This is a genomic window from Kiloniella laminariae DSM 19542, from assembly GCF_000374005.1.
GTDB lineage: Bacteria > Pseudomonadota > Alphaproteobacteria > Kiloniellales > Kiloniellaceae > Kiloniella > Kiloniella laminariae.
Genome location: NZ_KB893157.1, coordinates 114,360 through 171,580 on the forward strand (window position 1 = coordinate 114,360; position 57,221 = coordinate 171,580).

A 57,221-nucleotide genomic window follows, 5' to 3' on the forward strand; every position below is an offset into this window, starting at 1 on the left:
ATTTTGCTGACCCTTGGTCTCTGGGTTCTGGCTTATAGCGTAGGAGGAGCCTGATATGTCTCTTCGTTCTCCTCTGGCCCGCGTACGCGGGCTTGGCTCTGCCCGGGAAGGATCGTCCCACTGGTGGGCCCAGCGTTTAACCAGTCTGGCTCTGGTGCCTCTGGTTCTGTGGTTTGTCTTCTCTGTCGCCATGATGGCTGGAGCTGACTATGTCGAATTTATCGACTGGGTCCACTCTCCCGTGGTTGCGGGTCTGCTGGTCCTACTGATTTCTGTCGGACTTCTGCACTCCAATCAGGGTATGCAGGTGGTTATTGAAGATTATATTCACGGCGAATTCTGCAAGGTCGTGGCCCTGTTCCTGAGCCAGTCTGTCCATATCGTGTTGGGGCTGACAGGTGTTCTTTCCGTTTTGATGATTCTTTTCAGGGGCTAGGTAAAACCATGACCACTGCTTCTAGCAAGAAAGCATATGAATTTATTGACCATACCTATGATGTGGTCGTTGTCGGAGCCGGTGGCGCCGGGTTGCGTGCGACACTGGGACTGGCCGAAGCCGGGTTGAAAACAGCCTGTATCACCAAGGTCTTCCCGACCCGAAGTCATACCGTTGCGGCGCAAGGCGGCATCTCTGCCTCGCTGGGTAACATGGGGGAAGATGACTGGCGCTGGCACATGTATGACACGGTAAAGGGGTCAGACTGGCTTGGTGATCAGGATTCAATCGAATACATGGTACGCGAAGCTGTTCCGGCGATTGTCGAGCTTGAACACTATGGCATGCCTTTCAGCCGGACAGAAGATGGCAAGATCTATCAGCGTCCCTTTGGCGGGATGACGACCCGGTATGGCGAAGGGACTGCCCAGCGGACCTGTGCGGCGGCTGACCGGACTGGTCACGCCATGCTGCACACGCTTTATCAACAGAGCCTCCGTCGCAATGCTGAGTTCTTCATCGAATATTTCGCGATCGACCTGATCATGGAAGATGGCGCCTGTCGCGGTGTTGTCGCCTGGAATCTGGATGACGGAACGCTCCACCGCTTCCGGGCCCAGAAGGTCATTATGGCAACGGGTGGCTATGGTCGGGCTTACTTCTCCTGCACAGGTGCCCACACCTGCACGGGTGATGGTGGCGGTATGGTGCTTCGTGCCGGTCTCGATTGTCAGGATATGGAATTTGTCCAGTTTCACCCTACCGGGATCTATGGTGCAGGCTGCCTGATCACCGAGGGTGTGCGCGGAGAAGGCGGGTATCTGACCAACTCTGAAGGCGAACGCTTTATGGAGCGTTATGCCCCAAGTGCCAAGGATCTCGCCAGTCGTGATGTGGTCAGTCGGGCCATGACCATGGAGATACGGGATGGCCGGGGTGTTGGTGCCGGAAATGACCATATTCACTTGCATATCGAACATCTTGACCCGGATCTGATTCACAAACGTTTGCCGGGAATTGCTGAATCAGCAAGAATTTTTGCCGGTGTTGACGTGTCCAAGGAACCGATCCCTGTGATCCCGACCTGTCACTACAACATGGGCGGTATCCCCTGCAAATATACCGGTGATGTGGTGACCAGCAAAAACGGTGATTCCAATACCGAAGTGCCTGGCCTGATGGCGATTGGGGAAGCGGCCTGCGTATCCGTGCACGGCGCGAACCGCCTGGGATCAAACTCTTTGCTGGATCTGGTGGTCTTCGGTCGGGGTGCTGCGCTGCATTGTATCGAAACCGTGAAACCTGGAGCCAAACAGGCGCCGCTTCCAGAAGGCGCAGGGGATAACTCTCTCGATCGTCTGGACAAGGCGCGCTATGCCAAGGGAACGATGAAAACCGCTGAAGTCCGTCTGGAAATGCAAAAAGCAATGCAGAACCATGCTGCTGTTTTCAGGACCGGGGAAAGTCTCAAGGAAGGCGTTGAGCTGCTGGGATCAATCTGGAGCAAGAAAGACGATATTTCCGTGGCGGATCGTTCCATGGTCTGGAACTCGGATCTGGTTGAGACACTGGAACTGGACAACCTGATGTATCAGGCCCGGGTGACCATGTCCGGTGCTGCCAATCGGGAAGAAAGTCGTGGCGCGCATGCCCGTGAAGACTTCCCGGATCGAAATGATGAAACCTGGATGAAACACACCCTGGCCAAATGTGCCGCTGACGGGACTGTAACGTTTGATTATCGGCCGGTTAACCTGCAACCGTTGTCAGACGAAGTGCAGTCCTTCCCACCAAAAGCACGCGTTTACTGATCGTGTGGTGGGAAAAGCGTCAAGGAGAGAATGAAAAATGGTAGAATTTGCACTTCCGGCCAATTCAAAAATAAACAAAAACGGGAAAAAGCACCCGGCCCCGGCTGGCGCAAGCAAGACGAAGACCTTCCGGGTCTATCGCTGGAACCCGGATGACGGCCAGAACCCGCATGAAGATGTTTACGAAGTGGACATGGATAACTGCGGGCCGATGGTTTTGGACGCCCTGATCAAGATCAAAAACGAGATTGATCCAACCCTGACGTTTCGCCGTTCCTGTCGTGAGGGTGTCTGCGGCTCCTGTGCCATGAACATCGACGGCACCAATACACTGGCCTGTACCAAATACTGTGCTGATGTGGCCGAGGGAGATGAGGTAAAGATCTATCCGCTGCCGCATATGCCGGTGGTCAAGGATCTGGTGCCGGATCTCAATCATGTCTATGCCCAGTACACCTCGATCGAGCCCTGGCTGAAGTCGACAACCGCAGCGCCAGAACGCGAGCGGCTGCAGACACCGGAAGACCGGGAAAAGCTCGACGGTCTCTGGGAATGTATTCTCTGTTTCTGCTGTTCCACATCCTGCCCGAGTTACTGGTGGAACGGGGATCGTTATCTGGGGCCTGCAATTCTTCTCCAGGCCTATCGCTGGATTGCGGATAGCCGTGATGAAGAAACGGGGAGCAGACTGGATAACCTTGAAGATCCTTTCCGCCTTTACCGCTGTCATACGATTATGAACTGTACAAAAACCTGTCCAAAGGGACTTAATCCGGCCAAGGCGATTGCCGAAATCAAGAAGCTGATGGTCGAACGAAAAGTCTGAACCAGGCTTACAAATAAGTATTCTAACAAAGGTCGGCCCCGGGGTCGACCTTTGTTGTATCTCCTACTATGGGATCTTCCTGTGGTTTTCGTCTTGCTTTCAGGCAACGTATATATTTCTTTTACTCCTTCCTGTTATGGTGGCCTGATATGGTGGGTCAGTATCAGCCAGTTAGGTTTGTCTGACAGGGCTGCAGGTGATCAGGTTTGACGAGGGGAAAATTTTCCGGATGCTGGACGCAATCGCTGAGATAATATTGGCTGCGGTCCTTTGTATTCTGACCGGGAATTTCTTGTTTCGGCGACCAACCAAAGCTGATCTTTATCCCTCCTGGTGCTTTTTTGTGGTAGCTCTGGCACTTTTTTCAGGTGCAAGCCTTGCCGCTGTGGCAGGTCGACTGCTCCAGGAGGAAGAGCTGTTCATCGATAACCTCTTGCCCTGGCTCCATAGCGGAGGGTATCTGGCCGGGCTGGTTTTGGCTCTTGTTGGCGCAGGAAAATTCGCGTCAATCTGGCGGGGAAGGGAAAAGCGGCTTGAGCGCCTTGAGAAGGCGGAAGCCGAAGTGGAAAGGCATAATCACTTTCTTCAGGATCTGATGGATGCTATCCCGGCGCAGGTTTTTTTCAAGAACATCAAGGGCGAGTACATCGGCTCCAACAAGATGTATCAGGAGAATATGCAGCGCAGCTCGGAAGAGTTACTGGGCAAGACTGCCTACGATCTTGTTCCGAAAGAACAGGCCGATTTTTTCACCCAGACTGATCAGGAGACTTTCGAGAAGGGGCGGATACTGGAGCAGGAAACCACAATCACACGCGGTGATGGTGAGGTGATGAATATTCTTATGCACAAGGCGCGCTTTCGGGATGCCCAGGGGAATATTGCCGGCCTGATCGGGGTCAGTCTGGATATTACGGCGCGCAAGCGGATGGAAAATGCACTTCGGGTGAGCGAAGAGCGATTCCGCCGCATGTCGGAGCTGTCAAATGAAGCCATCTTTCTCCACTCTCAGGGGCGTATGATCGATTGTAACCATGCAGCCCTGCGCATGTTTGGCTATTCCTACGAGGAAATGCTTGTCCTCGGTGTCGAGGATCTGATTGCGCCGGAAGATATCGTCATGGTGCAGGAACGGATCACACGCGGAGAAAGCGACTCTTACGAAGCCTCTGCTTTGCGCCGGGACGGGACGCGGTTTGAAATCAACGTCAGTGCCAAGAACAGTATACTTGATGGGAAAAACTCGCGGATTACCTTCATCAATGATATTTCCCTGCGCAAGAGAGCCGAGAGCACATTACGAAAACTCTCAACGGCAGTGGAGCAAAATCCGGTTGCTATTGAAATTACGGATCCAACCGGGCGAATAGAATATGTGAACCCCACTTTCTGTGCAGTCAGTGGCTATTCTGCTGAAGAAATTATCGGCCAGAAACCGAGTATTCTCAAATCGGGTCATACAAAGGATGAAGAATACAAAAATCTCTGGGAAACCATTACCAGTGGCAGGGTCTGGCATGGGGTCTTCCAGAACCGTCGAAAAAACGGCGAACTTTTCTGGGAACGGGCCTCAATTTCCAGTGTGGTGGACGAGACGGGCAGGATTACAAATTTTGTTGCGACAAAAGAAGACATATCCCAGCAGAGGATCGCCGAAGCACAGTTGATGGAGGCGAAGGAGCGGGCAGAACTTGCAAGCCGGGCGAAGTCTGAATTTCTCGCCAACATGAGCCATGAGCTGCGGACACCCCTGAATGCTATTATCGGGTTTTCCGAACTGATCGAACGCGAGGTCTTTGGACCTGTGGGCTCGAAAAAGTATCTTGAGTATATTGCGGATATTCGCAATAGCGGCGACCATTTGCTCAATCTGATCAACGATATTCTGGACCTGTCAAAAATCGAGGCGGGAGAATTTGTTCTCAATGAAGAGGTGGTTGACCTGAAGGAGATGATACATTCGTCTTTGATCATCATCCGCCCCAGGTTGCTGAGCAGCGGACTTTCGCTTGACCTCGAGCTTGAAGAAGGGGTGCGGCCTGTGCTCGCCGATGCCCGGGGGATCAAGCAAATTCTGATCAACCTTCTGTCTAATGCGGTTAAATTTACCCGTGGTGGCGGGCGTATTACCGTCCGGCTCAAGGTTCTGGAACAGGGCGTGAGAATAGAGGTTGCCGACAGCGGGATCGGTATCCCGGCGGACAAACTTTCCGAGGTAACAAAACCTTTCTGGCAAGTGGACAGTTCCATGACCCGCCAGAGTCAGGGCACTGGCCTGGGGCTGTCGATCACTCACAAGCTCTGTCTGCTCCACGATGGCCTTCTCGAGCTGATAAGTGAGGAGGGCAGGGGGACGACAGTTTCAGTCACGTTGCCTTTGAGCCGGATTGTTCCGGAACGCAGCCAAAAAGACCTGTTTATTTCCGGGCACCACTGATTTATCCGGGTTTACAGGCCTTATGGTTTTGGCTCGGGTTCGGATTTGTGCCCAGAACGATGTTTGTGCTGTCCCATCCCCCAAAGCGAGAGGAACTGGCTTCGCTGTTCAGGTGGAAGGGTCATGGTGATATCAAGGAGCTTTTCAAACATCTTGTTCTGCACGGCAGTTTGTTCGTTAAAAAAGTCCCTGTAGGCGGCTTCAAATTCATCCCGCTCTACTTTTCCAGCGAGGTTTTCCCGCAGACGTTCATGAACACCACGCATTTCCTGGAAACCGGGTTTTATCTCTTCCTTGTGTTCACGCCAGATTTTGCGGAAAAGTGTCCGCTGTTCCTCGGGAAGATTACGCCAACCACCTTTTTGGCTGTAAGCCCCGCCGGAGCCGCCCAGGGGACCGGGGCCAAAGGAACGGGCATGCCAGACATGAGAACTAATCAGGCCGGCCATAAAGAGATTGAGCAATAGGGAACCAACAAAAAGGAATGTCAGGGTTTTTCTGGATGGGGCTTGCATCAGTTTAGATCTCCTTCCAGGAAGTTCTCTGTAAAGTCTGTTGTGCTAAAGGCGAGATAGGCTTCTTGTACCTCGCTGGTATCCTGCTCGTGTAACCAGGTCGGAGTTGTCGTTCCGAGAAAAAGTCCAAAAGCCGTTGCTGTCGCCAGGGCAGACAGAGGACGCCAGATGTCTTTGAAAGACCAACTTCTCTGGACAGCAAGGCGTGGGGCTTCGGCCAATATCCTGCTATACAAATGATCACAAGCAGGTTCGGCCAGGGCATGATCGAGCAGATAATCGAGTTCAATGGCCTGTTGCCGTAGTTGTCGGGCTTCATCTGAACGCTTGAGCAGACCGAGTATGTAGGCACGGTTTTCTTCCGGCCAGTGATGTTCATAACCACCATAACAGTCGAGAAAGAAAGTCAGCTCTTCCCGGTCTTGGGCCGACAGCAGGGATTTTTCTGTCATGATTGGGCTCCCAACAAGTCGTGGCGGTGCTGTTCGAGTGTTGCTTTTAAACTTCGACGCCCCCGGGCTAGCAGGGATTCAAGGGCATCAACAGATATGTCCATAACAGAGGCCGCTTCCTTATTGCTCATATCCCGATGATGCACCAGGGTAATGGCTGTTCTTTGCCTTTCGGGTAATTGCGAAATTGCAGTCTCTACCTTTATAGCAAGGTCTCTTTGCTGAATTCTCTGTTGTTGGTCCGGGGCAGGATCTTCGAATTCCATCTTTTCGTCCGACGTGGTGTTCTGGCGTTTGCTCCGACGAATTGCATCAATAGCCAGATTATGTACAACCCTGTATAGCCAGGTTGATATTCTTGCCTGGGGGAGCCAGTCAGGGCTTTGTTTCCAGAGCCTGACAAAAGCCTCTTGTGCAATGTCTTCCGCTTCCTGCCTGTTCCCTGTCATTCGCAGGGCAAGTCCGACCAGGGGACCGGTATGATGCTGAACCAGATTGCGACAGGCAAAAGGATCACCTTGGGTCACCCGGGACATGAGCCTGGCATCCTCTTCGAGAGTCCGCGATTGTGCCGTTTCGAGGGCCAAGCTATGTTCCGTTCGCTTCATTATCGATATACGCCTGACTGCAAACGTCTCAGTTTTTGTGATCAGCGTGACGGGGAAATTCGTCTTTTGTAATGATCCCGTCTTTGTTTTTATCGAGGTGTTCCATCATCTTGTCCCCGCGTGCTGCCAGTTCTTCGGCTGAAAGGCTGCCGGAAGCATCAAGATCCATCCGGTCAAAACGGGCTTTCATTCTCTCTGCGCGTTTTGCGGTCTTTTCCGCTTCCATTTCTGCGAAGCTGATCTGACCGTCACCATCGCTGTCCATCAGCTTGAAACGTTCTTCTTCAAATTTTTGCAGTTCTTCACGTGTGATCTGACCGTCTTTGTTGCTGTCCAGCATTTCCATCCCTTTGGCCCACTTGCCGCCGCCTGCCGCGAAAGCAGCAGTTGAAGCCAAAAGAGTAATTGCACCAACGAGTGACAGGGTCTTTTTACTGATCATCAGATTTCTCCGGTTGTAAGTGTCTTGTGCTCTCTTAACGTGAGGCAAAAGCAAATCCGTCGGAGAAAATTCAAAAAATTACTCGAGTTCGATCTTTCCCTTTATTTCGTGGTCAAGCCCCAGTTCCGGAAGGTGAAGTTTAACCGCGACAGATAATGATGATTTACCCGAAAGTTTGCCCTCCTCTAGGGCTTTGCGCACGGCGATTTCGATTTCTCGTTGTGAGGTGATGCCAACTTTTTTCAGCAGCTTGCGGATGCTCATGTTGAGTGCGTCTTCATTCATACGTCGTCTCCTGATCCGTCCTGAGTTGACTTGGGCGTAAAGTCTCTCGGGGGGAATGTGTCTGTTGAAATTTCAATCAATTCAGGTTTTTATGATCCAACATCGCCGTCATAAGTGCAAGATCGGAGAGATGCTGGAGGTGTTGACGGCAACTGTGTTATGGCTCTGTTGTTAACAAACATCTTGTTGTACTGGTTCGGTCTCTGATTATGCTTGGGGATGTGCGGGCAGGTTCTGAATTGATGAGAAAATAACAGGTGGTGTCCAGACGAATGAGTGAAGGTCCTCTTTTCCTATATCGGGAAATGCGCAATCAGGGCGATTTGCGCCCCGATCCGGCACAACAGCTGGCGGCAGAGAAACTTCAAAGCCTTTTTCAGGCTTTGAAGAGCTATGAGCCCTCGACGGGGTTGTCCGGCTGGAAAGAGCGTTTGGGGCTGGGGCGCAGGAAAGTGATACCTCCTCAGGGATTGTATCTTTTTGGCGGCGTCGGCACAGGCAAGTCTACCATGATGGACATGTTTTTCTCTGTGGCACCACTGGAGGCAAAAAGACGGGTACACTTTCATGCCTTTATGCTGGAAGTTCAGGAGAAGCTGCACCGCTGGCGGAAAAAGTACAAAGGAACCAAGGCTGATCCCCTGCCGGATCTTGCCGCGGAACTGGCGAAGGAAACCTGGCTTCTTTGCTTCGATGAATTTCATGTCGTGAATATTGCTGATGCCATGATTCTTGCCCGCCTGTTCGAAAGTCTTTTCGAACAGGGTGTTGTTGTTGTTGCAACGTCCAACTGGCCACCGGATCGGCTTTATGAAAACGGCCTGCAAAGGGAAAATTTCCTGCCCTTTATTGATATTCTGAAGGAGCGGCTGGATATTTTGCAGCTGGACTCTGGCGTGGATTACCGGCTTGAGCGCATGCGAAACCTGCCCGTCTATCACACGCCGTTGGGGGGCGGTGTCGACAAAGCGCTGGATGCAGCTTTTGAAGCCCTGACAGAAGGCGCTCAAGCTGTAGAGGACGTTATTTTGGTAAAGGGGCGGCAACTGGTCATCCGACGGGCAGCACGAAAAGTTGCCCGCTGCGGGTTTGAGGAGTTGTGTGGTGCTGCTCTGGGGGCGGGGGATTATCTGGCACTTGCCGGGCGGTATCACACGCTTGTTCTTTCTGATGTACCGGTTCTGGGGCCGGAGAACAGAGACAGGGCCAGGCGGTTCATGTCTTTGATTGATGCGCTCTATGAGCATCGTTGCAATCTGGTCATGTCAGCAGCGGCTGAACCCGAAGCTCTTTATCCTTCTGGAGATGGGGCATTTGAATTCGAGCGCACGGCGAGCCGATTGCAGGAAATGCGTTCCCAGGAGTATATCGTCCTTCCTCACCTGGGATGAAGAGCTTTGTCTCTGACGCCGGCATGCCGACAGGGAGACAATCTGCCGCGCCAAGGAAGCTCTTCCTTTTTTGCCTGAACCGTCCTAGAATTAAACGCAGAGGTAACCCTCGCACGCACGTCACCTGATAACAGGCAAGGATGTCGGCCCGAATTTGCCCCCTCTCTTTGTCAGCAGGAGTGACGCATCCCAATAGTAATGTCTGAAGGGAGTAGATGCCTATGCTGAATCTGAAAAAAATCGAGAGTGATCTGAGAGCCCGTATGGAAGATCTTGGGGAGCGTGTTGATCAGATTGAGCAGGATTTGCGCGAACCGCACAGCAAAGACTGGGGTGAAAATGCGACGGAAAGCGAGGGGGATCAGGTGCTGGAAGGTCTCGAAGAAGCCGGACTAGATGAAATAAATCAGATTCGTGCAGCTTTAACCCGGATCGAAAACGAGAGTTATGGAGTCTGTTCCGGCTGCGGTGAAGATATTCCTGAGGCAAGATTACGGGCACTGCCCTATGCCACGACCTGTGTGAATTGTGCAAAATGATCCCTTTTGGATGAGACATCCTGTTGGGAACGTCTAAGTGACAGAGCGTTAAAAGATTTTTTTTTGGCCAAAAGCGACAGGTTTTGTGTGCAATGCAACAATCCGTCTTGCCCAGAAAGGTCAATCGCGCTACGAATTCTGCTATAATTTTTTGCCTGAAGAAGTTTCAAATTCCAGAAGCTGACGGGTAATTCAAATTTGATGTTAATTTTGATCGAGGGCCCGCTCGGGCCGAAGAAATCCGAATAGGAACATAATCATGGCACGGAAAAAGATCGCGCTCGTAGGTGCTGGCAATATTGGTGGCACACTCGCTCTGCTTGCTGGAATGAAGGATTTGGGCGATGTCGTATTGTTCGATATTGCTGAAGGTGTCCCCCAGGGCAAGGCGCTTGATCTGGCTCAGCTGTCCCCGGTAGAAGGCTTTGATGCTTCTCTCAAGGGTGCAAATGACTATGCTGAAATCAAGGATGCAGACGTTGTTATTGTTACGGCCGGTATCGCCCGCAAGCCAGGGATGAGCCGTGATGATCTGCTGGGCATCAACATCAAGGTCATGCAGTCGGTAGGGGAAGGAATCAAACAGAACTGTCCGAATGCGTTTGTGATCTGTATTACCAACCCGCTTGATGCAATGGTCTGGGTTCTGCAGCAGGCCTGTGGTCTTCCAACCAATAAAGTCGTTGGTATGGCCGGCGTTCTGGATTCCGCACGCTTCCGTCATTTCCTTGCTGATGAGATGAATGTCTCGGTTGAGGATGTAACGGCTTTTGTTCTCGGTGGGCACGGTGACACGATGGTGCCAATGGTACGCCATTCTACGGTGGCCGGGATTGCTTTGCCTGAGCTGGTCAAGATGGGCTGGATCAGCCAGGACAAGCTTGATTCCATTGTCGAGCGAACCAAAAATGGTGGTGCCGAGATCGTGGGTCTCCTGAAGACTGGCTCTGCTTTCTATGCCCCAGCTGCCTCCGCTATTCTGATGGCCGAGAGCTATCTGAAAGACAAGCGCCGGATGCTGCCTTGTGCGGCATACCTTGAAGGTCAGTACGGCATTGATGGGCTCTATGTTGGTGTGCCCGTGATCCTGGGGGCCAATGGTGTTGAGCGCGTTGTCGAGATCGAGCTGGATAAATCGGAATCGACCCTGCTCGCCAATTCGGTGGAATCTGTGAAGGGGCTGGTTGCAGCCTGTAAGGAAATCCAGTCGAAAGCGGGTTGAAATTTTGTGCACTGCACAAGAAGAAATCGAGTTAATTGATTAATAAGTAAAGGCGTTGTGGACCTCCTTGTCCCAACGCCTTTACTTATCCGGACTATTAGCGGCAGTTATTATCATTTTTCCGACAAAAATTGTTGCAGTGCGGTTGCGCTCCGGGCACGTAGTGTTAATCTATCGCTAAGCATCAGGTCGTATGCTCTTGAGCTATTCAGGAGTATAGTTCAGATGTTCAGGGCTGTTTTGCCCCTATCAATTTTAATAATAAAACCATTGAGGCTTTGTGGCGTCCCATGAATATTCATGAATATCAAGCTAAAGAGCTGCTGAGAAAATACGGTGTAGCTGTTCCGCGCGGATCAGTCGCTTTCACACCGGAAGAGGCAGAAAATGCAGCCCGTGAACTGGGCGGTCCGATCTGGGTAGTCAAATCCCAGATTCACGCGGGTGGCCGCGGTGCTGGTCGTTTTACCGACGACCCCAAAGGCGATGGCGGGGTTCGCCTCTGCAAGACGCTTGATGACGTGAAGGAAAATGCCCGCAAGATGCTGGGACATGTTCTGGTGACCAAGCAGACCGGTCCTGCCGGTAAAGAAGTCAAACGTCTCTATATCGAAGAAGGTTGCGATATCAAACGCGAGCTTTATCTGGGGATGTTGATCGACCGGGCCACCAGCCGGGTGACCGTGATGGCTTCGACCGAAGGTGGTATGGAGATCGAGGAAGTTGCCGAGGCAACGCCTGAAAAAATCCTCAAGGTTGCCATTGATCCGGTTGAAGGTTTTATGCCTTACCACGGACGCAAGCTTGCTTTTGGTCTCGGTCTGGAGGGCAAGCAGGTCGGTGCGGCTGTGAAATTCATGGCCACCATGTACAAAGCTTTCCTGGATCTGGATGCCAGTATCGTTGAAATCAATCCGCTGGTGGTGACCGGTGCCGGAGATATCATCGCACTTGACGCCAAAATGAACTTCGACGACAACGCGCTGTTCCGTCACAAGGACGTTGCGGGCATGCGCGATGAAGACGAGGAAGATGCCAAGGAACTGGAAGCTGCACGTCACGAGCTGAACTATATTTCACTTGATGGCGAAATTGGCTGTATGGTCAATGGCGCTGGTCTGGCCATGGCGACCATGGACATTATCAAACTCTATGGTAGCGAACCGGCCAATTTCCTTGATGTTGGCGGTGGCGCAACCAAGGAACGGGTTACCGTTGCTTTCAAGATCATTCTCTCTGATCCGAACGTTAAAGGCATTCTGGTGAATATCTTTGGCGGGATCATGCGTTGCGATGTGATTGCCGAAGGTGTGGTTGCTGCTGCGCGCGAAGTATCACTTAATGTGCCGCTGGTGGTTCGCCTCGAGGGCACGAACGTTGAACTTGGTAAAAAAATTATGGCGGAATCCGGCCTGCCAATCATCTCCGGGGACGACCTGGCAGATGCTGCGGAAAAAGTGGTCAAAGCCGTGAAGGAGGCCGCGTAACATGTCGGTACTGGTAAACAAGAATACTCGCGTTATCTGTCAGGGTTTTACAGGTGCGCAGGGAACGTTCCACTCCGAGCAAGCCCTTGCTTACGGTACAAAAATGGTTGGTGGTGTAACGCCGGGTAAAGGCGGTTCGCGCCATTTGGATCTTCCGGTTTTCAACACCGTTGATGAAGCTGTTCATGTTACCGAAGCAAATGCTTCTGTCATCTATGTTCCGCCGCCCTTCGCTGCCGATGCCATTCTCGAAGCCGTTGATGCGGGTGTCGAGCTGATCATCTGTATTACCGAAGGCATTCCGGTTCTGGACATGGTTCGGGTCAAACGTGCCCTTGCCGGTTCAAATTCCCGCCTGATCGGGCCAAACTGCCCGGGTATTATCACGCCGGACGAATGCAAGATCGGTATTATGCCTGGGCATATCCACAAACGTGGTAAAATCGGGATTGTTTCACGCTCCGGGACGCTGACCTATGAAGCTGTTGCCCAGACAACAGCAGCCGGACTGGGACAGTCAACCTGTATCGGGATCGGTGGCGATCCTGTGAACGGGACCAACTTCATTGATTGTCTGGATCTTTTCCTGGCAGACCCTGAAACCCAGGGTATCATCATGATTGGTGAAATCGGCGGCAGTGCCGAAGAGGAAGCGGCCGAGTTCTTTGCTGCTTCCAAGATCAAAAAGCCTATTGCCGGGTTTATTGCTGGTGTGACTGCACCTCCAGGTCGCCGTATGGGACATGCTGGTGCGATTATCGCTGGTGGCAAGGGCGGTGCAGACGACAAGATCGAAGCAATGAAATCTGCGGGTTTCCTTGTTGCTGATTCTCCTGCTAGCCTTGGCAGTACAATGCTACGTGCGATTCAAGGATAGATAACCTTATTTGGAGGGAGCCGGGCTGGACCCCTCCAGCTCGGTAGCATATTTGATGGTGAACACCGTTTCTGGGCATGAGGCCCGCTATTTTGGCCCAAAAGCTGGAGAGCTGGCCGAGCTCTACGCTCAGTTTTTACGTGATACTGCATCGGTGGATGCAGGCTGGCAGTCGTTTTTCTCGAATCTTGAAGACGATGCCAAGAACCTTCTGGCCGGGATACAGGGTGGAAACCCTGTATCCGCTGCCACACAGTCTTCGGCGCCGATGAATGAGGACGAGAGCCGCAAAGCGACACTCGATTCCATTCGCGCACTGATGCTGATCCGGGCCTACCGCGTGCGGGGGCATCTGGAAGCCAATCTTGATCCGCTTGGCCTCAAGCCGATCAATCCCCATCCTGAACTTGATCCTTTGTCGTATGGCTTCCTGGAAGCCGACATGGATCGCCCGATCTTTATCAATGGCGTGCTGGGGCTGGAAACCGCATCCCTGCGCCAGATCGTTGAACGGGTACGCAAGACCTATTGCGGCAAGATCGGTGTTGAGTTCATGCATATCCAGGAGCCAGAGCAAAAAGCCTGGATCCAGGAACGCATCGAGGGCATCCACAACCGCACAGATTTTACCGTTAAAGGCAAACAGGCGATTCTGGAACGTCTGACCGCGGCGGAAACCTTTGAGCAGTTTCTTGGCAAAAAATATACCGGGACCAAACGTTTTGGTCTGGATGGTGCCGAAACCATGATTCCGGCCCTTGAACAGATTCTCAAAAGAGGATCTGCACTTGGTCTTGACGAGGTTGTTCTGGGAGTTGCCCACCGTGGTCGCCTGAACATCCTGGCAAACCTGATGGGCAAACCGTTTCGGGCAATTTTCAACGAGTTCAAGGGCGGGGCCGCCAATCCGGAAGATGTTGGTGGTTCGGGCGATGTGAAATATCATCTGGGGACCTCATCGGACCGCGAATTTGACGGCAATACCGTGCATCTGTCGCTGACAGCGAACCCTTCCCATCTTGAAGCTGTTGATCCAGTGGTCGTCGGCAAGGTACGGGCCAAGCAAGATCAAAAAGGCGATCATGACTTTACCCGGACCATGGGGCTTTTGCTCCATGGGGATGCTGCTTTCGCCGGGCAGGGGCTTGTACCTGAGACACTGGATCTCTCTGAACTTGAAGGTTATCAGGTCGGGGGCACGATCCACTTTATTGTCAATAACCAGATCGGCTTTACCACTGATCCGGTCGACTCCCGTTCCGGTCCTTATTGTACGGATGTGGCAAAAGCCATTCAGGCACCTATTATTCACGTTAACGGTGATGATCCTGAAGCTGTCGTGCATGCGGCCCGGATTGCGATCGAATTCCGCCAGACCTTCAAAAAAGACATTGTCATCGACATGTTCTGTTATCGCCGCTTTGGCCATAACGAAGGGGATGAGCCGACCTTTACCCAGCCCCAGATGTACAAGAAGATCGCCCAGCAGAAATCTGTGCGTGAGCTCTATGCCGCAGGTCTTTCTGCTGAAGGTGCGGTTACCCAGTCTGACATTGACGGGATGGCCAAAACCTGGTGGGAAAAGCTGGAAGAGGAATTTGAGGCCGCTGAAAGCTATAAGCCAAACAAGGCCGACTGGTTCGGTGGCGTCTGGTCTCATATGGGGGCCGCGCGTGGCTATGATGCCCGGCGTGGGAATACCGGTGCCGAGCTTGACCTTCTGAAGGAAGTTGGCAATGCCCTCTGCCGGGTTCCGGAAGGTTTCAATATCCACCGCAAAATTGCGCGTCAGCTGAAAACCAAACAGAAGATGATCGACAGCGGCGAAGGAATTGATTGGGCCACGGCGGAAGCCTTGGCTTATGGGACTCTGGTGGTTGAAGGACATCCTGTGCGTCTTTCCGGTCAGGATTGTAACCGCGGGACCTTCTCACAGCGTCATGCGGCCTGGATCGATCAGAAAAACGAGGATGAATACAAGCCGCTGAATAACATTCGGCCAAGCCAGGCGCACGCCAAAATCATCAACAGTCCGTTGAGCGAGCTGGCTGTCCTTGGTTTTGAATATGGCTATTCGCTGGCTGAACCTGATGCACTGGTTCTTTGGGAAGCTCAGTTTGGTGATTTCGTCAACGGCGCGCAGATCATTATTGATCAGTTCATTGTTTCGGGTGAATCAAAGTGGCTTCGTATGTGTGGTCTGGTGATGCTGTTGCCGCATGGGTATGAAGGGCAGGGACCAGAGCATTCCTCTGGCCGTGTAGAACGCTTCTTGCAGTCCTGTGCTGAAGACAATATCCAGGTGGTCAACTGTACCACTCCGGCGAACTATTTCCATGTGTTGCGTCGCCAGATTCACCGCGGTTTCCGTAAACCGCTGATCGTCATGACGCCAAAGTCGTTGCTGCGTCACAAGGGCTGCGTATCTAATCTTGAAGATATGCTGCCGGGGACATCGTTCCACCGGGTTTTGCCTTGTGAAAGCAATGCTTCTGACCCGAGCAAGGTCAAGCAGATCGTCCTTTGTAGCGGCAAGGTATATTACGATTTGCTTGAAGAGCGGGAAAGCCGGGGCATTGATAACATCAACATTCTCCGGCTGGAACAGCTCTATCCCTTCCCGGCGGAGGCTCTGGCTCAGAGCCTGACAGGCTATGAACACTGTGACCTGGTCTGGTGTCAAGAAGAGCCCCGTAATATGGGGGGCTGGTCTTTCGTCTCGACCTTTATCGAAGAGGTGGCCGAAGAGATGGGCTTCAAGAACTTCCGGCCACGCTATGCAGGGCGGAAAACGGCGGCATCTCCGGCAACTGGTTCAGCCCGAAAGCATGTTGAACAGCAGGCTGCCCTGCTGGATGATGCTTTGACCATTGGCAAAAAAGCCATGAGCCGTATCCAGACTCGCAAGGCGGAAGAGCTGGAAGCGCGAAATGCGGCCTCTGCAAAAGTGGAAAGCATGCGTCCGGTTGCAAAAGCCGGGGAATAATATCTGGGGTGATCCGGTTCCGGGTCACCCTTTCTCGACGCGGGATGGTTCATAACAGGACCGTTCACACCTGAACATGATCAGATAATAAAGATAAATAGAGAACAAAAATGGCCACCGAAATTGTAGTTCCGGTTCTAGGGGAATCTGTCAGCGAGGCAACCGTTGCAAAATGGTTGAAACAACCGGGTGATGCTGTTGCCCTGGATGAGGCGATTGTGGAGCTGGAAACCGACAAGGTTACGCTTGAGGTCAATGCTGCTGCTGCTGGCGTGCTTGAAGCGATTGCTGCCAATGAAGGCGATGACGTTCAGGTCGGCGCAGTACTGGGGACGATCGCTGCTGGCGGTGCGGAAGCCGCTCCAGCTGAAGCAACGGCCAAGGCTGCTCCGGCAAAAGCCCCGGCTGAAGACAAGGTTGTGGAAGATGCGCCTGCTGTGGCACCCGTCGCCAGCAAGGCCGGGGAATCCGGTGGGGCTCCGGTTGATATTCCGGTGCCGACGCTTGGCGAGTCTGTGACCGAGGCAACAGTTGCCCAATGGATGAAAAAAGTTGGTGACAGCGTTGCTCTGGATGAAGCGATCTGTGAGCTGGAAACCGACAAGGTCACCCTTGAAGTCAATGCACCTGCTGCGGGTGTACTCACCTCCATTGCGGCAGAGGCCGGGTCCGACGTCGGTGTCGGTGCTGTTCTTGGTGTGATTACGCCGGGCGGAAGCGGGGCAGCTGCTCCGGCTCCTGCAGCAAAAGCGGCGACTGCCGCGGCTGCGCCAGCTCCTGTCAAGGCAACTCCTGCCGGAGAAGGACTGGACCCGACCAAGATCAAGGGATCTGGCGTTGGCGGCAAGGTAAGTGCCTCTGATCTGCAGGCATTTCTTGAGGCCAGTACGGCTTCAGCTGCCATGACCCTGCCGCCTTCTGTTGCCAAATTGATTGCGGAAAACAATCTCAATCCGCACCGGATCAAGGGAACAGGTAAAGATGGCGCCCTGACCAAGGGGGATGTGCTTGAGTCTCTGAAAAACCCGCCAGCAGCTCCTGCAGCAGTCCCGACTGTCGCGACTTCTTCAGCTGTGGCGGCTGGACCAGCTGCAGCATCCACGCCGCGGGAGAGCCGTGAGCGGATGTCGAAAATGCGCAAGACAATCTCGCGTCGTTTGAAAGAAGCCCAGAATACGGCGGCGATGCTGACGACCTTTAACGAGATCGATATGTCAGCGGTGATGGCGACCCGCAAGCAGTACAAGGATGATTTCGAGAAGAAACACTCTGTCAGACTTGGTTTCAATAGCTTTTTTGCCAAGGCTGTTGTCGAGGCTTTGAAAGACGTTCCTGCCGTAAACGCACGTATCGACGGCGAAGACATTGTCTATAACAATTTCTTTGACATCGGTATGGCAGTTTCTACCCCTTCCGGCCTGATGGTTCCGGTTATCCGAGATTGCGACAAGAAGAATTTTGCCGAAATCGAAGGTAGCCTGGGTGAGCTGGCGAAAAAGGGCCGGGATGGCAAACTGAGTATGGATGACATGTCCGGGGGCAGCTTCACCATTACCAACGGCGGGGTTTTTGGATCGCTACTTTCGACACCGATCCTCAACATGCCCCAGGCTGCTATTCTCGGCCTGCACAAGATTGAAGAACGTCCTATTGCGGAAAATGGCCAGGTTGTTATCCGGCCGATGATGTATGTGGCCCTGAGTTACGACCATCGCCTGATCGACGGGCGTGAGGCGGTAACCTTCCTCGTGCGGATCAAGGAATGTCTGGAAGATCCTCAGCGGATGCTGCTGAATATGTAAGTCAGTCCGGCTGAATATGTGATGGAAAAGGGAGGCCTGTGGAAACCAGTCCTCCCTTTTTATTGGAAAGTAATGCTTTCATTTGGCGCTTTTGCGGTTTCCATCTAAAATATACTGCGGGTAAAAAATAACAGGACAAACGGCCTCTGATTATAGAGGCCTGTTCCTTACACAGTTTCGGAGATGGGGAAGCGGCATGGATGAGGTATCTTTAAACTTTGATCACCTGATTGATCGGAGCGGTCATGCCGAATATGAACTCAATCTGACCGGACTGGATCTGGCGCATACTCTTGAATCTGTCCGGCGAATGATTGACCGGCAACGCCGACGACGTGGTACCCGCAGTGTGTTGATCCGGCTTGATCCTCCCGTTCCAGGGCAGGGAGAGACATTGTTTCGCCCCGTCGGCCAACATCTGGTCGAACTGTTGAAACAGGGACTGATTGCAAAGGTTAAGCCTTATGCTGATCAGGAATGTACCGGTTTTGTAATCCATCTGCCCTCAGGCAAGGCCACGGATGAAGAGACGGATCCCGAAGAGCTAACCACGCATTGAAGCTGGTGGCGGGCTGCCCGATGGTGCGTTGAGCAAACGTTTATGGGTTAATCTGGGGCGAAGGACTAATGGGCGTTCGGGGTTGAAATCCAGATAATGACGGCGTCTTCGGGGCTGGTGGAAACACAGGCATGCCCCATGCCACTGTCATAATAAAGGCTGTCTCCGGCTGAAAGGCTGACGGGTTCGTAAAACTCGGAATAGAAAGTCAGCATTCCTTCGAGCACGTAGAGAAACTCTTCCCCATTGTGGCGCACCAGTTCACTGAACTCGGCAATGTCTCTGGCTCGGATCACGCTTTTGAAGGGAATCATGCGTTTGTTGCTAATCTCGGTACAAAGCAGTTCATGTTCATAGGTTGCGGTCGGGTGTGGCGCGCCTTCTCCAGCGCGTGTCAGGGCACGTCGGCCAATGTTCTGAACCAGATTGCTTTTGGTAAAGAGCTGGGGGATATCAATTTCAAGTCCCCTGACCAGTTTCTGGACAACATCAAAGGTTGGCGACATCTGGTCGTTTTCGATTTTGGACAGAGTTGAACGAGCAAGGCCTGTCCTGCGGGAGGCCTCTTCCAGGGTCCAGTCGCGCTGTTTGCGGAATTGTCTGAGACGCATGCCGAGCTTGAGCGGTTCCAGACTTTGTTCAGCACCAGAAATGGTCGCTTTGGCAGTGACACCTGCTGTCGGATTTTTGCTGTTCATCCCCTGCTCCGTTATTGAGGCTTATTTATCTGACCGGGACGTCATTTTTTTATTTTCCTTAGGAAATAAGTTTCCGATAAGAAATATTTGATTGCCATTGGAATATTAGCTAATCTTGACCTGTTTGTGAATTGTTATGTTACCGCTCGTTTTTCTTGTTTTTTCTCGCTTCAAGACTAGGTCCGTCAGGTTTCCTATGCTATCCAGATTGCTTCAATCAAATAGCTCATTGCCGACCAGTCATTAGCATGAAACGTCACGGCGGTGGGATTGGTCCCTTGGACACTGAAAGGATCTTTGAAAATGAGTGAGGCTCTCTACGATCTGGTTATCATCGGGGGTGGTCCGGGTGGTTACGTCGCGGCAATCCGCGCAGCTCAGTTGGGACTCAAAACGGCCTGTGTTGAAGGACGGGGAACTTTAGGGGGCACCTGTCTCAATGTAGGTTGCATGCCGTCCAAGGCACTGTTGCAGTCGTCTGAAAAATTCGTGGATGCCAGCAAGCATTTTGCTGCGCATGGCATCAAGGCTGATGTCAAACTTGATCTGGATACGATGCTTGCCCGCAAGGACAAGGTGGTCGATGACCTGACCAAAGGTGTCGAGTTTCTGCTCAAGAAAAACAAAGTTGATTACATCAAGGGTTGGGGCGCCATTCCCAAAGCAGGTGAAGTCCTGGTTAAAGGTGAAGGCGGCGAACAGACTCTCAAAACCAAGAATATCCTGATCGCTACCGGGTCCGAATCTACGCCTTTGCCGGGTATCGAAACTGATGAAAAACAGATCGTTACCTCTACCGGTGCGCTGTCCTTCAAGAAAGTGCCGGAGCATCTTGTGGTCATCGGTGCCGGAGTCATTGGGCTTGAGCTTGGCTCTGTCTGGTCGCGTCTTGGTGCGACAGTGACCGTTGTCGAGTTCCTTGACCGGGTGTTGCCCGGTATGGACGGCGAAACGGCCAAACTTGCGCAGCGTGTGCTGACGAAACAGGGCCTGAAGTTCAAGCTGGGTATGAAGGTCACCGGAGCTGCCAAAGCCAAAGTAAAAGGCAAGGTTACACTGACCATGGAATCAGTGAAAAAGGGCACCAGTGAAGAACTGGAAGTTGATGCCGTTCTGGTTTCCATCGGACGACGGGCCTATACCAAAGGTCTGGGACTGGAAGAGCTGGGCGTGACAATGGAACGCGGCGTTATCCAGGTGGATGCGCAGTTCCAGACATCCGTTCCAGGCATTTATGCCATTGGTGACTGTGTGCCTGGTCCAATGCTGGCGCACAAGGCCGAAGAAGACGGTGTGGCCTGTGTTGAAACACTTGCCGGGCAGAAGGGGCATGTAAACTATGCTCTGGTTCCCGGTGTGGTCTATACCCATCCGGAAATCGCCTGTGTTGGAAAAAGCGAAGAGGCACTCAAGGAAGCTGGTGTTGATTACAAGGTTGGCAAGTTTCCTTTCAGTGCGAACAGTCGTGCCCGCGCTATGGGGGAGTCAGACGGTCAGGTCAAGATTCTGTCTGATGCCACATCCGACAAGGTTCTCGGGGTTCATATCATTGGCCCGGCAGCCGGAGAGCTGCTTTCAGAAGCTGTGGCGGTGATGGAATTTGGCGGTTCGGCGGAAGATATCGCACGGACCTGTCATTCGCATCCCGGCCTGAGTGAAGCGGTCAAGGAAGCGGCAATGGCTGTTGCAGGACGCGCTATTCATATGTAGGGCTGTGTTTCAGCTGATTTATTGGAAAAGGAGCAGTCGCAGGGCTGCTCCTTTTGCTGTTTTCGCAGCAGGAGATTGAGAGAAGTCTGGTTGATCCGGGGAATTTAGCACTGGCCCCCCTGTCCGGCTGACGGGTAAGATCACCGCGCGAGAGGTGACTTCAGTAACGGGAATGGTGAATGGCATTTGATGGCGAGACTGGCAGGGGAGCAACGGGCCGAGGTGCCGTGCTGCTGATTGCCGTTATGTGTTTGTCGCAGGTGCTGGGGATGCTGGATAATGCAACCTTCTCGGCTCTGATCGTCCTTTTTCAAAAACAGTGGGCTTTGAACAATACCGAAATCGGCTGGATCAGTGGAATTTATTACGGGGGCTATGCGGCAGCGGTTCCTTTCCTCGTGGCTTTGACCGATCGTGAAGACGCCCGGCGAATCTATCTCTTCTGTATGGCTCTGGGGGGCTTTGCCGCGGTTGGTTTCGCCTGGTTCGCCGAAGGCTTCTGGTCGGCCATGGCCTTCAGATTATTTGCCGGGGTCAGTCTGGCGGGAACCTATATGGTCGGGCTGAAGCTTCTGACGGATCTCATCGCAGAGAAAAAACAACAAAGCCGTGCGGTGGCCTATTACACCGCACATTTTGCCATAGGCACGGGCGTTTCGGTTTTTGTCGCTGGTGAAGTCTGGCAACTCTGGGGGTGGCAATGGTCGTTTCTGGTCGCCGGTATTGGCAGTTTCTTTGCTTGGATCGTGGTTTTGCTGTTTGTTGCGCAGGGGCACAAACCCTCGCATCATATTCCGCTTCGCCAGCTGGTGGATTTTCGCCCGGTAATCACCAACAAGCCTGCCCTGGGATACATTCTGGCCTATGCCGCCCATCTGTGGGAGCTCTTTGCCCTGCGGGCCTGGCTGGTTGCCTTTTTTGTTTTCTCGCTCTCCTTACAACCAGATACCGCTTTTGACTGGAGCCCGACCCAGATTGCTTCATGGGTTTTCCTGCTGGGATTGCCCGCAAGTGTCATCGGCAATGAATTCTCGGTCCGCTTTGGCCGCAGGCGTCTGTTGACGCTGGTGATGGGGGTTTCAGCTCTTGTTGGCTTTACCATCGGCTTTACCGCGAGTTTGCCGTTTGTCGTGGTGATCGCTGCCTTTACCGTTTACGGCATCACTGCAACGGCTGATTCCTCTTCGCTGACATCCGGTGTAGTGGCTAACTCCGATCCGGCGCGCAAGGGGGCAACCATGGCGTTGCAGTCGCTGGCAGGCTTTGCTGCCGGATCACTGTCGCCGATTGTCTTCGGGGCAGTTCTCGATCTGGCTGGCGGGGCAGAAAACACCCTGGCCTGGGTGGCGGCCTTTTCGACCATGGGGCTGGGGGTGTTGCTGGGGCCGATTTTTATCCGTTACCTCGGGCGGACAGTTCCGCTTTCGCAAGGGAAGAACTGAGTATTCAGCTGCGGCCCTTCATCCCCGGATGGGCCTTGTCATAGACCTTAAGCAGCTCTGCGGCGTCCACGTCGGTGTAACGCTGGGTGCTGGAAAGCGAGGCGTGTCCCAGCAATTCCTGTATCGCCCGGAGGTCTCCACCGTTGGCGAGCAGATGAGTGGCAAAGCTGTGGCGTAATGCGTGGGGTGTGGCTGTGTCAGGCAAGTTCAGGGCACCGCGGAGTTTTTCCAGCTGGAGCTGGATAATACGGGGCGACAGGCGTTTGCCTTTGACGCCCAAAAACAGAGGGGCATCGGCGTCGCGGGCGAAGGGACAGGCCTGTTGATAGAGATGAATAGCATCGCAGACCGCAGGAAGCAGGGGCACCAGACGTTCTTTGTTGCCTTTACCGGTGATGCGCAGGATTTCCTGATTTTGAGCCGGGGCGTCTTTCTGGTTAAGCGAGAGCGCTTCGGCGATCCTGAGACCGCAGCCATAAAGCAGCAGAAACACAGCCCTGTCGCGCAAACCGACCCAGCCGTCTTCCTGGAGGGAAGGGCTTTCTTCCATCACCTCTTTGGCCTCAATAGCGGTCAGAGGCTTGGGCACTGAATGCGGTCGTTTGGGCGTGCGGAGAATGTCGAGGGCATGGTTATTGATCAGGCCCTGGCGGTTAAGCCACTTGAAAAAACCGCGCACGGCAGAGAGCGCCCGGGCGTTGGAGGTATTGCTCAGCTCTTTAGCGACACGCGAGGCAAGCCAGGAACGGAAGTCTCTGGGTTTGAGCTGATTCAGCTGCGACAGAGAAACATTCCCTGAGGTGTGTTTTGCTAGAAACCAGAAAAAAGATATCAGGTCGCGCCCATAGGCTTCGATGGTTTTGTCGGCAGAGCGTTTTTCCACCCTGTGCCAAGTCAGCCAAGCCTCAAAGGCCTGCTGGACATCCCCCTGCCAGGGGAGGACGGAGAGATCTATTCCGGAAGTTTTAGCCATGTTCTGATGGTGTTTTCCACGACAGAGCCGAGAAAGCGGATCAGCTCTGTTCCCTGACCGGGTTCAAAATGATCAGGTTGCTGGGAGCCAAAGGCGAGCATGGCCGGAGGCGTGGTTGAAGAGATGTGCAGGCGCAACAGAGCATCCGAGCGGATCAGGGGTGCCATGGTACCGTAGAGGCAGACATCACCGAGAATATTGTCGCGCAGGACCACAGGCTGTCCGATACCGATCAGCCCGTCAACCATGCCGGAAAAGATGCAGGAAATGCCTTCAACCGGGGCGGCGATATCAGATTCAACCGGCTGTTCAACGCCGATTGCAATCGCATCCATGCCCATAATCTGGGGAAGTTCGCTGCTGATGATGTCGATCAGATGCTCAAAGTTATGGGCCGAGATAAGCGCTGTTACCGCGCGGTGGGCCCGATCCTGCGTCAGTTTGTTATGGTGACTTCGGGTGATCACAAGGTCGCGTTCACGGGTTACCTGTTCAAGAGTCCGCCGTAACTTTTCGATCATGAACTGTTGAAGATCTGCCAGACCACGACCTTCTGTTTTCCCGGGAATTTCGAGAGAATCGATCAGGGAGGGATTCTGCACCAGAAAATCGGCGTGCTGGCGGAGATATTTTTCCACTTCGCGCGCGGTAATCAAGCGCTCGCCTGCTGATGTTGTCTCATTATCCTGGGAAGAAATGCTCATGGTCTGGCTATCTTTATCTTACTATCAGAGAATTGACTGACCGGTTTTGGCCCAGTCTGCCATGAAGGCGTCAAGCCCCTTGTCAGTGAGAGGATGCTTGAACATGGCGCGCAGAACGGATGGTGGTACTGTTGCCGTGTCAGCGCCCATCTTTGCGGCTTCGACCACGTGGAGAGGGCTTCTTACCGAAGCAACCAGCACTTTGGTCGAAAGCTCCGGGTAGGCGCTGTAGATTTCGACGATGTCGGCAATGAGCCCAAGCCCATCCTGACCCAGGTCGTCAAGACGTCCGATGAAGGGAGAGATGTAAGTTGCACCAGCCTTGGCAGCAAGCAAAGCCTGAGCAGCGGAGAAACAGAGTGTGACGTTGGTCGCTATGCCCTCGCTGGTGAAAGTCTTGCAAGCTTTCAGTCCATCGGGGGTCAGGGGAAGTTTGACCACGATATTATCTGCCAAAGCCGCCAGCTTGCGGCCTTCAGCCATCATGCCGTCGTATTCGAGTGACGTAACTTCAGCACTGATCGGGCCGGAAACGATTTCTGTAATTTCCTTGATGACTTCAATAAACTGCCGTCCCGATTTGGCGATGAGGGAAGGATTGGTTGTAACGCCGTCCACCAGACCGGTTGCAGCAAGTTCGCGAATATCGTTGATGTCCGCTGTGTCGATAAAGAATTCCATCAATAACCCCGTTAGTTGATTGTCCTGTTGCCGCAGAGCTGGCGGCCGATCTTCGGTGTTGTTTGACAGGATTGTGCCGTCCAGCCAGTGGTTCGGCGCTTTCTTGTCAGAACTCTGTCAGATCTGTTTCCTGTAGAAACCAGATATCACTTTATCACCTCGTTCGGCAAATGGTTGCTTTTCTGTGCTGTAAAAGCAAAAACTATGGATGAGCTGATGCAAGAGCAGCAAACTCCAGCGCAATAATCAAAACATCATGAAGTTAGGGACAGTAGTGGGTATCGGAGACGATCTGATGTTGTTTGAAGAGACGGTTCCGGAACTCTGCCGCTATCGTGTCCAGGTGATTTTGCCTGTCGAAGGTCCCTATGATTATCTGGCGCCAGAGGGAAGCGCCGGGGGAAAACCGCTGCAACCCGGTCAGATTGTTATGGTGCCAATAGGGAAAAGGATTCTGCCCGGTGTGATCTGGGATGGCGAACCAGATACTTCTGTCCCGTATGGAAAGTTACGACAGATTGAGGAAATTTCTGATCTACCCCTGATTAACGATGAACTCCGCCAGTTCATCGAGTGGGTGGCAGCCTATACCCTCTTTCCGCGGGGATCTGTGTTGAAGATGGTTCTCTCGGTTCCTCAGGCGCTTGAATCTGTTGCTGGTCAGAAGCTGTATCGTCAGGGGCTGTCCGATGCTGTTGATCAATCTTTCCGAATAACAGCGGCCAGGCAGAAGGTGCTGGATCTGCTTGCGGAGAGTGGCGGCTGGACAGGGGCTGACCTGGCCAGGGAAGCAGGGGTGTCAAACTCGGTGATCAAGGGGCTTGAACAGGCCGGGGTTGTTGAAGGCTATTTCGAAGTACCGGATTTCTCTTTCCCGCTCCCTCCCGCGGATATCAAGGGGCCTGACCTGTCGGAAGACCAGAGAGCGGCTGCGGATGATCTGATCAGCAAGGTCCGGGCCGGAAATTTTGCCGCAGTTGTTCTGGACGGGGTGACGGGATCAGGCAAGACCGAGGTTTACTTTGAAGCGATAGAAGCGGCCCTCGGGGAGGGGCAACAGATTCTGGTGTTGTTGCCTGAAATCGCGCTTTCCAGCCAGTGGCTCGACCGCTTTGAACAGCGATTCGCTGTGCGTCCGGCGGAATGGCATTCTGAATTGACGCCCGCGCTGCGCCGAAAGACCTGGCGTGCAGTGTCGGAGGGCAAGGCATCCGTGGTGGTTGGCGCCCGTTCATCCCTGTTTCTGCCCTATGAGAAGCTCGGCCTGATTATTGTAGATGAAGAGCACGAGGCTTCTTTCAAACAGGAAGAAGGAGTTTGTTATCACGCCCGGGATATGGCTGTGGTTCGGGCGAAAGGCTGTGGCTGTCCGGTGGTTCTGGCATCGGCGACGCCGGCGCTGGAGACCATGGTCAATGTCCAGAATGGCAGATATGAACGCCTGGTTTTGTCAGGACGTCACGGCGGCGCGGGCATGCCGGATGTTGAACTGGTTGATTTGCGATTCGACAAACCGGAACGACTGGATAGCGGACAGGGATGGCTGTCCCAGGCTTTGCGTGGAGCAATCCGGCAGACGCTGGAGGCGGGGGAGCAGGCAATGCTGTTCCTGAACAGGAGAGGATATGCGCCGCTGACGCTTTGCCGAACCTGTGGTCACCGGTTGCAATGTCCTCATTGCACTGCCTGGCTGGTCGAGCACCGGCGCTTCTCGCGATTGCAATGCCATCATTGCGGATACAATACACGATTGCCTGACAGCTGCCCTTCCTGTGATTCCGAGGGGTCACTTGTGCCCTGTGGCCCAGGGGTGGAGCGGATCGTGGAGGAGGCGAAGAAACTTTTCCCCGATGCCCGGATCGGCTTGATGGCCAGTGATACGCTTACCTCCCCGGCTGCAACACGGGAGATGGTCGAGCGGATTGAAAAGAGAGAGGTCGATCTCCTGGTCGGGACACAGGTGGTGGCCAAGGGCTATCACTTTCCTTATCTGACGCTGGTCGGGGTCGTGGATGCAGATCTTGGGCTGTTTGGAGGGGATCTTCGGGCGGCTGAACGCACTTTTCAGTTGCTGCATCAGGTCGCCGGGCGAGCGGGGCGTGCCGAGCACAAGGGACGGGTTATTCTGCAGACCTCTGACCCGCAACATCCAGTGATGCAGACGCTCAAAGCCGGAGACCGGGACAAGTTTCTTGAGATTGAGGCCGAAACAAGATCCCGGGGCGGGTTGCCGCCTTTCGGGAGGCTGGCTGCAGTCATCGTTTCCGGGCCCGATGAAGCCGAGCTGGATAATTTCTGTGCAACCATGGCCCGGGCTATCCCGACTATTGACGGGGCGCGGATTCTCGGTCCTGCTCCGGCGCCTCTTTCCTTGCTGCGGGGGAAATATCGACGCCGATTCCTTGTGATGACGCGCCGCTCAGTTGCTCCACAAGCGGTGGCACGCAGCTGGTTACAGGGACTCAAGTCTCCTTCGCGAGTCCGCGTTGTTGTTGATATTGATCCTTACTCTTTTCTTTAGCTGTTCATCGGGTTAGCCAGAGCCGGAAGGCTGGTGCAGCAGAAGAGGCGGAAAGTTTTTTTTTATGCCTCAGGTGCGGCAAATGTTCCTCCAAATGACTTATTTTTAAGGAGAAACAGGGACTTCGCTGGCGTTATCAGGGGAGCTTTCTGTCGTTATTGAAAAAAAGACTGCGTTAAAAGCTGTAATCTTTCGTCGGACTCGCTTGAAACCCTGTTATGACTGTGATACCAAACCCGCGCCTGAAGATAGTTGTGCTTGGCACACTGTCTTATTCTTATTGAGTTTCGGCTTCACTGAAATGCGACCTGTACAGGCAGGGTCAATTTCTGGCTTATCTTGGGGGCAACCGGCTTGGCAGGCGATAACACTAGCTTGAACAGCTTGGCAGGACGCTATGCATTAGCGTTGCTTGATATTGCCGAGGAAAAGACTGCACTGGATGCAGTTGCTGCAGATCTTGCTGGACTGAAACAACTCGTTTTGGACAGTGCTGACTTGCAGAATTTACTCAGCTCTCCGCTCTATACTCGCGAACAGCAGGTAAAGGGGCTTTCCGCAATTCTGGACAAGTCGGGTGTCAATGATGTGACACGCAACTTTGTTTTGACTGTTGCTGAAAACCGTCGCCTTGCTGTGCTGACAGACATGGCAGACGCCTTCCTGGCGGAATTGACGCGTCGCCGCGGCGAAGTTAGAGCGCAGGTTACTGCTGCACATGAATTGACGAAGACACAACAGAAGGCCATTGCAGATGCATTGAAATCTTCTGTCGGTGGCTCAGTCGAAGTTGACGTAACTGTCGATGAATCGCTAATCGGGGGCATGATCGTGAAGGTTGGTAGCCGCATGGTCGATAGCTCCTTAAGAACAAAATTACAGAGACTTGAACTGGTGATGAAAGGGGTTGGCTAATGGATATCCGCGCCGCTGAAATCTCTACCATCCTCAAAAATCAGATTGAAAACTTTGGCACTGACGCCGATGTGGCCGAAGTAGGCCAGGTTTTGTCTGTGGGTGATGGTGTGGCTCGCATCTATGGTCTGGACAATGTCCAGGCTGGTGAGATGGTTGAATTTGCAAACGGCATTAAGGGTATGGCCCTTAACCTTGAAGTCGACAACGTTGGTGTCGTGCTTTTCGGTGATGACCGTGGCATTAAAGAAGGCGATACGGTCAAACGGACCGGCTCCATCGTTGACGTACCAACAGGCAAAGGTCTGCTGGGTCGCGTTGTTGATGGTCTCGGTGAGCCTATTGACGGTAAAGGTCCTCTGAAGGACGTGACACGTTCTCGTGTGGAAGTGAAAGCCCCTGGCATCATTCCACGTAAGTCCGTTCACGAGCCGATGCAGACCGGTATCAAGTCAATCGACAGCCTTATTCCAATCGGTCGTGGCCAGCGTGAGCTGATCATTGGTGACCGTCAGACTGGTAAGACCGCGATTGCTCTGGATGCGATCCTGAACCAAAAAGTAACCAACGATGCGGCAGCAAGCGAAAGCGAAAAGCTGTTCTGTATCTACGTTGCTGTTGGTCAGAAGCGTTCCACTGTTGCCCGTCTGGTGAAGACCCTCGAAGAAAACGGCGCGATGGATTATTCCATTGTTGTTGCTGCGACGGCGTCCGATCCTGCACCGCTACAGTTCCTGGCCCCTTACACAGGCGCTGCCATGGGCGAGTACTTCCGCGACAATGCGATGCATGCTGTGATCGTTTATGACGATCTGTCCAAGCAGGCTGTTGCTTATCGTCAGATGTCCCTTCTGCTCCGTCGTCCTCCTGGACGTGAAGCTTATCCTGGTGACGTTTTCTATCTTCACTCCCGTCTGCTTGAGCGTTCTTGCAAGCTCAATGACGAACACGGCGCAGGCTCTCTGACAGCGCTGCCTGTGATCGAGACACAGGGTGGTGACGTTTCTGCTTTTATTCCGACCAACGTGATTTCGATTACCGATGGTCAGATCTTCCTGGAAACAAACCTTTTCAACAAAGGTATCCGCCCGGCGGTTAACGTTGGTCTGTCAGTTTCCCGTGTTGGTTCTGCTGCGCAGATCAAAGCCATGAAGCAGGTTGCTGGTAGCATCAAGCTTGAGCTGGCTCAGTATCGTGAAATGGAAGCTTTCTCTCAGTTCGCTTCTGATCTTGATGCTGCAACACAGCGTTTGCTGGCCCGTGGTTCTCGTCTGGTTGAGCTGCTCAAGCAGCCACAGTACAAGCCACAGACTGTTGAAGAGCAGGTTGTTGTTATCTACTCCGGCGTGAAGGGCTACCTCGACAAGATTGACGTCAAAGACGTTAGTCGTTTCGAAGCAAAGCTTCTGTCTGAAGTTCGTGGCAACGGCCAGGACATTCTGGAAACGATCCGTAAAGAGAAAGCCATGTCTGCCGACACTGAAGGCAAACTGAAAGCTTTCATGGATAATTTCGCCAAGACCTTTGTATAAGAGACTGGCGGTCCAGAGTTTAATGGCTGTGGGAAACGAGTAACAACATGCCAAACTTGAACGACCTGAAACTAAGGATCTCCAGCGTTAAGTCGACGCAGAAGATCACGTCAGCCATGAAGATGGTTGCCGCGGCAAAGCTTCGCCGTGCACAGGAACAGGCTGAAGCATCCCGACCATACGCCGAGCGTATGGAACGGATGCTCGGTTCTCTTGCTGCATCAGCGGGCAAACAGCCGGGGGCTTCACCTCTTCTTGTCGGTACGGGTAAAGACGACGTTCATCTGCTGATTGTTGCTGCGGCTGATCGTGGACTTTGTGGGGGCTTCAACTCCAATATTGTGAAAGAAGCCCGCAACAAGGCAAATGCCCTGATCCGCGCTGGGAAAACTGTGAAGATTTTCTGCGTTGGTCGCAAATCTCGCGATCAGTTGCGCCGCAGCTTCAGAGAGAACATCGTTGGTACTCTTGAAGATGTTGCAAAGCCGAGCTTGGGTTTTGACAAGGCCGCTACCGTCGCTGATCGTGTACTGGCAATGTTCAAAGCTGGTGAATTTGATGTTTGCACAGTTTTTTACGCCAAGTTTAAATCTGTGATTTCTCAGGTTCCAACGGCTCAGCAGTTGATCCCGTTTGAAGCGGAAGGCGCTGCAGAAGCACCGGCTTTGTCCGAGGGTGGTATCTATGACTACGAACCTTCTGACGAGAAAATCCTGAGCGACCTGTTGCCGCGCAACATCGCTGTTCAGATTTTCAAGGCAATGCTTGAAAACAACGCCAGTGAGCACGGTGCCCGTATGTCTGCTATGGACAACGCGACACGCAATGCCGGCGAGATGATTGACCGTCTGTCGATTCAGTACAACAGAACCCGTCAGGCAAACATCACGAACGAATTGATTGAAATTATCTCCGCCAAGGAAGCTCTCTGATTAGAGAGCCCTGGCAAGCGCACTGGCTAAGGAGTTAGACAAATGGCTGTAAAGCATATCGGTAAAATTACACAGGTCCTCGGACCGGTGGTTGATATTCAGTTTTCAGGTGCATTGCCTGAAATTCTGGATGCTCTAGAAACACAGAATGATGGCAAACGCCTGGTTCTCGAGGTTGCACAGCACCTCGGTGAGAATACAGTCCGCGCCATTGCCATGGATGCAACAGAAGGCCTGACACGTGGTCAGGAAGTTGTTGGTACCGGTGATTCGATCAACGTTCCTGTTGGTCCTGAAACATTGGGTCGTATCATGAACGTTGTTGGGGAACCAATTGACGAACGTGGCCCGATTGGCAACAAAAAGACTTTCCCAATTCACCGTTCCGCTCCTGCGTTTTCTGAGCAGGCAACTGATGCCGAGATCCTGGTAACAGGGATCAAGGTTATCGATTTGCTCTGTCCTTATGCTAAGGGTGGTAAAATTGGTTTGTTCGGTGGTGCCGGTGTTGGTAAAACCGTGACAATCATGGAACTGATTAACAACATTGCGAAAACACACGGTGGGTACTCTGTGTTTGCGGGTGTTGGTGAGCGTACCCGTGAAGGGAACGATCTGTACCACGAAATGATCGAATCCGGTGTTATCAAGCTGGAAGGCGACAGTAAATGTGCGCTGGTTTATGGCCAGATGAACGAGCCTCCCGGAGCCCGTGCACGTGTTGCGCTGACTGGTCTGACACAGGCGGAATACTTCCGTGATGAAGAAGGTCAGGACGTTCTGTTCTTCGTGGATAACATCTTCCGTTTCACACAGGCCGGTTCTGAAATTTCAGCGCTTCTGGGACGTATTCCTTCTGCGGTTGGTTATCAGCCAACACTTGGTACCGATATGGGTGCCATGCAGGAGCGTATTACCTCTACGAAAAAGGGTTCCATTACATCTGTACAGGCCGTTTACGTTCCTGCGGATGACTTGACCGACCCTGCGCCTGCGACAACCTTCTCCCACCTTGATGCGACAACCGTTCTGTCCCGTCAGATCGCCGAACTCGGGATTTATCCTGCTGTGGATCCACTGGATTCCACCAGCCGTATTCTCGAGCCTTCAGCGATTGGTGATGAGCACTATCAAACTGCCCGTGGCGTTCAGCGTGTGCTGCAGTCTTACAAAGACCTGCAGGACATCATCGCTATTCTGGGTATGGATGAACTGTCGGAAGATGACAAAATGACTGTTGCGCGTGCTCGTAAGATCCAGCGCTTCCTGTCACAGCCATTTGACGTGGCTGAAGTCTTCACCGGTTCTCCTGGTGTTCAGGTTCCGCTTGAAGAAACCATTCGCGGTTTTAAAGGCATTCTTGCCGGTGAATATGATCACCTGCCAGAAGCGGCTTTCTACATGGTTGGTACCATTGATGAAGCTATTGCCAAAGCCGAGAAAATGGCTGCTGCTGCTGCCTAAGGTTTTTGCAGGTAACTTTTATTAGACCGGTAACAGGAAGAGATTGATGGCCAAAGAGCAGGTCGAATTCGAACTCGTTTCACCAGAGAAACTCCTTTTTTCCCAGAGTGTCGACATGGTTGTCGTCCCTGGTGAAGACGGGGACTTTGGTGTGCTGCCGCGTCACGCACCCATGATCTCCACGGTTCGTCCGGGCGTGATCGCTATCTACTCTGGTAAAGAGGTCAGTGAGCGTATCTTCGTTGCTGGCGGATTTGCCGAGGTGACGGGAGAACGCTGTACTGTTCTAGCCGAGATCGCCCTGCGTGTTGGGGAAATCGACAAGGCAGCAGTCAAGCAGCAGCTCCAGGATGCAAAGGAAGATCTTTCCGATGCCAAGGATGATGCTGCTCGTGACGCCGCAAGAAAACAGATCGGATTGTCTGAGGCCATGCTAAACGCTGCTGGCTGATAAGACGATTATGATTTTGAAAAGCCCGGGCTGAGATGCCCGGGCTTTTTTTATGCCGATTTTTCAGCTTTCCTGTATATTTTTCTATGCTTGTTGTCCGGGAGTTGAATGACCTGGAGAGCGTTATCCACTTCACCCTGATCTGTTGTTCTGACAGGTTGCCAAACAAATGGAATTTTCATGGATAGCTTGCTGGTACTGTTTCTCGATCCTGCGGCGTGGATTGCCTTGGCCACGTTGATTGTGATGGAAGTTGTTCTGGGGATCGACAATCTTATCTTTGTCTCGATCCTGACCAATAAACTTCCGCAAGAACAGCGTAAAAAAGCTCGGGTTTTTGGGCTCAGTCTGGCTCTGGTTTTCCGCCTGGCATTGCTTGGCACCATTGCGTTTATTGTTCAGCTTGTAGAACCTATTTTCACTGTCTTCGAACAGGCCTTCTCCTGGCGCGATCTGATCCTGATTGCAGGGGGGCTTTTTCTGGTCTGGAAAGCGACAAACGAAATACACCATAGTATGAGCCCAGAAGAAAAGGATGATGGTCCTGGTGGAAAAGCGGTGAGTGGAATGACCGCTGTACTGGGGCAAATTCTGGTTTTGGATCTGGTGTTTTCTATCGATAGTATTATTACGGCTGTGGGTATGACGCCTCATTTGCCAATTATGGTAATAGCGGTGATTGTTGCTGTCGCCGTGATGTTATTTGCGGCGACACCTCTGGCCAAGTTCATCGAAGCAAACCCGACGATTGTTATGTTGGCGCTCGGGTTCCTGCTGATGATCGGTATGGTGCTGATTGCCGATGGTTTCGGCGTACATGTACCAAAAGGCTATATCTACGCAGCAATGGCATTCTCTGCTTTTGTAGAGATGCTCAATATGTTCGCGCGTAAACGGCGCAAAAAAGTGTAGATCAAGCGCTTAGATACAATCTGATCTTTCAAGAATCAAACAGGCCGCTTCAGCGGCCTGTTTGATATTTGTTTGATTTTTGAGCGCCCTATGTTCTGTCGTGATCAGGATTTTTTGACAAATTTGGTCAGAATAACGATCTGCTGCCCACTGACACGTCCTTCGATCTGTTCGGGATTGCCCTGTACAAGCGAGATACCCCGCACTGCAGTCCCGCGTTTGGCAGTGAAATTGGCACCCTTGACGTTAAGGTCCTTGATCAGGGTGACGGTATCGCCGGAAAGGAGTTCGGCTCCGTTTGAATCGAGGTGCTTTTCATCGGTATCATTGTCGCCACTGTTTCCGTCGGCTTGTGCCCAGGCCAGGGTTTCATCATCCAGATACAATTGAGCAAGAAGATCCTGGGCCCAGATTTCGTTGTTAAGACGGGACAGCATCCGCCAGGCCATGACCTGCACGGCTGGAACCGGCGTCCACATGCTGTCATTGAGGCAGCGCCAGTGGTTGGCGTCGAGTGCACCTTCGTCCTCGATCTGTCCCTGACAGCTCGCACAGGCCAGGATGGACTGTTCTGCTGTCTCATCCGAGGCGGGAGGCACCGCATAGACCGTCAAATTGTCGCTAGCACCGCAGAGTTCACATTTTGCATCACTACGGGCATGCAGATCCTGTTCAGTCGTCATCGTTCTCTTACTCTTGCTGTTGGTCGTATGCAGTATGGGCGTGGAAAAAGCGGGCCACCATAACAGTCGTTCCCTGAAGGAACAACGGGGAAGGAACAACGGGGAAGGAACAACGGGGAAGGGTTTTGAGTTCCCTGTCTCGGTCGATATCAGTATGATCGGTTGCTATTGAGGGCAGGCAGAGGTTTGTCTGCTCCTGCATTGGAAATTGAGGCGGTGATGGCTTTTACAATACGACAGCTTCAGTTTTTTGTAGCGGTCTCTGAACAGGGGACAGTCTCTGGTGCGGCACGTGCCCTGTCTATTTCTCAATCGTCTGTCACCGAAGCGGTAAAGTCTCTGGAAGCAGATCTGGGGGTGGAGTTATTTCTAAGGCGATCGCGCAGTCTGGAAATCACGCATGTCGGGCATCAGTTTTTACGCCATGCACAGAAAATACTTGCCGATGTTTCCGATGCGCGGCTGTTGTTCGAGGCAGATCCCAAAACAAAAACCGGAAAGCTGTCTTTGGGGGTCACTTCTCTGGTCGCCGGCTATGTTCTTTCAGAAATCCTGTCGCGATTTCGCCGGGCTTATCCGCAGGTAGAGGTGTCGGCAATCGAGGACAACGGAGAATATCTTGAGCATCTTCTGATCGGCGGGGAGCTGGATGTCGCGGTTTTGGTGACATCAAGCCTGCATAACCGGGGTGCCTTGCAGGTCGAAACCCTCGAGGTTTCTCCCTATCGTCTCTGGCTGCCCATGGGGCATGATCTTGCAGGCAAAGAGGCAATCTCGATTGAGGATGTCGCGGCCGAACCACTGATTATGTTATCGGTTGATGAGATTGAGGAAAGTACCTCTGCCCTGCTTTCTTCTCTTGGGGCACGTCCGAATGTTGCGTTTCGCACACGCTCTGTTGAGGCGGTTCGAAGTCTGGTGGCAACAGGGGCTGGTGTGGCCTTGCTGCCAAACCTGGTGTACAGGCCCTGGTCTCTGGAAGGGGATCGGATTGAAATTCGCGATGTTTCCGGAGATCTCCCGGCTGTTCAGGTTGGTTTGGCCTGGCGCAGGGGGGCGCCCTTGAGTGACATCAGTCGCGACTTTATCAGAACTGCTCAAACATCCCTTTCTTTCAAATAGTTGCCAGTGATATCGGAAATAGAGATATCACTAATCTGTATTTTGAGATTGCGAATATTCCCGGTGAGCAGACACTGGAGAAAACGAATAAAAAAGCGGGAGCACAAGCTCCGTCATTCGTGTTTCAACGGGAGTAATTCACATGAACAGGAAGATTCTATACGGGGTAATGGCCCTGTCACTTTTGTCATCAAGCTCTGGTTTTGCGGCATCGGTTGGTGAAAGTGAAGGTCAGGTGAATATTGTTGCCTGGCCGGGCTATATCGAGCGGGGCGAGACAGATAGTGCTTTTGACTGGGTAACAAAATTTGAAACAGCCAGTGGCTGCAAGGTTAACGTCAAAACAGCGAACACTTCTGACGAGATGGTTGCCCTGATGAACGAAGGCGGCTTTGATCTTGTGACAGCATCCGGTGATGCTTCTCTGAGGTTGATCGCCGGCAAGAGAGTTCAGGAGATTGATACGGGCCTGATCCCGAGCTGGGCTACGGTTGATGACCGTCTGAAGGCAGCACCCTGGCATACTGTCGAGGGCAAACACTATGGCACGCCCTATATGTGGGGTCCAAATGTGCTGATGTATAACAGCAAGGTTTTTGAGGCGGCGCCAGAGAGCTGGTCGATTGTATTTGAAGAGACCACCTTGCCAGATGGCAAGTCGAACAGCGGACGTGTTCAGGCTTATGATGGTCCGATTCATATCGCCGATGCAGCAAACTATCTGATGTTCCACAAACCGGAACTCGGCATCAAAAGCCCCTATGAGCTGAATCAGGAGCAGTATGATGCCGCGCTCAATCTTTTGCGGGATCAGCGCAAACTGGTGGGACGCTACTGGCACGATGCCTTTATCCAGATGGATGATTTCAAAAATGAAGGTGTTGTCGCCTCGGGGTCCTGGCCGTTTCAGGTGAACATCCTTGCCAGTGAAGGACAGCCCGTCGCGTCGGTCATCCCCAAGGAAGGGGCAACCGGCTGGGCGGATACGACCATGATGCACAGTGAAGCTGCGAACCCCAACTGTGCCTACAAATGGATGGAGCACACGCTGTCATCAAACCTGCAAAGTGATCTGGCAGTCTGGTTCGGGGCGAACCCGTCGGTTCCCGCTGCCTGTACCAACGGCAGTGGCATGCTGACCAAGGAAGGCTGTTCTACGAATGGCTTTGATGATTTTGATAAGATCAAATTCTGGCAAACCCCGGTATCCAAGTGCGATAGCCAGGGAGAGTGTGTTCCCTATTATCGCTGGGTTTCTGACTATATCGGCGTTATCGGCGGACGGTAATAGAGACTCCAGATATCCCTTGAACAGATCCCGCCTGGAACTTCCGGGCGGGACCCAGAAATTTGGCTGATTGATCAATGACTGTTGCGGTGGAATTCAAGAAAGTCTCCCGTCATTTTGGTGCGGTGAAGGCGGTTGATGAGGTCGATCTGAAAATCGACGAGGGAAGTTTTTTTGCGATGCTCGGTCCATCCGGATCAGGCAAGACGACCAGTCTGCGTCTGATCTCGGGGTTTGATCAGCCTTCTGCGGGATCAATACATATTTTCGGAGAAGCCTGCGAAACGACCCCGCCAAACCGGCGTCCTGTAAACACTGTGTTTCAGGACTATGCCCTGTTTCCGCATCTGACTATCCGCGACAATGTTGCCTATGGATTAATGGTCCGGGGGGTAAAAAAAAGCCTCAGACATCAGGAGGCTGACGAGATGCTCTCGCTGGTGAAGCTGGACAGCTATGGCGATCGCAAACCTGCCCAACTTTCCGGAGGGCAACGACAACGTGTTGCCCTGGCCCGGGCTCTGGTCAACAAACCGCGTGTGTTGCTGCTGGATGAGCCTTTGGGGGCTTTGGATCTAAAACTGCGTGAGCAAATGCAGGAAGAACTCAAGGCGCTTCAACAACGTTTGGGCATTACCTTTGTGTTTGTCACCCATGACCAGACCGAGGCTCTGTCCATGGCAGATCAGATTGCCGTGTTTAACGAAGGCGGAATCGTCCAGACAGGAACGCCTGAAGAGGTGTATCAGCGCCCGAGAACAAAATTTGTCGCTGACTTTGTTGGCTCTTCCAATCTTGTTCCTCCGCAGATCAGCGCACAACTCGGCGGGCAATCCCGCTGGTCGAGCCTGAAACCTGAAGCTTTGACCCTGATAAAGCATGAGGGGGCAGGGGTTGTTGGTACGATCAAAACCGTCAGATATCTCGGGGCGACAAACCGGGTCACAATACAGGTTGGTGAAACTGAACTTTCGGCACTGTTGTCGAACAGCGGAGCAAGCTGGAACAAGGGGGATCATGTCGGTCTGCAGGTGAAACCTGGAGCTCTTTATGCAATGGAAGAGAGCACATGAGCAGGGCTATTTCCATACAAACCCGGGACGGGCGAACTGGCGTGGCAGGACGGTTGTCCGATCTTTTCTGGCGGCGACCCAAGCTGTTGCTGTTGCTTATGCTGGCGCCACCCTTGTTGTGGCTCGGTATTATCTATGTGGGTTCGCTTTTTTCACTGCTCCTGCAAAGCTTCTTCTCCATTGATGAGTTCTCCGGGCTGATTCAGTACGAATTTACGCTAAAAACCTATGGGGAGCTGCTGCGCCCAACCAACTATGACATTATTTTGCGCACAACCCTGATGGCAACCGCAGTGACAGTTGCTTCTGCGGTTATTGCCTTTCCGATTTCCTATTTTGCCGCCCGCTATGCCCGCGGACGTATGAAGGCGGTCTTCTACCTTGGCGTGATGCTTCCTCTCTGGTCGAGCTATCTGGTCAAGGTTTATGCCTGGAAACTGATTCTGGCCAAGGAAGGTATTCTGTCGTGGTTTTTTGATGCCGCGGGGTTGATGCCCGTCCTGGAGGCGCTTCTGGCGCTTCCGGTTGTCGGAGGGAACTCTTTGTCTGTCAGCTATATCGGAACTTTTCTGGTTTTCCTCTACGTGTGGCTGCCATTCATGATCCTGCCGATCCAGGCATCGCTTGAGCGGGTGCCATCGAATTTACTGGAGGCATCCGGGGATTTGGGGGCGTCACAGCGGCAAACCTTCAGATATGTTGTGTTGCCTCTGGCGCTGCCGGGGATTGTCGCAGGGTCAATCTTTACCTTCTCGCTGACCCTTGGCGATTACATTATTCCCCAGATTGTCGGGTCATCACGCCTTTTCATCGGGCAGGCCGTCTATGCCCATCAGGGGACGGCAGGCAATATTCCGCTCGCTGCGGCTTTTGCGGTTGTCCCTATTGTTATCATGGCTTTTTACCTCTGGATGGCCAAACGGAAGGGAGCTTTTGATGCGCTCTGATCAACGTTCTTCCAAGTGGCTTAAGCTGGCGGCGATTTCAGGCCTGTTGTTTCTACATCTGCCTTTGCTGTTGATTTTCCTCTATGCCTTTACGACCGAGGCAACCAGCTACCAGTTTCCCCCGCCCGGCCTCACTCTGGACTGGTTTGAAGTGACCTGGAACCGGGCCGATGTCTGGGAGGCTCTGGGGTTATCAGTCAAGGTGGCTTCGATCTCGACTGTCATTGCTCTGGTTTTGGGGACACTTTGCGCTGCGGCGGTCTCCCGATCACGTTTTTTTGGGCGGGAAGCGATCTCATTACTGGTGATTCTGCCGATTGCCCTGCCGGGAATTGTAACAGGGATTTCCTTGCGCTCTGCTTTTAATCTTGCGGACATTCCTTATTCGACGCTGACAATCATACTCGGGCACGCCACCTTTTGTGTGGTGGTTGTCTACAACAATGCCGTTGCCCGGTTTCGCCGGCTTTCGATCTCGATGATTGAGGCGTCGATGGATCTGGGAGCCAACAGTTTTCAAACCTTCCGCTATATCGTCCTGCCAAACATCGCCACGGCAATGTTGGCAGGCGGAATGCTGGCCTTCGCCCTTTCTTTTGATGAAGTCATTGTGACGACCTTCACGGCGGGCCAGCAGGCGACCTTGCCGATCTGGATGCTGGAGGAACTGGTCCGTCCCCGGCAACGCCCGGTGACCAACGTTGTGGCCATGGTTGTTGTTTTGGTCACTTTTTTACCCATCCTTGGTGCTTACTACCTGACCCGTAGTGGAACCGATACGGCCGGAGCCGGAAAATAACAAACTCTAAGGGAGATCTTGTCATGGACACAAAGCTGTTGATCGGAGGCCGTTTCGAGGAAGGCACTGAAACTGCAGAGTTAGTGCTCAACCCGAGAACCGGGGAAACCATTCTGGAATTGCCCGAGGCTTCTGCCGCACAAGTTGATGCAGCTGTTGATGCAGCTGCAAAAGCCTTTGCCAGCTGGTCGCGGTCATCTCCGGCAGAAAGAGCAGGATGCCTGTTGCGAATTGCCGACCGGATCGAGGCGGAAGCCGTGAACTTTGCCTTGCTGGAATCCCTGAACTGCGGGAAGCCGATCAGCCGGGTAACAGAAGATGAAATTCCAGGTGTTGTCGATACCTATCGCTTTTTTGCCGGGGCGGTTCGCTGTGTCACCAGCGCAGCAGCAGGGGAATATCTGCCGGGCTTTACATCGATGGTTCGTCGGGATCCTATCGGGGTTGTCGCCTCGATTGCACCCTGGAACTATCCTTTGATGATGATGGCCTGGAAGCTGGCCCCCGCCATTGCCGGGGGGAATACAGTGGTCTTTAAGCCCTCGGAACAAACCCCGTTGACTGCTTTGAAGATGGCAAAGATTCTGGCGGAAGAACTTCCCGAAGGTGTAGTGAACATTGTTCCGGGACGAGGAGCAACGGTTGGGAACCAGCTGATCAACCACAAGAAAGTCGATATGATTTCCCTGACCGGGGACGTTGCTACTGGGAAAAAAATGTTGCAGGCCGCGTCCTATTCGGTGAAGCGGACCCATCTTGAACTCGGGGGAAAAGCCCCGGTTATCGTATTCGATGATGCATCCTTGTCTGAGGTGGTCGAGGGGCTCCAGGCTTTTGGGTATTACAATGCCGGGCAGGACTGTACGGCTGCTTGTCGGGTTTATGCGAGTGACAAGATCTATGACAATCTGGTTGCGGATCTTTCGTCGGCTGCAGATTCCATTAAATACGACTTGAAAGATGATACCGAAAACGAAATTGGCCCCCTGATTTCGGGGCGTCAGCGAGACCGGGTCGCCAGTTTTGTCGAGCGGGCACGGGAGTTAAGCCATATTGAAGTGACGGCCGGGGGCAGTACCCATGGGGACAACGGGTTCTATTACAAACCAACGGTTATTGCAGGGGCATTACAGCAGGATGAAATCGTTCAGCGGGAAGTTTTTGGTCCGGTAATTTCCGTCACCCGTTTCTCGGACGTGGATGACGCCGTCAGCTGGGCAAATGACAGTGACTATGGTCTGGCGTCTTCAGTCTGGACCAAGGATGTCGGGCGAGCGATGGAAACTTCAGCGCGTCTTCGTTATGGCTGTACCTGGGTAAATACCCACTTCATGCTGACGACAGAGATGCCTCATGGAGGATTGAAACAGTCCGGTTATGGCAAGGACATGTCGATCTATGCGCTGGAAGATTACACAGCAGTACGGCATGTGATGATCAAGCATTAGAAGCTGGCCTGCAAAAAAGGTTTTTCCCTGTGATTGGCACTGTTAGTCTGGTCAGATAACAGTGTTCAATTCTTCCGGAGACTTCATATGGCCTTTATGGAAATTACTCTTCTGGACGACGGCTGGGTGATTCGCCCCTGCGGTATTGATGATCTTGAGGAGGTTTCCAAGCTGGTCTTACAAGAGGCCCTGCGCAGCATCGCCGAAGACTTTGACGAGGCTGGCTGGAAAGATTTCCAGGAGTATCTGAGTGCGGAGCAGCTGCTTTTTCGCCTTTCAACAGGCTCAAAAGGACTGGTGCTGCACGGAGAGGATGACAAGCTGGCGGGCTATGTCGAGGTTTCTGGAAACCAGATTCTGCTGTTCTTTGTCTCTGAGAAAGCCCAGGGGCAAAAATTGGCGACCCGTCTGTTTGAAAAGCTTTGCGAGGGCCTTGCCTTGAAGGAGCTTTATGTTAACGCTTCTTCGCAGGGGCATGATTTTTACCTTGCCCAGGGATTTGAAGCAATGGGGGATTGGGTAACAACCGCGGGTGTTAAACATTGTCCCATGCGCTGGACCGCTGGAAGCTGAAAACAGTTGTCTGGCAGAATAATAAGTCTCATTCTGTCTGCATTCTGGAGACACTGTAGAAAACAAGTCGGGGTCCAATGGGTATTACAGAAATTCTTTCATTCGTTCTGGTTGCATCCCTGCTTGTGATATCGCCGGGGCCAAACGGTGTGCTTATTGCCAAAACAGTTCCTCTGTCGGGCAAGGGGGCAGGGTTCGCCAATATTGCGGGTTTTGTCGGAGCCTTCTATCTGCACGGGCTTCTGTCTGTTCTTGGTATCTCTGTGCTGCTGGTTAAATCAGCCGAGCTTTTTACCCTGGTGAAGATTGTTGGTGCAGCTTACCTCATGTGGCTCGGGCTGAAAGCTCTGCGCCAAAGCCTGAAAAAGAAAGGCTCTCTGGTGACGCCGGCAGTTAAGCCGATCACGAGAAAACGGACCCTTGTTACTGCCCTTCTCGAAGGCTTTCTGACCAACGTCCTCAATCCGAAAGTCTCGATGTTTTACCTTGCGGCCTTCCCACAATTTATTACACCCGGAGAGGCGGCAATGACCAACTCTCTTCTGCTGGTCAGCCTGCATGCCCTTATCAATGTGCTCTGGTTTTCTGGCATGATTTTGTTCCTGGCCCGGTTAAGCGGTGCCGCGCGCAATGAAAGCTTCCAGCGCTGGATCAAGGGTATTACCGGTGTGGTCTTTATTGGTTTTGGCGCGCGCCTGGCGATGATGAAACCCTGATTCAGAGCAAGCTGACAGAACTATTCCCTGCTTTAAAATTTGAAAGAACAGACGAATGCCCCACTGCATTATCGAGTATGCCGCGCCGCTCAAGAGCAAAATAGCAATAACGGATCTGGTCGAGGCTGTCTTCGCGGCCACGGCTGGATCCGGTCTGTTTGAGGTGGCAAGTATCAAGGCACGCGCTCTGGAAATCGAGCATTTCAAAACCGGAGCTGTAGAACAGAATTTTGTCTCGACAACAGTCAAGCTGTTGCCCGGACGAACGGCTGTGCAGAAGCAAGCACTGGGAGAAGCCATTCTGGTGGCAAAGCAGGTGCTGCTCAAGGATAGGGCCCTGCTGACTGTGGAGGTTGCTGATTTGGCTGAGGCCTATTTCAAATAGAAATGTTTCGGCAAGGTTTTGCTCTGACAAGAGTGTAAATTCCAGCTCTGGTTAATAGAGCTGGAATTTTTTGGCTCTTTTTTCAAGTTTCAGGGAAGGCCTGAAGTAACTGTTACCGGATCTGGCCGAGCACCTGCTTGAGCTGCTCGACAGTCCGGTCAATATTGTGAAGCTTGTCCAGGCCAAAGAGGCCAAAGCGGAAGGTCTGGAAATCTGCGGGTTCATCGCACTGCAGGGGAACACCTGCTGCGATCTGTACACCCTGAGCAGAAAATTTCTTGCCGTTCTGGATCTCCGGGTCTGTTGTATAGCTGACCACAACACCCGGCGCCTGATATCCTTCAGCTGCAACACTTTTGAACTGGTGTTTTTCCAGAAGCTCCCGGACTTTTTTGCCCAAAAGCAACTGTTCGTCGCGCACCTTGTCAAAACCATACTGTTCGGTTTCGATAATAACATCGCGAAATGTTGCGAGACTGTCGGTTGGCATGGTGGCGTGATAGGCATGGCCACCGTTTTCGTAAGCCTGCATGATTTGCAGCCATTTTTTCAGATCACAGGCAAAGCTTGTACTTGAGGTCTGCTCGATAGCCTCTTTTGCGCGGGCATTCATCATGACCAGACCGCAGCCGGGGGAGGCGCTCCAGCCCTTTTGTGGGGCGCTGATCAGGATATCTACGCCGGTGGCTTCCATATCAACCCAGACGGTTCCCGAGGCAATGCAATCGAGCACAAACATGCCCCCGACCGAGTGTACCGCTTCGGCAAGCTGGCGCAGATAGTCGTCGGGTAGCATCATGCCGGATGAAGTCTCAACATGGGGCGCAAAAACCAGATCAGGCTTTTCGCTCAGAATAGTGTTGACCGCTTCATCAATGGGGACAGGGGCAAAAGCAGCCTGCGGACCGCTTCCGACCTGGCGGGCTTTCAGGACTGTTGAAGCAGCAGGAATATTCCCGGCTTCGAAGATCTGAGTCCAGCGATAGCTGAACCAGCCATTGCGGATCACCAGGCATTTTTTGTCTGTGGCGAACTGCCGGGCAACAGCCTCCATGGCATAGGTGCCGCCGCCGGGAACCAGCGCGACAGACTTGGCATTGTAAACTTTTTTCATAAGCCGGGAGATATCAGTCATCACCGTCTGGAAAGATCGGGACATGTGATTGAGGGAGCGATCGGTATAGACAACAGAGAACTCTAGAAGTCCATCCGGGTCTACATCTGGCAACAGTCCACTCATTGAAAATCTCCTGGTTATTTTTACTGTGGTTATCGTGGTGCGGGTATCTTGGCGATATTATTCGTATTTTGGGGGCGCTGGGCAACATCCGGCAAGCGCAATAATTAGATGATTTGTTTAGCTCTGCTCACCTATCCCTGTAGTGCTACAGGAAGCGGGACAGAAGCAGAAGTTCCTGACAATCGCAGGTCTTGTGCTTAAAATTCACCTTGAGAACATTACGTTATTTCAGGCGTCCAAATCAGAGCTTCTTAAAAAGAAGCAGCAGCCCGCGAAGCCTGGTCGTAGAGGCCGGACACACTGCGCAGGATTTGAGCTGTTCGGGCAATCTCGTCGAACTTTGTCTCTGTAGCTACCGCTGGATCAATCAGGCAGAGGTCGCGGATTTTGCGGTATTCGGCACAGGCCTTGATGCCCTCTTCGGTGGTCGAATAGAAAATTTCCTTGCCCCGTTTGGAGCCTTTGACCAGTTTTCCCTTGATCAGTTTCTTCAGTGAGTAATTGACTGTATGCGGGTCCTCGATGTTGAGCACAAAGCAGATATCATTGAGGCGTTTTTCCCGCTTACGGTGATTAACATTGTGCAACACCAGTACATCCAGCGGGTTGAAATCATGCAGACCCGTCGCGTTCATACAGCGGACCATCCAGCGCGAAAAGCCGTTGAAGGCGATAATCATCCCGTATTCCAACTCGCTCATCTGCCACCCCTGTTCACTGGCCAGATGCTCGGAAGAAACGATCGGACGCGGGGCTTGCGGCGGGACTACGGGATCGGACATGGCTAGACCTCTGGTGACTTTGACGTGATGAAATTATGGAACGTTCGGCGTGAACCTTTACATATTGTTTGGAAGATAGGTTACCAGCTCAGGTACAGCAATAATTATACCCAGGGCGAGTAACAGCAGGGCAAAAAATGGTAGAGCCGCCTTGGCAACGGTGAGGATGTTCCGCCCGGTAAGGGATTGCAGAACAAACAGGTTAAAGCCAACCGGAGGCGTGATTTGCGACATCTCGACAACAATCACGATGTAGATCCCGAACCAGAGAGGATCAATTCCTGCCTGTTCAACCATGGGCATGATCACCGAAGTGGTCAGAACGACGACACTGATGCCATCTAGAAAGCAGCCCAGAACGACAAAGAATACGGTGAGTGCGGCCAGCAGGGCATAGGGACTGAGCTCAAGACTACCGATCCAGAGGGCCAGGAGTTTTGGTATACCGGTGAAGCCCATGGCGACAGTCAGAAAAGCAGCGCCAGCCAGAATGAAGGCAATCATGCAGGAGGTCTTGGTTGCCCCCATCAGCCCGCCCATAAAGCTCTCGCGGTTCAAGCCCCCGGTACACCAGGAGAGCAGCAGAGCCAAGACGACGCCCACAGCTGCGGCATCCGTTGGCGAGGCAATGCCAAGATAGATTGAACCGATTACACCGGAGATCAGAAATATAACGGGCAAGAGGCTGCGGGTGCGCCGGATTTTCTCGCGAAAGGACAGCTGTTCAATCACGTCAGGGAGTTTGTCTTTGTTGAACAAAGACCAGACAACGACAAAACCGATAAAGAGAGCGACGAGTAACAGACCGGGAATGACACCGGCGATGAAAAGCCGGGCAATCGACTGTTCTGTGGCAACGCCGTAAACGATCAGGATGATTGACGGGGGAATCAAGAGACCCAGAGTGGCAGAGCCTGCCAGCGTGCCGATCATCAGGCTTTCGGGATAGCCGCGTTTTGACAGTTCAGGAATGGACATCTTGCCGATGGTCGCAGCTGTTGCCGCAGAAGAGCCGGAGACGGCAGCAAAGATGCCGCAGCCAATAATGTTCACATGCAGCAGCTTGCCGGGAATTTTGCCAACCCAGGGGGAAAGCCCGCTAAACATGTCCTGGGATAGGCGGGAACGGAACAGGATTTCGCCCATCCAGATAAAGAGAGGCAGGGCGGCGAGGGCCCAGGAATTGCTGGAACCCCAGACGGTGGTGGCAAGGACGCTGCCAACAGGGGCATCCGTGAAGAGCGCCATGCCGAAGATGCCGACACCAAACAGTGAAAAAGCAACCCAGACACCTGACCCCAGCAAAACAAAGAGGGTCAGCAACAACAAAACGGTAAGATAAATCTCGGACATTTGACGGTGCTTCCCTATTCCGCGTGGAGATCGGCGTGGTCTTGTTGCAGGAGGTTCTCTCCCTTGCCTTCATAGCTGGCTTCACCGCCGAGCAGGACAGTAACCAGTTCATCAAGCAGCGCTATGGCCAAAATGCCCAGTCCCAGCAACATGGGGGTCATGGGAATCCAGATCGGCACTGCGATCATACCGGTAGAGAGATCGTTATAGGTAAAGGCTTCGTGGACGAGCAGTGCGGTGTAATAGGTACAGAAGAGGGCCATGGCCGCAGCGATGACAAGGCACCAGATCTCCACCCCCCGTCGCAAACCCTGCGGCAGGTTCTGGAGCAGGAGCGAAACCCTGATATGGCTGCCATCGCGCAGGGTATAGGCCAGTGCGAGAAAAGAAGAAGCCGCCAGAAAAAAGCCGGTAAAATCGCCATAGGAGGGGATGGTCAAGCCAATCGCCTCGCCGGTGATGGCTGTGCTGAGGCGGTCGATCAGATTAAGCAGAACCTGGGCCATAACTGTAATGCAGATGGCAAGGAGGAAAAAGGCTGCTGCCCAACCGCTCGTCTGATAGAGCTTATTGAGGATTTTTCGCATGGTCACACGCCCTCTGTTGACGATTCTGCGGGCCTCTTGGACGCGCAGGAAACCATTATACCTGAACTGATCAGGCATTTGTAAAACCGGGGTGATTCAGTATTCCGGATCACCCCGATGAGAAAGGATCAGTTGCCGTAGGCAGAGAGGATTTCTTCGCCTTCACTGCCGGCTGCAGTCTTCCAGTCCTTGAGCATTTCTGCCCCGACGACCTTCAGGTCTTCAACCAATTGCTCGGATGGCGGATTGACGATGGTCACCCCGTTGTCCTGCATAACTTTGATCTGGGCGTCGGTTTCGGCCTTGCTCATGTCCCAGCCACGCTTTTCGGCTTTTTCTGCCGCAGCCAAAACAGCTGTCTGTGTGGCTTCGTCAAGCTTGCGCCAGGCGCTTTTGTTGATCACAACAATGTTCTTCGGAACCCAGGCCTGAATATGGGTATAGTGGGAAACAAAATCCCAGGCCTTGCTGTTGGCTCCGGTTGAAGGGGAGGTGATCATGGCCTCGACCCGGCCTGTGGTGTAAGCTTGTGGAATATCCGGCACCTCGACCTGGGTTGGTGCAGCACCTGTCAGCTGGGCGAATTTTTCCAGCGTGGCGTTATAGGCCCGGAACTTGAGACCCTTGAGATCGGCAACGGAGTTGATCTCTTTGTTGGTGTAGAGACCCTGTGGCGGCCAGGGAACAGAATAAAGGGGAATCAGGCCCTGTTTGTCGAGCAGTTTGGTGATCACAGGTTTCTGGGCGGCCCAGAGTCTTTCTGCATCGTCATAGTTGGTGGCGAGGAAAGGCAGGGAATCTGCGCCAAAGGCTTCGTGCTCGTTGGACAGCAAGGAAAGGAAGAATTCACCGATCGGGACCTGACCGCTGCGCACGGCATTTTTGATCTCGGGGTGTTTGAACAGGGACCCGGCGGAATGAACCTTGATGGTCAGACCCCCATTGGTCGCGGCTTCGACGTCTTTGGCGAACTCAATGATGTTCTCGGTATGGAACGTCTTGTCTGGATAAGGTGTCGGCATGTCCCAGGTATCGGCCTGGGCGGACATAGTGGCAGACATGGTTGCGCCCATAGCAAGGGCAGCGACACCTGCGGTGAAGTTACGTAGTACTTTCATCTGATAAACCTCCCAAAGGTTTTTCTGGAGTAGGGCTTTGCCCGAAACATATTATTGGCTCGCAAACCGCATAGGATTTTTTATGAGTAGAACGAGCAAAAACTGCGTGATGACCAACCGCAAAATGTGCGCCAACAAGTACGCATTAATTTACTGTGACATTTTGTTGACAAATAATCAATAAAACAATAACGATTTATTATTGTAATCTGCCTGACGCAATAATTCATAAGCAAAAATTGAGAGGGCAAGAGTTGGATATCCGGATACTGACCGTTGGCGATGCCGCCTTCACCATCGAGTTCCCGAACCTGGAAGGGGTGTCAGGGGCACGGCAGGTTGCTGCCTTGCGCAGTCGGGTGCAGGAAAAGATTAAAGCCGGGCAACTTTCAGGGATTGTGGACATCATCTCGGCTTCCCGCTCGCTCACCATTTGCCTTGATCCTTTTGTCGCCGATTATAAATTTCTGCAAACGGCTGTCGCCACATTGGCAAAACAGAAACTGTCTCTGGCCAAGAGAGCTTCCCAGCTTTGGCGACTCCCGGCCTGTTATGAGGGAGAATATGGTCCCGATCTGGAAGAGGTTGCCGAAAGATCGGCGATGAGTACTCAGGAGGTGGTCGCGCTTCATAGCGCTCGGGAATACGAACTCTTACAGATCGGCTTTCTGCCCGGTTTTCCTTTTCTGGCAGAACTGGATGAACGGCTGAGATTTCCGAGGAGAGCCAGCCCGCGCGTGCGGGTGCCTGCGGGCTCCGTCGGCATCGCCAACGCACAGACAGCGATCTATCCCTGGGAAAGTCCAGGGGGGTGGCATCTTCTGGCCCGTTGTCCTGTCCCGCTGTTTAACCCACTCTGGGATCGCCCCAGCCTTCTTGATACCGGAGCGAAGGTGACGTTCGAGCCGATCAGTTCCAAGGATCTGGCCCTGCTGCAACAGGATTTGTCCAGGGGTCGGCTTGATCCCCACTCCTTTGCTGTTGAGAGAAAGGAGGGATAGATGGGAGCTGTCCTTAAAATTCTTTCCCCCGGAGTATTTTCTTCCCTTCAGGATCGGGGCCGATTGGGCTTTGGGGCTTATGGTGTCCCGCGTAGCGGTGCTGCTGATCCTGTCGGCTTGCGTATTGGCAACTATCTGCTCGGGAATGATGCCTTTGAAACGGCGATCGAGTTTCGCTTTCTTGGGCCAAAAATCCTGATCGAGAGCGGCTCTGTCCGGTTGGCGCTGGCGGGGGACGCGACCGCCGATCTGCTTCTCAGTGAAAATGAAGAGCCCGTGAAAATTTCTCCCTGGCAGACAGTTCGGCTCAATGAGGGTGATATTTTGTCGGTGATGCCTCTCACCAAGGGGGCAACAGGCTATCTGGCTCTCGAAGGGGGCTTTGATCTTGAGCACGTTCTGGGCAGCTGCTCTACCTATGCCAGAGCCGGTCTGGGCGGGGTGAACGGGAAAAACCTGCAGCAGGGTGACTGCCTCTCAGCCCGACTTGATCATCCAAGAGAGATGATCGAGAAGATTGTCAAACATCCTCCGACGTATGGAGAAGCGCCCTTGCGTGTCTTGCTGGGGCCGCAGGATGACTATTTTTCTGATGAGACATGCGCTGCATTTGAAGTCGAGTCGTACCGGGTCAGCAGTGATGTCGACAGGATGGGGATCCGCCTGGAGGGAGCAGCGCTTGCGCCGCTGCCAGAAAAAGGCAGTGATCTTGTTTCTGACGGGCTGGTCCCCGGCGCAATCCAGATCCCCGGCAGCGGACAGCCGATTGTTTTATTTGTCGATTGCCAGACAATTGGCGGCTATCCCAAGATCGCAACAGTTATTACGGCCGATCTGCATCATCTGGGACAGGTGGTACCGGGAAGTTCGATCCGTTTCAGGATTGTGACACCAGATGAGGCCACGGCGGCGCTTACTGAACGAGAGCAGCTTGTTCAACAGATAGAAAATTCGGTTGTTGATCACTTTGGTGAAGGTTTTCTGGACCTTAAGGCCCTTTATCAGAGCAATTTGATTGCCGGGGTTGTGAACGCAAAGAGCTCCGGGCATTTTCCCGGCCATCTGGAGGAGAATTCCCATGAAACTGATTAATCTCAATGCCGATATGGGGGAAGGTTTTGGTCAATACGGAATCGGTAACGATGCGGCCATGCTGGAGATAATCGGTTCAGCGAACGTGGCCTGTGGTTATCATGCAGGTGATCCCCTGGTGATGAGCAAGACAGCACAACTTGCGAAAGAGAAGGGGGTCAGCATCGGTGCGCATCCGGCTTTTCCGGATCTGCAGGGTTTTGGCCGTCGGAAGATGGTACTGCCACTCGATGAGCTGGAAGCAATGATGGTTTATCAGATCGGCGCGCTTATGGCGGTTGCGACCAGTCAGGGAAGTCGGGTTACCCATGTCAAACCTCATGGGGCACTGAATAATATGGCGGCAGAGGACATGGAGATGTCGCGCGCCATTGCCCGGGCGATCCGGAGTGTGAATCCCGACTTGATTATGCTGGCAACGGCTGGATCCTGCCTCTGCAAGGCGGGACTTGAGCTGGGATTGCCGACAGCGGGCGAAATTTTTGCTGATCGAACCTATGACGAAGAGGGTAACCTGACTTCGCGCTCCCTGCCCAATGCCGTGATTCACGATCCTGAACAGAGTGCCGAACAGATTCTTTCTTTTGTCGAGGCGGGCAAAATTATCACGCCGTCGGGCAAGGGGATCGAGACACCGATTCACAGTATCTGTGTGCATGGGGATACAGCCGAAGCCGTTGCTATTGCTCAGCGTGTTAAAGAACGGCTGGAGCAGGCAGGTTATAGACTGGCTCCGCTACCGGAAGTGATGGGGCTTGGCTGAGAAGAGCAGTCCGGGGGTCAGGTTATTAGATGTGAAAATTCGGCGACGATCTTGCGGTAGAGATCGCGCTTGAAAGGGACAATGAGGTCGGGTAGCGCTGACATCTCGACCCATTTCCAGTCCGAGAACTCAGGAATATCAGTTTCAATATTGATATCTGAATCCTTGCCTTTAAAACGAAAGGCATACCATTTCTGTTTTTGACCCCGATAGCGACCTTTCCAGATCTTTGGAACGAGATCACGCGGCAGGTCGTAGGTAAGCCAGCTGCTGCTTTCTGCAAGAAGCTCTGCCTTGGCGGTTCCGGTTTCTTCTTCCAGCTCCCGCAAGGCGGCGACAAGGGGCTCTTCGCCGTCATCTATGCCGCCCTGGGGCATTTGCCAGGCTTCACCTGGATTGTCTATGCGCTGGGCGACAAAAATCTTGTCGTCCTGATTCAGCAACATGATGCCAACGCAGGGGCGATAGGGAAGTGCTTCAATCTCAGCATCGGTTGGAATTTTTGCCATGATCTCCGCTTTCTGTTTTTGGGACATGCTGGTTTCTATCCCTGAGGCGAAGCTGTCTTTGCCAAAGCAGGGTCTGTCGGCTGGGGAATAATGGCAGTGATGGGGACCAGTTGATAACCGCGCTGGTCGAGACCCTGAATCCAGCTGGCCATGCGTTCCAGCGTGACCGGGAAGGGTCGGCCTGTGGCTATGGCATAGCCGTTTCTGAGGGCTATTTGTTCTACTTGAGCCAAGCGGGAATCAATTGCAACCCGGCTGAGCTGGGCTTCGTCTATAGCGCGGTTGTTAACGAGGACGGGGGAACTCAACTCCAGTCCAATACGCGGGGCAAGACTGGCTTCATTCCGGCCATTGTCCAGAAAAAGTAAGCCCTGATCTTTGAAGTACTCCATCACAGGTTTCATCTGGCGTTCGGAAGTGACAAATTTCTCTCCCATATAGGCGCTCATCCCAACATATCCAGACCCTCGATTGGCAATCCAGGCCAGATACCGCAGGTTCCCTTCCGGTTCGCGCCCGGTAAGCAAAGCCTGGGGGCCCGGATCATCCGACGGGTAGGTCAGAGGTTCCATGGGGAGATCGATCAGAACCTCATGACTGTGAGAATGCGCCAGGGCAATCCAGCTGTCGAGGTCCTTGGCATAAGGGGTAAAGGAGAGGGTTATTGCTCCGGGTAACTGTCGAATGGCTGCATCGGTTGCTGCTCTGGACAAGCCAAGTCCCGTGAGGACAATTGCAATGCGGGGACGTCCGTCTGCTGCCGGTTGCTGCTGGCTGTAACGCTGCCAGTTTGGCAGGTTCAGGGCCGGGGATTTTTTCACAGCAGGAGAAGATGTCGTTGGCTGAGCTGGCGCGAGCGCGGCTGTTTCTGTTGTTTCTTCTGGCTCTGTAACAGCAGATCCGGGTACGGGAGTTTCTGCTACGGCCTCTTTTTCAGGTTCGGGTTTCTGCCCTGATTTGGTGTCCGGGGAGGCTTTATCAGAAGAAGTCGCCGTCTCATCTGTGCCGGGGGCGATATTGCCTTCTGGTGGTGTGTCCTGACTTGTCTGTTCCTTACTTGTCTGTTCCGGGCTTTCTTTCTCGCCTCCTTCAGGCGTTACCGGTGGCGGAGGCTGAACCGGGTCAGCATGTTCCTGTTCGTTTTCTTTCTGCGCGATTTCTTCCGGCTTCAGAAGTGATTCCTGCCCCTGTCCTTCAGGTTCAGCAGAATGCCCGTTGCCGGATTCCTGGGGGGACTCGTGAGCGGCCGTTTCTGGCTGGTAAACGTAAGGCAGGGGAACATGGGGACCGTAAACCACATAGCCAGCTGTGGCACTGATCAGTGCGACCAGTGCCACCCAGCTGAGCGTTAACAGTATTTTGTTCCAGTTCACAGCGATCTCAATCGTTGATGATTAGGCCCGGTGATCTGCTAGTTACTTGCGTTGGCGTTGACGCTGTAAAGATTAATGCCGTTGATCAGATCAAGAGCGCGAAGCAGCTGATAGTCCTGTGGTGTTTTTTCTTCTTCACCGGTTTCACTTCCATCAGCCTCACCTGTGCTGTTGGTGCCACCCTTGTTCTCAAGGGCGCCGCGTAAGTCAGCTTCCCGGCGCTGGCTCTGGGGTTCGAGTGTTTCCAGTTTGGACTGTTCAACAATGATATCCGGGACAATTCCTTCAGCCTGAATGGAGCGACCGGAAGGAGTGTAGTACCGGCTGGTGGTCAGGCGCATCGCACCGTTTCCAAGCAGGGGCATAATGGTCTGGACGGAGCCTTTACCAAAGGATTTGGTCCCCATGATAATTGCACGACGATGATCCTGCAGGGCTCCGGCAACAATTTCTGAAGCCGAGGCGGAACCACTGTTGATCAAAACAACCAGTGGCTTTCCGTTGATCAGATCGCCATCGCGGGCATTGAACCGCTGGGCGTTTGAATTGTCGCGTCCCCGGGTTGAGACAATTTCACCCTGGTTGAGGAAAGCATCAGAAACTGAAATCGCTTCAGTAAGAAGACCGCCGGGATTGAGGCGCAAATCGAGAACAAGACCGATCATCTTGTCGCCGAGCTCTTTTTTGATTTCTTCGACGGCCTTTTCAAGGCCGGGGGTTGTCTGTTCGTTGAAAGAGGAAACCCGAACATAACCGACGTTGTTTTCGACCCGATGGCGAACCGAGCGGACTTTAATGACGTCGCGTTGCAAGGTTACGTCAAAGGGATCCTGACCTTCCCGGCTGATGGTGATCTTCAGATCACTCCCGACTTTGCCGCGCATTTTGTCGACAGCTTCCTGCAGGGTCAATCCAAGTACAGGGTCACCATCGAGATGGGTGATGAAGTCACCAGCCTGAATTCCGGCGCGATCGGCGGGGGTATCGTCAATGGGGGAGACAACTTTCACAAAGCCGTTTTCCATTGTGACCTCGATACCAAGGCCGCCAAATTCTCCACGAGTCTGGACCCGCATGTCCTGAAATGAATCAGGTGTCAGATAGCTGGAATGAGGGTCCAGTCTGGACAACATTCCCTGAATGGCTGACTCGATCAGCTCTTCATCAGAAACTTCTTCGACATAGTTGGCTCTGATGCGGTCAAAAACGTCACCAAACAATTCCAGTTGCCTGTAGGTATCACGGCGTGGATCGACGGTTTCGTCCGCCATGGAAACGCTGGGGAGTGCAAGGGCAAAAGCCGTTGTTAAAAGCACTTTTCTGAAACTGAGCATCAACCGTTCACCTTGTTGAGATTGGAAGTGTTTGAGTCTGATAATAACCAGGGCGAGGGATTAATTGGCTGTCCGCTGCTGCGCAATTCAAAATAGATTTCTGCCTGCTCGTTTGCTCCGTCTCCCATACGGGCGACAGGTTCACCAGCAAGAACCCATTGTCCAACAGCCACATCAATCCTTTCTACTCCGGCCAAGAGTGTATGATATCGTCCGGAGTGTTCAATGATCAAGATTCTCCCGTATCCCCGAAAATCTCCGGCATAGGCGATGCGGCCATCATACGGCGCAATAACCTGTGCAGCGGGGCGTGTCGCGATCACCACACCCTTGTCGAATGTTATATTTGTCCCTTTTTTCTGGCCATAGAGGCTAATCACCTTTCCGCGAGCCGGGGGTAAAAGTACACGTTTCTGGCGAGAAGGAAAGTCCCGGATTTGTGTGGGGTCAGGGATAGCTGCAAGTTGCGCGGGCGTAGTATTCTCTGGTTCTGCAGCAGGTTTTTCCGATTGTATCTGGGCAGAGCCCTGAGCAGGAGCTGCAGATTCCTGGATCACAGGAGGTGGCGCCGGTTTTGCTTTGGGTAGGGGAGCCAAGGCGGCCAGGCGGGCTTTGTCTTCTTCAAGCCTGGCGACGAGATCTTTCATATCCTTCGCCTGCTGCGCCAGCTTTTTGACTCGTCCATCAACCGATTTTTGCGAAGACAGTGTTTGACTTTGGACTGTTTGTTTTCGTTTGATCAGAATATTCAGGCCGTCGCGTTCCCGATTAAGATCCTGACGGGATGCCAGCAAGGCTGAGCGTTCTTCCTCGATTCGCTGTCTGAGGTCTGTCAGTTCGTTCAGATCCTGCCGCAAGCTCAAGACCCGTTTTTCGATTTCCGGGACAGCAACCTGGAGCAACATGGCACTGCGGACCGTGTCAACGGGTGAGCCCGGCGCTGCGGCAAGAGCTTCGGGTGGCAACAAAGCAATCCTTTGCAAGGCGGAGAGTGTGCTGCTCAGTCTTTCCTTGTCCTGGAGAAGCTTTTTGCTTTTTAGCGTCTCTTCCTCGACCATGGAAAAAAGAGTTTCTTCAATCGCCGTAAGATCACTTTCGTAGTTCTGGATTTTGCTGGCAGCAGCAATGAGCTGTCCTTGCAGACCAGTTAGCTCTTGGTCCAGCTTTTTTGCTGTCTGGGAGAGTTTTTCGGCCTCTTTCTTTCCCTGGGCAGCTTTCTGTTCAAGTTTTTTCAGCTCTTGCCCTACATCCTGTGATCGCGCGGACAAAGAGAAAGACAGAAGGGTGAGGACGACAAAACCCGCACAGACAAGAGAGAACCGTCTCCATAAGGAGAAGTAACCTTTCTTCAGCTCTGGGGGTAAAGAACGCTTCAAGATGTCTCTCTACTCGGTATCGTCACGATGGATCAATGACCTGCCATTCATTTCTGCAGGTTGATCCAGATGCAGGAGATCAAGAATGGTCGGGGCAATATCGGCCAGCCGTCCGTTCTCGATCCTGGTAACATTATCAGGGCCATTTACTAATAAAATGGGTACAGGATTCAGTGTATGGGCTGTATGTGGCTGTCCTGTGACGGGGTCGAGCATTTCTTCGGCGTTGCCATGGTCGGCTGTGATCAGCAGCCGCCCGTCAACCTTGAGGGTTGTTTCGTAAATTTCCTGCAGGCAGAGATCCACGGTTTCGGCGGCTTTGATGGCAGCCTCAAGGCTTCCCGTATGGCCAACCATATCACAGTTGGCAAAATTGCAGATCAAAAGCTGATAAGTACCGCTGGCTATCGCCTGGCAAAGTTTGTCACAGACTTCCCGTGCTGACATTTCCGGTTGCAGGTCATAGGTGGCAACCTTTGGTGAGGGAACCATGGCACGATGTTCGCCCGGCAAAGGCTGTTCCTGCCCGCCGTTAAAGAAGTAGGTGACATGTGGATATTTTTCTGTTTCTGCGATACGGAACTGGGACAATCCTGCGGTGGAGACGATCTCTCCCAGAGTTTTTGTCAGATCTTTTGGCGGGAACATGACCCCCATTTTCGGGGCGAGTTCATCTGAGTAGGCGACCATGCCGAGATAAGCACTGCAGGCGGGATGTTTTTTACGTGGGAAGCCAGCAAAATCTTTATCGATGAAAGCATGGAGGATCTGTCGAGCCCGGTCCGCGCGGAAATTGGTCATGATCAGCGCATCGCCGTCGCTCATACCCTGATAGCCTTCTATGGCACAGGGCAGGACAAACTCATCCCAAACCTTTTGTTCATAACTGCGGGAAATTGCTTCTTCTGGTGATGATGCCTGCTCACCTTGCCCCAGGGTAATGGCATCGTAAGCCTTTTCTACACGTTCCCAGCGGTTGTCGCGGTCCATGGCATAATAACGACCCAGAACGGTGCCGATCACCACGCCGGGGGTCGAAGCCTTGAATGTTTTAACAAATTCAATAGCGCTTTGCGGGGCGGTATCACGGCCATCGAGAATGGCATGGACAACAACGGGAATACCGGCAGTCTGAAGAATGCCTGCCAGTGCAGAAGTCTGTGCCTGATGTCCATGAACACCACCGTTTGAGATCACCCCAAGTACATGGGCAGTGCCGCCTGTGCGTTTCAGCTTGCTGATCGTATCCAGCAGGGCGGGGATACGGGCGAAACTTCCGTCTTCAATGGCGCTGTCAATAAGGGGCAGGTCCTGCATCACGACCCGACCAGCACCGATATTCATGTGTCCGACCTCGGAATTTCCCATCTGCCCGTCTGGCAAACCGACATCCCGGCCACAGGTTGCCAGATATCCCAGAGGAACTTCCCGGCTCAACTTGTCAACCAGTGGTGTTTTCGCAAGGTTGATGGCATTGTGATCGTCTTCCTTGCGGAAACCCCATCCATCCAGAATACAGAGGATGACCGGTTTGGGGAGAGCTGTTGGCAGTGACATATGACTGATCGTTCTTTCTTCTGGGTATCAGGGCAGGTGTAAAAAGCTTAGAGGGTCTCTATGAGCATTTTGCTCGCCCAATGTAACGCTCTTTTGAGGCAAGTTCACGGCCTTGTTTCGAATAAAGTGAGTTTTTTCAACTGTTACGCCTGAATAAATCTGGAAAGTATATTTTAATGGGATGGCTGTCAGGGAATTGACAACCAGTAATGATCAGGAAGGCTTCGGCTGGCTTCACTCAGAAAGTTATTTTCCAGTGAAAAAATAAGGCTGTTTTTATACTGGCTGAGGGGAAAGGCAGATGTCGTTGCCGGGTGGTTTTCCAGTAGTGCGAAAAGACTGCCGTCACTGAGCATCTCTTCCAGTCCCTGTTCGAGCCGCCGGGCAAGGGGGGTGTCCTGTTTGTTTACGAAGAAATACATAGGGAAACGATAGGCAAGAATGATCTTGTCATAGGCAATCAAGGTCTCGGCACCATAGGCTTTTAACTCG

55 protein-coding genes (2 of these 55 cut by a window edge) are annotated in these 57,221 nt (G+C 52.9%); 34 read left to right on the top strand and 21 right to left on the bottom strand.

Annotated elements, in window-relative coordinates:
- From sdhC to B152_RS23760, 5 genes are all read left to right on the top strand, one after another.
- A protein-coding gene (sdhC, locus tag B152_RS0113640) for a succinate dehydrogenase, cytochrome b556 subunit (RefSeq protein ID WP_033406473.1) crosses the window boundary here: on the top strand, nt 1-54 show its 3' portion. Its footprint begins 339 nt before the window's first position; the window shows 54 of its 393 coding nt (coding positions 340-393); its start codon lies beyond the left edge, outside the window; it ends in the stop codon at nt 52-54.
- Nucleotide 55: 1 nt separating this feature from the next.
- On the top strand, nt 56-436 hold the full coding sequence (gene sdhD, locus B152_RS0113645) for a succinate dehydrogenase, hydrophobic membrane anchor protein (RefSeq protein WP_020592987.1): 381 nt from the start codon (nt 56-58) through the stop codon (nt 434-436).
- Between the two features lie 8 nt (nt 437-444).
- On the top strand, nt 445-2,247 hold the full coding sequence (sdhA, locus tag B152_RS0113650) for a succinate dehydrogenase flavoprotein subunit (protein ID WP_020592988.1): 1,803 nt from the start codon (nt 445-447) through the stop codon (nt 2,245-2,247).
- Nucleotides 2,248-2,284: 37 nt separating this feature from the next.
- Nucleotides 2,285-3,073 carry a succinate dehydrogenase iron-sulfur subunit gene (locus B152_RS0113655; protein ID WP_020592989.1) on the top strand — a complete coding sequence of 263 codons (789 nt, stop codon included), beginning with the start codon at nt 2,285-2,287 and terminating at the stop codon, nt 3,071-3,073.
- Nucleotides 3,074-3,302: 229 nt separating this feature from the next.
- Nucleotides 3,303-5,510 (top strand): PAS domain-containing sensor histidine kinase, encoded by a 2,208-nt coding sequence (locus tag B152_RS23760; RefSeq protein ID WP_157231088.1) that lies wholly within the window; start codon nt 3,303-3,305, stop codon nt 5,508-5,510.
- Nucleotides 5,511-5,530: 20 nt separating this feature from the next.
- Here B152_RS23760 and B152_RS0113665 read toward each other — a convergent pair whose 3' ends face one another.
- The 5 genes from B152_RS0113665 to B152_RS0113685 form a co-directional block, all read right to left on the bottom strand.
- Complete coding sequence (locus tag B152_RS0113665; RefSeq protein WP_020592991.1) at nt 5,531-6,025, bottom strand: periplasmic heavy metal sensor; 495 nt, start codon at nt 6,023-6,025, stop codon at nt 5,531-5,533.
- Entirely contained in the window at nt 6,025-6,477 is a 453-nt protein-coding gene (locus B152_RS0113670) for a hypothetical protein (protein WP_020592992.1), read from the bottom strand. Before B152_RS0113670 ends, B152_RS0113665 begins: the two co-directional genes overlap by 1 nt.
- A complete protein-coding gene (locus tag B152_RS23765; protein ID WP_020592993.1) occupies nt 6,474-7,085 on the bottom strand; it encodes an RNA polymerase sigma factor in 612 nt (203 codons plus the stop codon). Before B152_RS23765 ends, B152_RS0113670 begins: the two co-directional genes overlap by 4 nt.
- 28 nt (nt 7,086-7,113) lie before the next feature.
- Nucleotides 7,114-7,527, bottom strand: coding sequence for an EF-hand domain-containing protein (locus B152_RS0113680; protein ID WP_020592994.1), 414 nt, complete (start codon nt 7,525-7,527; stop codon nt 7,114-7,116).
- 78 nt (nt 7,528-7,605) lie between these two features.
- Entirely contained in the window at nt 7,606-7,812 is a 207-nt protein-coding gene (locus tag B152_RS0113685) for a DUF6494 family protein (protein ID WP_020592995.1), read from the bottom strand.
- 272 nt (nt 7,813-8,084) lie between these two features.
- Here B152_RS0113685 and zapE point away from each other — a divergent pair, with 272 nt between their 5' ends.
- From zapE to B152_RS23770, 8 genes are all read left to right on the top strand, one after another.
- Nucleotides 8,085-9,203: a cell division protein ZapE gene (gene zapE / locus B152_RS0113690; protein WP_020592996.1), complete on the top strand. Its 1,119-nt coding sequence runs from the start codon at nt 8,085-8,087 to the stop codon at nt 9,201-9,203.
- Nucleotides 9,204-9,424: 221 nt separating this feature from the next.
- The gene (locus B152_RS0113695) at nt 9,425-9,742 is read left to right on the top strand and encodes a TraR/DksA family transcriptional regulator (protein ID WP_020592997.1); all 318 of its coding nucleotides are present in this window, start codon (nt 9,425-9,427) and stop codon (nt 9,740-9,742) included.
- Nucleotides 9,743-10,001: 259 nt separating this feature from the next.
- Nucleotides 10,002-10,964, top strand: coding sequence for a malate dehydrogenase (gene mdh / locus B152_RS0113700; protein WP_020592998.1), 963 nt, complete (start codon nt 10,002-10,004; stop codon nt 10,962-10,964).
- A 290-nt stretch (nt 10,965-11,254) separates the two neighbouring features.
- Nucleotides 11,255-12,451 (top strand): ADP-forming succinate--CoA ligase subunit beta, encoded by a 1,197-nt coding sequence (sucC, locus tag B152_RS0113705; RefSeq protein ID WP_020592999.1) that lies wholly within the window; start codon nt 11,255-11,257, stop codon nt 12,449-12,451.
- 1 nt (nt 12,452) lies between these two features.
- A complete protein-coding gene (gene sucD / locus B152_RS0113710; RefSeq protein ID WP_020593000.1) occupies nt 12,453-13,328 on the top strand; it encodes a succinate--CoA ligase subunit alpha in 876 nt (291 codons plus the stop codon).
- Between the two features lie 55 nt (nt 13,329-13,383).
- Nucleotides 13,384-16,314 carry a 2-oxoglutarate dehydrogenase E1 component gene (locus tag B152_RS0113715; RefSeq protein ID WP_020593001.1) on the top strand — a complete coding sequence of 977 codons (2,931 nt, stop codon included), beginning with the start codon at nt 13,384-13,386 and terminating at the stop codon, nt 16,312-16,314.
- 110 nt (nt 16,315-16,424) lie between these two features.
- On the top strand, nt 16,425-18,116 hold the full coding sequence (gene odhB, locus B152_RS0113720; protein ID WP_020593002.1) for a 2-oxoglutarate dehydrogenase complex dihydrolipoyllysine-residue succinyltransferase: 1,692 nt from the start codon (nt 16,425-16,427) through the stop codon (nt 18,114-18,116).
- Between the two features lie 196 nt (nt 18,117-18,312).
- The gene (locus B152_RS23770; RefSeq protein ID WP_020593003.1) at nt 18,313-18,675 is read left to right on the top strand and encodes a hypothetical protein; all 363 of its coding nucleotides are present in this window, start codon (nt 18,313-18,315) and stop codon (nt 18,673-18,675) included.
- Between the two features lie 65 nt (nt 18,676-18,740).
- Here B152_RS23770 and B152_RS0113730 read toward each other — a convergent pair whose 3' ends face one another.
- Complete coding sequence (locus B152_RS0113730; RefSeq protein ID WP_020593004.1) at nt 18,741-19,373, bottom strand: helix-turn-helix domain-containing protein; 633 nt, start codon at nt 19,371-19,373, stop codon at nt 18,741-18,743.
- Between the two features lie 303 nt (nt 19,374-19,676).
- Between B152_RS0113730 and lpdA the strand changes: the two genes are divergently transcribed.
- Nucleotides 19,677-21,083: a dihydrolipoyl dehydrogenase gene (gene lpdA, locus B152_RS0113735; RefSeq protein ID WP_020593005.1), complete on the top strand. Its 1,407-nt coding sequence runs from the start codon at nt 19,677-19,679 to the stop codon at nt 21,081-21,083.
- A gap of 179 nt (nt 21,084-21,262) precedes the next feature.
- Nucleotides 21,263-22,525 (top strand): MFS transporter, encoded by a 1,263-nt coding sequence (locus B152_RS23775; RefSeq protein WP_020593006.1) that lies wholly within the window; start codon nt 21,263-21,265, stop codon nt 22,523-22,525.
- Nucleotides 22,526-22,529: 4 nt separating this feature from the next.
- On the opposite strand, the gene B152_RS0113745 is transcribed toward B152_RS23775, so the two are convergent.
- The 3 genes from B152_RS0113745 to fsa are packed head-to-tail and all read right to left on the bottom strand — an operon-like array spanning nt 22,530 to nt 24,883.
- Entirely contained in the window at nt 22,530-23,498 is a 969-nt protein-coding gene (locus tag B152_RS0113745) for a tyrosine recombinase XerC (RefSeq protein ID WP_020593007.1), read from the bottom strand.
- Nucleotides 23,477-24,202 (bottom strand): DUF484 family protein, encoded by a 726-nt coding sequence (locus B152_RS0113750; protein ID WP_020593008.1) that lies wholly within the window; start codon nt 24,200-24,202, stop codon nt 23,477-23,479. Before B152_RS0113750 ends, B152_RS0113745 begins: the two co-directional genes overlap by 22 nt.
- 24 nt (nt 24,203-24,226) lie before the next feature.
- Nucleotides 24,227-24,883 carry a fructose-6-phosphate aldolase gene (gene fsa, locus B152_RS0113755; protein ID WP_020593009.1) on the bottom strand — a complete coding sequence of 219 codons (657 nt, stop codon included), beginning with the start codon at nt 24,881-24,883 and terminating at the stop codon, nt 24,227-24,229.
- A gap of 256 nt (nt 24,884-25,139) precedes the next feature.
- Between fsa and B152_RS0113765 the strand changes: the two genes are divergently transcribed.
- From B152_RS0113765 to B152_RS0113800, 7 genes are all read left to right on the top strand, one after another.
- Nucleotides 25,140-27,404, top strand: a complete 2,265-nt coding sequence (locus B152_RS0113765) for a primosomal protein N' (protein WP_211212205.1) — start codon at nt 25,140-25,142, stop codon at nt 27,402-27,404.
- 375 nt (nt 27,405-27,779) lie between these two features.
- Nucleotides 27,780-28,319 (top strand): F0F1 ATP synthase subunit delta, encoded by a 540-nt coding sequence (locus B152_RS0113770; RefSeq protein ID WP_211212206.1) that lies wholly within the window; start codon nt 27,780-27,782, stop codon nt 28,317-28,319.
- On the top strand, nt 28,319-29,851 hold the full coding sequence (atpA, locus tag B152_RS0113775) for a F0F1 ATP synthase subunit alpha (RefSeq protein ID WP_020593013.1): 1,533 nt from the start codon (nt 28,319-28,321) through the stop codon (nt 29,849-29,851). The genes B152_RS0113770 and atpA overlap by 1 nt, the downstream gene beginning before the upstream one ends.
- A gap of 47 nt (nt 29,852-29,898) precedes the next feature.
- Nucleotides 29,899-30,783: a F0F1 ATP synthase subunit gamma gene (locus tag B152_RS0113780; RefSeq protein WP_026261555.1), complete on the top strand. Its 885-nt coding sequence runs from the start codon at nt 29,899-29,901 to the stop codon at nt 30,781-30,783.
- Nucleotides 30,784-30,825: 42 nt separating this feature from the next.
- Nucleotides 30,826-32,247, top strand: coding sequence for a F0F1 ATP synthase subunit beta (gene atpD / locus B152_RS0113785; protein ID WP_020593015.1), 1,422 nt, complete (start codon nt 30,826-30,828; stop codon nt 32,245-32,247).
- Nucleotides 32,248-32,293: 46 nt separating this feature from the next.
- Nucleotides 32,294-32,698 (top strand): F0F1 ATP synthase subunit epsilon, encoded by a 405-nt coding sequence (locus B152_RS0113790; RefSeq protein ID WP_020593016.1) that lies wholly within the window; start codon nt 32,294-32,296, stop codon nt 32,696-32,698.
- Nucleotides 32,699-32,878: 180 nt separating this feature from the next.
- A complete protein-coding gene (locus tag B152_RS0113800) occupies nt 32,879-33,610 on the top strand; it encodes a TerC family protein (RefSeq protein WP_020593018.1) in 732 nt (243 codons plus the stop codon).
- Nucleotides 33,611-33,714: 104 nt separating this feature from the next.
- Here the strand turns inward: B152_RS0113800 and B152_RS26440 are convergent, their stop codons facing one another.
- Nucleotides 33,715-34,293, bottom strand: coding sequence for a PhnA domain-containing protein (locus B152_RS26440; RefSeq protein ID WP_020593019.1), 579 nt, complete (start codon nt 34,291-34,293; stop codon nt 33,715-33,717).
- 219 nt (nt 34,294-34,512) lie between these two features.
- Between B152_RS26440 and B152_RS0113810 the strand changes: the two genes are divergently transcribed.
- The 9 genes from B152_RS0113810 to B152_RS0113850 all read left to right on the top strand — a co-directional run bounded on the left by B152_RS0113810 (nt 34,513) and on the right by B152_RS0113850 (nt 42,644).
- Complete coding sequence (locus B152_RS0113810) at nt 34,513-35,415, top strand: LysR family transcriptional regulator (protein WP_026261556.1); 903 nt, start codon at nt 34,513-34,515, stop codon at nt 35,413-35,415.
- A gap of 142 nt (nt 35,416-35,557) precedes the next feature.
- The gene (locus tag B152_RS0113815; protein WP_026261557.1) at nt 35,558-36,703 is read left to right on the top strand and encodes an ABC transporter substrate-binding protein; all 1,146 of its coding nucleotides are present in this window, start codon (nt 35,558-35,560) and stop codon (nt 36,701-36,703) included.
- Between the two features lie 77 nt (nt 36,704-36,780).
- Entirely contained in the window at nt 36,781-37,776 is a 996-nt protein-coding gene (locus B152_RS0113820) for an ABC transporter ATP-binding protein (RefSeq protein WP_020593022.1), read from the top strand.
- Complete coding sequence (locus B152_RS0113825; RefSeq protein ID WP_020593023.1) at nt 37,773-38,723, top strand: ABC transporter permease; 951 nt, start codon at nt 37,773-37,775, stop codon at nt 38,721-38,723. The genes B152_RS0113820 and B152_RS0113825 overlap by 4 nt, the downstream gene beginning before the upstream one ends.
- Entirely contained in the window at nt 38,713-39,522 is an 810-nt protein-coding gene (locus B152_RS0113830; RefSeq protein WP_020593024.1) for an ABC transporter permease, read from the top strand. The genes B152_RS0113825 and B152_RS0113830 overlap by 11 nt, the downstream gene beginning before the upstream one ends.
- A 23-nt stretch (nt 39,523-39,545) precedes the next feature.
- A complete protein-coding gene (locus B152_RS0113835; protein WP_020593025.1) occupies nt 39,546-40,970 on the top strand; it encodes a gamma-aminobutyraldehyde dehydrogenase in 1,425 nt (474 codons plus the stop codon).
- A gap of 87 nt (nt 40,971-41,057) precedes the next feature.
- Nucleotides 41,058-41,543 carry a GNAT family N-acetyltransferase gene (locus B152_RS0113840; protein WP_020593026.1) on the top strand — a complete coding sequence of 162 codons (486 nt, stop codon included), beginning with the start codon at nt 41,058-41,060 and terminating at the stop codon, nt 41,541-41,543.
- 77 nt (nt 41,544-41,620) lie between these two features.
- A complete protein-coding gene (locus B152_RS0113845) occupies nt 41,621-42,259 on the top strand; it encodes a LysE family translocator (protein ID WP_020593027.1) in 639 nt (212 codons plus the stop codon).
- A 55-nt stretch (nt 42,260-42,314) separates the two neighbouring features.
- The gene (locus B152_RS0113850; RefSeq protein ID WP_020593028.1) at nt 42,315-42,644 is read left to right on the top strand and encodes a 5-carboxymethyl-2-hydroxymuconate Delta-isomerase; all 330 of its coding nucleotides are present in this window, start codon (nt 42,315-42,317) and stop codon (nt 42,642-42,644) included.
- A gap of 112 nt (nt 42,645-42,756) precedes the next feature.
- On the opposite strand, the gene B152_RS0113855 is transcribed toward B152_RS0113850, so the two are convergent.
- From B152_RS0113855 to B152_RS0113875, 5 genes are all read right to left on the bottom strand, one after another.
- Nucleotides 42,757-43,884: an aminotransferase class V-fold PLP-dependent enzyme gene (locus B152_RS0113855; protein WP_020593029.1), complete on the bottom strand. Its 1,128-nt coding sequence runs from the start codon at nt 43,882-43,884 to the stop codon at nt 42,757-42,759.
- A 251-nt stretch (nt 43,885-44,135) separates the two neighbouring features.
- Nucleotides 44,136-44,666: a winged helix DNA-binding protein gene (locus B152_RS0113860; protein WP_020593030.1), complete on the bottom strand. Its 531-nt coding sequence runs from the start codon at nt 44,664-44,666 to the stop codon at nt 44,136-44,138.
- 57 nt (nt 44,667-44,723) lie between these two features.
- The gene (locus B152_RS0113865; protein WP_020593031.1) at nt 44,724-46,019 is read right to left on the bottom strand and encodes a TRAP transporter large permease; all 1,296 of its coding nucleotides are present in this window, start codon (nt 46,017-46,019) and stop codon (nt 44,724-44,726) included.
- Between the two features lie 14 nt (nt 46,020-46,033).
- Nucleotides 46,034-46,684, bottom strand: a complete 651-nt coding sequence (locus B152_RS0113870) for a TRAP transporter small permease (protein WP_020593032.1) — start codon at nt 46,682-46,684, stop codon at nt 46,034-46,036.
- A gap of 50 nt (nt 46,685-46,734) precedes the next feature.
- The gene (locus B152_RS0113875) at nt 46,735-47,724 is read right to left on the bottom strand and encodes a TRAP transporter substrate-binding protein (RefSeq protein WP_020593033.1); all 990 of its coding nucleotides are present in this window, start codon (nt 47,722-47,724) and stop codon (nt 46,735-46,737) included.
- 254 nt (nt 47,725-47,978) lie between these two features.
- On the opposite strand from B152_RS0113875, the gene pxpB reads away from it, so the two are divergent.
- From pxpB to B152_RS0113890, 3 genes are read left to right on the top strand one after another with little or no spacing between them, the layout of a single operon-like run.
- Complete coding sequence (gene pxpB / locus B152_RS23780) at nt 47,979-48,725, top strand: 5-oxoprolinase subunit PxpB (RefSeq protein WP_020593034.1); 747 nt, start codon at nt 47,979-47,981, stop codon at nt 48,723-48,725.
- The gene (locus B152_RS23785) at nt 48,726-49,817 is read left to right on the top strand and encodes a 5-oxoprolinase subunit C family protein (protein WP_020593035.1); all 1,092 of its coding nucleotides are present in this window, start codon (nt 48,726-48,728) and stop codon (nt 49,815-49,817) included.
- Nucleotides 49,804-50,580, top strand: a complete 777-nt coding sequence (locus tag B152_RS0113890) for a LamB/YcsF family protein (RefSeq protein WP_020593036.1) — start codon at nt 49,804-49,806, stop codon at nt 50,578-50,580. The genes B152_RS23785 and B152_RS0113890 overlap by 14 nt, the downstream gene beginning before the upstream one ends.
- Nucleotides 50,581-50,597: 17 nt before the next feature.
- On the opposite strand, the gene B152_RS0113895 is transcribed toward B152_RS0113890, so the two are convergent.
- The 6 genes from B152_RS0113895 to B152_RS23795 all read right to left on the bottom strand — a co-directional run.
- Nucleotides 50,598-51,116: an RNA pyrophosphohydrolase gene (locus B152_RS0113895; protein ID WP_020593037.1), complete on the bottom strand. Its 519-nt coding sequence runs from the start codon at nt 51,114-51,116 to the stop codon at nt 50,598-50,600.
- 8 nt (nt 51,117-51,124) lie between these two features.
- Nucleotides 51,125-52,462: a divergent polysaccharide deacetylase family protein gene (locus B152_RS25445; protein WP_157231089.1), complete on the bottom strand. Its 1,338-nt coding sequence runs from the start codon at nt 52,460-52,462 to the stop codon at nt 51,125-51,127.
- Nucleotides 52,463-52,500: 38 nt separating this feature from the next.
- On the bottom strand, nt 52,501-53,796 hold the full coding sequence (locus B152_RS0113905; protein WP_020593039.1) for a S41 family peptidase: 1,296 nt from the start codon (nt 53,794-53,796) through the stop codon (nt 52,501-52,503).
- Nucleotides 53,796-55,172 (bottom strand): murein hydrolase activator EnvC family protein, encoded by a 1,377-nt coding sequence (locus B152_RS0113910; RefSeq protein WP_020593040.1) that lies wholly within the window; start codon nt 55,170-55,172, stop codon nt 53,796-53,798. The genes B152_RS0113905 and B152_RS0113910 overlap by 1 nt, the downstream gene beginning before the upstream one ends.
- Nucleotides 55,173-55,181: 9 nt before the next feature.
- Complete coding sequence (gene gpmI / locus B152_RS0113915) at nt 55,182-56,729, bottom strand: 2,3-bisphosphoglycerate-independent phosphoglycerate mutase (RefSeq protein WP_020593041.1); 1,548 nt, start codon at nt 56,727-56,729, stop codon at nt 55,182-55,184.
- A 188-nt stretch (nt 56,730-56,917) separates the two neighbouring features.
- Nucleotides 56,918-57,221 carry the 3' end of a substrate-binding periplasmic protein gene (locus B152_RS23795; RefSeq protein WP_020593042.1) on the bottom strand. 581 nt of this gene lie beyond the right edge of the window, so 304 of the gene's 885 nt are visible here — the last part of the coding sequence; its start codon lies beyond the right edge, outside the window; its stop codon occupies nt 56,918-56,920.

Bases quoted from the DNA above. Each gene is read 5' to 3' on its own strand.
- B152_RS0113655 (WP_020592989.1), top strand. From the start codon at position 2,285: ATGGTAGAATTTGCACTTCCGGCCAATTCAAAAATAAACAAAAACGGG.
- B152_RS23760 (WP_157231088.1), top strand. From the start codon at position 3,303: ATGCTGGACGCAATCGCTGAGATAATATTGGCTGCGGTCCTTTGTATT.
- B152_RS0113790 (WP_020593016.1), top strand. From the start codon at position 32,294: ATGGCCAAAGAGCAGGTCGAATTCGAACTCGTTTCACCAGAGAAACTC.
- B152_RS0113680 (WP_020592994.1), bottom strand. From the start codon at position 7,527: ATGATCAGTAAAAAGACCCTGTCACTCGTTGGTGCAATTACTCTTTTG.
- B152_RS0113835 (WP_020593025.1), top strand. From the start codon at position 39,546: ATGGACACAAAGCTGTTGATCGGAGGCCGTTTCGAGGAAGGCACTGAA.
- B152_RS0113845 (WP_020593027.1), top strand. From the start codon at position 41,621: ATGGGTATTACAGAAATTCTTTCATTCGTTCTGGTTGCATCCCTGCTT.
- B152_RS0113870 (WP_020593032.1), bottom strand. From the start codon at position 46,684: ATGCCTGATCAGTTCAGGTATAATGGTTTCCTGCGCGTCCAAGAGGCC.
- B152_RS0113860 (WP_020593030.1), bottom strand. From the start codon at position 44,666: ATGTCCGATCCCGTAGTCCCGCCGCAAGCCCCGCGTCCGATCGTTTCT.
- zapE (WP_020592996.1), top strand. From the start codon at position 8,085: ATGAGTGAAGGTCCTCTTTTCCTATATCGGGAAATGCGCAATCAGGGC.
- B152_RS0113815 (WP_026261557.1), top strand. From the start codon at position 35,558: ATGAACAGGAAGATTCTATACGGGGTAATGGCCCTGTCACTTTTGTCA.
- B152_RS0113825 (WP_020593023.1), top strand. From the start codon at position 37,773: ATGAGCAGGGCTATTTCCATACAAACCCGGGACGGGCGAACTGGCGTG.
- lpdA (WP_020593005.1), top strand. From the start codon at position 19,677: ATGAGTGAGGCTCTCTACGATCTGGTTATCATCGGGGGTGGTCCGGGT.
- B152_RS0113695 (WP_020592997.1), top strand. From the start codon at position 9,425: ATGCTGAATCTGAAAAAAATCGAGAGTGATCTGAGAGCCCGTATGGAA.
- B152_RS0113875 (WP_020593033.1), bottom strand. From the start codon at position 47,724: ATGAAAGTACTACGTAACTTCACCGCAGGTGTCGCTGCCCTTGCTATG.
- gpmI (WP_020593041.1), bottom strand. From the start codon at position 56,729: ATGTCACTGCCAACAGCTCTCCCCAAACCGGTCATCCTCTGTATTCTG.
- B152_RS23770 (WP_020593003.1), top strand. From the start codon at position 18,313: ATGGATGAGGTATCTTTAAACTTTGATCACCTGATTGATCGGAGCGGT.
- sdhD (WP_020592987.1), top strand. From the start codon at position 56: ATGTCTCTTCGTTCTCCTCTGGCCCGCGTACGCGGGCTTGGCTCTGCC.
- atpA (WP_020593013.1), top strand. From the start codon at position 28,319: ATGGATATCCGCGCCGCTGAAATCTCTACCATCCTCAAAAATCAGATT.
- B152_RS0113855 (WP_020593029.1), bottom strand. From the start codon at position 43,884: ATGAGTGGACTGTTGCCAGATGTAGACCCGGATGGACTTCTAGAGTTC.
- B152_RS26440 (WP_020593019.1), bottom strand. From the start codon at position 34,293: ATGACGACTGAACAGGATCTGCATGCCCGTAGTGATGCAAAATGTGAA.
- B152_RS0113865 (WP_020593031.1), bottom strand. From the start codon at position 46,019: ATGTCCGAGATTTATCTTACCGTTTTGTTGTTGCTGACCCTCTTTGTT.
- B152_RS0113685 (WP_020592995.1), bottom strand. From the start codon at position 7,812: ATGAATGAAGACGCACTCAACATGAGCATCCGCAAGCTGCTGAAAAAA.
- B152_RS0113820 (WP_020593022.1), top strand. From the start codon at position 36,781: ATGACTGTTGCGGTGGAATTCAAGAAAGTCTCCCGTCATTTTGGTGCG.
- B152_RS0113750 (WP_020593008.1), bottom strand. From the start codon at position 24,202: ATGAGCATTTCTTCCCAGGATAATGAGACAACATCAGCAGGCGAGCGC.
- sucC (WP_020592999.1), top strand. From the start codon at position 11,255: ATGAATATTCATGAATATCAAGCTAAAGAGCTGCTGAGAAAATACGGT.
- fsa (WP_020593009.1), bottom strand. From the start codon at position 24,883: ATGGAATTCTTTATCGACACAGCGGACATCAACGATATTCGCGAACTT.
- sucD (WP_020593000.1), top strand. From the start codon at position 12,453: ATGTCGGTACTGGTAAACAAGAATACTCGCGTTATCTGTCAGGGTTTT.
- B152_RS0113780 (WP_026261555.1), top strand. From the start codon at position 29,899: ATGCCAAACTTGAACGACCTGAAACTAAGGATCTCCAGCGTTAAGTCG.
- B152_RS0113765 (WP_211212205.1), top strand. From the start codon at position 25,140: ATGAAGTTAGGGACAGTAGTGGGTATCGGAGACGATCTGATGTTGTTT.
- B152_RS0113895 (WP_020593037.1), bottom strand. From the start codon at position 51,116: ATGTCCCAAAAACAGAAAGCGGAGATCATGGCAAAAATTCCAACCGAT.
- mdh (WP_020592998.1), top strand. From the start codon at position 10,002: ATGGCACGGAAAAAGATCGCGCTCGTAGGTGCTGGCAATATTGGTGGC.
- B152_RS0113890 (WP_020593036.1), top strand. From the start codon at position 49,804: ATGAAACTGATTAATCTCAATGCCGATATGGGGGAAGGTTTTGGTCAA.
- B152_RS0113670 (WP_020592992.1), bottom strand. From the start codon at position 6,477: ATGACAGAAAAATCCCTGCTGTCGGCCCAAGACCGGGAAGAGCTGACT.
- B152_RS0113800 (WP_020593018.1), top strand. From the start codon at position 32,879: ATGGATAGCTTGCTGGTACTGTTTCTCGATCCTGCGGCGTGGATTGCC.
- B152_RS23785 (WP_020593035.1), top strand. From the start codon at position 48,726: ATGGGAGCTGTCCTTAAAATTCTTTCCCCCGGAGTATTTTCTTCCCTT.
- atpD (WP_020593015.1), top strand. From the start codon at position 30,826: ATGGCTGTAAAGCATATCGGTAAAATTACACAGGTCCTCGGACCGGTG.
- B152_RS0113810 (WP_026261556.1), top strand. From the start codon at position 34,513: ATGGCTTTTACAATACGACAGCTTCAGTTTTTTGTAGCGGTCTCTGAA.
- B152_RS0113665 (WP_020592991.1), bottom strand. From the start codon at position 6,025: ATGCAAGCCCCATCCAGAAAAACCCTGACATTCCTTTTTGTTGGTTCC.
- sdhA (WP_020592988.1), top strand. From the start codon at position 445: ATGACCACTGCTTCTAGCAAGAAAGCATATGAATTTATTGACCATACC.
- B152_RS0113850 (WP_020593028.1), top strand. From the start codon at position 42,315: ATGCCCCACTGCATTATCGAGTATGCCGCGCCGCTCAAGAGCAAAATA.
- B152_RS0113715 (WP_020593001.1), top strand. From the start codon at position 13,384: ATGGTGAACACCGTTTCTGGGCATGAGGCCCGCTATTTTGGCCCAAAA.
- B152_RS0113840 (WP_020593026.1), top strand. From the start codon at position 41,058: ATGGCCTTTATGGAAATTACTCTTCTGGACGACGGCTGGGTGATTCGC.
- B152_RS23775 (WP_020593006.1), top strand. From the start codon at position 21,263: ATGGCATTTGATGGCGAGACTGGCAGGGGAGCAACGGGCCGAGGTGCC.
- B152_RS0113830 (WP_020593024.1), top strand. From the start codon at position 38,713: ATGCGCTCTGATCAACGTTCTTCCAAGTGGCTTAAGCTGGCGGCGATT.
- B152_RS0113905 (WP_020593039.1), bottom strand. From the start codon at position 53,796: ATGCTCAGTTTCAGAAAAGTGCTTTTAACAACGGCTTTTGCCCTTGCA.
- B152_RS0113730 (WP_020593004.1), bottom strand. From the start codon at position 19,373: ATGAACAGCAAAAATCCGACAGCAGGTGTCACTGCCAAAGCGACCATT.
- B152_RS23765 (WP_020592993.1), bottom strand. From the start codon at position 7,085: ATGAAGCGAACGGAACATAGCTTGGCCCTCGAAACGGCACAATCGCGG.
- B152_RS0113745 (WP_020593007.1), bottom strand. From the start codon at position 23,498: ATGGCTAAAACTTCCGGAATAGATCTCTCCGTCCTCCCCTGGCAGGGG.
- odhB (WP_020593002.1), top strand. From the start codon at position 16,425: ATGGCCACCGAAATTGTAGTTCCGGTTCTAGGGGAATCTGTCAGCGAG.